59 protein-coding genes, 1 tRNA gene and 2 rRNA genes (2 of these 62 cut by a window edge) are annotated in these 56,587 nt (G+C 56.3%); 32 read left to right on the top strand and 30 right to left on the bottom strand.

What is annotated here, in order from left to right:
* Both FGF54_RS21935 and dnaK read right to left on the bottom strand, forming a co-directional pair.
* Positions 1-138, bottom strand: the start of a protein-coding gene (locus tag FGF54_RS21935) for a DnaJ C-terminal domain-containing protein (protein WP_142781120.1). Its footprint begins 765 nt before the window's first position; the window shows 138 of its 903 coding nt (coding positions 1-138); it begins with the start codon at positions 136-138; its stop codon lies off the left edge, out of view.
* Positions 139-302: 164 nt separating this feature from the next.
* Positions 303-2,348 (bottom strand): molecular chaperone DnaK, encoded by a 2,046-nt coding sequence (dnaK, locus tag FGF54_RS21930; RefSeq protein ID WP_142781119.1) that lies wholly within the window; start codon positions 2,346-2,348, stop codon positions 303-305.
* 498 nt (positions 2,349-2,846) lie between these two features.
* On the opposite strand from dnaK, the gene FGF54_RS21925 reads away from it, so the two are divergent.
* From FGF54_RS21925 to FGF54_RS21875, 9 genes are all read left to right on the top strand, one after another.
* The gene (locus FGF54_RS21925) at positions 2,847-3,041 is read left to right on the top strand and encodes a hypothetical protein (protein ID WP_142781118.1); all 195 of its coding nucleotides are present in this window, start codon (positions 2,847-2,849) and stop codon (positions 3,039-3,041) included.
* Positions 3,042-3,098: 57 nt separating this feature from the next.
* The gene (locus tag FGF54_RS21920) at positions 3,099-3,473 is read left to right on the top strand and encodes an AtpZ/AtpI family protein (RefSeq protein WP_142781117.1); all 375 of its coding nucleotides are present in this window, start codon (positions 3,099-3,101) and stop codon (positions 3,471-3,473) included.
* A gap of 97 nt (positions 3,474-3,570) precedes the next feature.
* Positions 3,571-4,536 (top strand): cation diffusion facilitator family transporter, encoded by a 966-nt coding sequence (locus FGF54_RS21915; protein ID WP_142781609.1) that lies wholly within the window; start codon positions 3,571-3,573, stop codon positions 4,534-4,536.
* Positions 4,537-4,790: 254 nt separating this feature from the next.
* Positions 4,791-5,357, top strand: coding sequence for an HdeD family acid-resistance protein (locus FGF54_RS21910; protein WP_142781116.1), 567 nt, complete (start codon positions 4,791-4,793; stop codon positions 5,355-5,357).
* 72 nt (positions 5,358-5,429) lie between these two features.
* Positions 5,430-6,056 carry a nucleotide exchange factor GrpE gene (gene grpE, locus FGF54_RS21905; protein ID WP_142781115.1) on the top strand — a complete coding sequence of 209 codons (627 nt, stop codon included), beginning with the start codon at positions 5,430-5,432 and terminating at the stop codon, positions 6,054-6,056.
* Between the two features lie 66 nt (positions 6,057-6,122).
* Entirely contained in the window at positions 6,123-6,755 is a 633-nt protein-coding gene (locus tag FGF54_RS21900; protein WP_142781114.1) for a DUF1345 domain-containing protein, read from the top strand.
* A gap of 315 nt (positions 6,756-7,070) precedes the next feature.
* Positions 7,071-7,583: a YcxB family protein gene (locus FGF54_RS21895; RefSeq protein WP_142781113.1), complete on the top strand. Its 513-nt coding sequence runs from the start codon at positions 7,071-7,073 to the stop codon at positions 7,581-7,583.
* A gap of 367 nt (positions 7,584-7,950) precedes the next feature.
* Complete coding sequence (locus FGF54_RS27365; RefSeq protein WP_168208212.1) at positions 7,951-8,397, top strand: hypothetical protein; 447 nt, start codon at positions 7,951-7,953, stop codon at positions 8,395-8,397.
* 147 nt (positions 8,398-8,544) lie between these two features.
* The gene (locus tag FGF54_RS21875; protein WP_142781110.1) at positions 8,545-9,186 is read left to right on the top strand and encodes a hypothetical protein; all 642 of its coding nucleotides are present in this window, start codon (positions 8,545-8,547) and stop codon (positions 9,184-9,186) included.
* On the opposite strand, the gene FGF54_RS21870 is transcribed toward FGF54_RS21875, so the two are convergent.
* The 6 genes from FGF54_RS21870 to FGF54_RS21845 form a co-directional block, all read right to left on the bottom strand.
* On the bottom strand, positions 9,164-10,369 hold the full coding sequence (locus FGF54_RS21870) for a DUF5677 domain-containing protein (RefSeq protein WP_210247445.1): 1,206 nt from the start codon (positions 10,367-10,369) through the stop codon (positions 9,164-9,166). The genes FGF54_RS21875 and FGF54_RS21870 overlap by 23 nt on opposite strands.
* A 10-nt stretch (positions 10,370-10,379) precedes the next feature.
* Positions 10,380-10,898, bottom strand: coding sequence for a hypothetical protein (locus FGF54_RS21865; protein WP_142781109.1), 519 nt, complete (start codon positions 10,896-10,898; stop codon positions 10,380-10,382).
* Positions 10,895-11,755: a hypothetical protein gene (locus FGF54_RS21860; RefSeq protein ID WP_142781108.1), complete on the bottom strand. Its 861-nt coding sequence runs from the start codon at positions 11,753-11,755 to the stop codon at positions 10,895-10,897. Before FGF54_RS21860 ends, FGF54_RS21865 begins: the two co-directional genes overlap by 4 nt.
* Before the next feature lie 307 nt (positions 11,756-12,062).
* Positions 12,063-12,632, bottom strand: a complete 570-nt coding sequence (locus FGF54_RS21855) for a hypothetical protein (protein WP_142781107.1) — start codon at positions 12,630-12,632, stop codon at positions 12,063-12,065.
* 11 nt (positions 12,633-12,643) lie between these two features.
* A complete protein-coding gene (locus tag FGF54_RS21850) occupies positions 12,644-13,540 on the bottom strand; it encodes a TIR domain-containing protein (protein ID WP_142781106.1) in 897 nt (298 codons plus the stop codon).
* Positions 13,541-13,542: 2 nt separating this feature from the next.
* Entirely contained in the window at positions 13,543-13,824 is a 282-nt protein-coding gene (locus FGF54_RS21845; protein WP_142781105.1) for a hypothetical protein, read from the bottom strand.
* A 195-nt stretch (positions 13,825-14,019) separates the two neighbouring features.
* Here FGF54_RS21845 and FGF54_RS21840 point away from each other — a divergent pair, with 195 nt between their 5' ends.
* Entirely contained in the window at positions 14,020-15,294 is a 1,275-nt protein-coding gene (locus FGF54_RS21840) for a hypothetical protein (RefSeq protein ID WP_210247444.1), read from the top strand.
* 366 nt (positions 15,295-15,660) lie between these two features.
* Here FGF54_RS21840 and FGF54_RS21835 read toward each other — a convergent pair whose 3' ends face one another.
* From FGF54_RS21835 to FGF54_RS21825, 3 genes are all read right to left on the bottom strand, one after another.
* A complete protein-coding gene (locus FGF54_RS21835) occupies positions 15,661-17,088 on the bottom strand; it encodes a hypothetical protein (protein WP_142781103.1) in 1,428 nt (475 codons plus the stop codon).
* A gap of 261 nt (positions 17,089-17,349) precedes the next feature.
* Positions 17,350-19,284 (bottom strand): ParB/RepB/Spo0J family partition protein, encoded by a 1,935-nt coding sequence (locus tag FGF54_RS21830; RefSeq protein WP_142781101.1) that lies wholly within the window; start codon positions 19,282-19,284, stop codon positions 17,350-17,352.
* Positions 19,285-19,588: 304 nt separating this feature from the next.
* On the bottom strand, positions 19,589-19,816 hold the full coding sequence (locus FGF54_RS21825) for a hypothetical protein (RefSeq protein ID WP_142781099.1): 228 nt from the start codon (positions 19,814-19,816) through the stop codon (positions 19,589-19,591).
* A 255-nt stretch (positions 19,817-20,071) separates the two neighbouring features.
* Between FGF54_RS21825 and FGF54_RS21820 the strand changes: the two genes are divergently transcribed.
* Entirely contained in the window at positions 20,072-20,365 is a 294-nt protein-coding gene (locus tag FGF54_RS21820) for a hypothetical protein (protein WP_142781097.1), read from the top strand.
* A 449-nt stretch (positions 20,366-20,814) separates the two neighbouring features.
* Here the strand turns inward: FGF54_RS21820 and FGF54_RS21815 are convergent, their stop codons facing one another.
* The 3 genes from FGF54_RS21815 to FGF54_RS21805 all read right to left on the bottom strand — a co-directional run bounded on the left by FGF54_RS21815 (position 20,815) and on the right by FGF54_RS21805 (position 23,013).
* Positions 20,815-21,555, bottom strand: a complete 741-nt coding sequence (locus FGF54_RS21815) for an AAA family ATPase (protein ID WP_142781608.1) — start codon at positions 21,553-21,555, stop codon at positions 20,815-20,817.
* A gap of 5 nt (positions 21,556-21,560) precedes the next feature.
* Positions 21,561-22,013, bottom strand: a complete 453-nt coding sequence (locus FGF54_RS21810) for a hypothetical protein (RefSeq protein ID WP_142781096.1) — start codon at positions 22,011-22,013, stop codon at positions 21,561-21,563.
* A gap of 106 nt (positions 22,014-22,119) precedes the next feature.
* Positions 22,120-23,013, bottom strand: coding sequence for a helix-turn-helix transcriptional regulator (locus tag FGF54_RS21805; RefSeq protein ID WP_142781094.1), 894 nt, complete (start codon positions 23,011-23,013; stop codon positions 22,120-22,122).
* A 43-nt stretch (positions 23,014-23,056) separates the two neighbouring features.
* On the opposite strand from FGF54_RS21805, the gene FGF54_RS27440 reads away from it, so the two are divergent.
* From FGF54_RS27440 to FGF54_RS21770, 8 genes are all read left to right on the top strand, one after another.
* Positions 23,057-23,407 carry a hypothetical protein gene (locus tag FGF54_RS27440; RefSeq protein ID WP_210247442.1) on the top strand — a complete coding sequence of 117 codons (351 nt, stop codon included), beginning with the start codon at positions 23,057-23,059 and terminating at the stop codon, positions 23,405-23,407.
* Positions 23,404-26,154: a tail fiber domain-containing protein gene (locus tag FGF54_RS21800; RefSeq protein ID WP_142781093.1), complete on the top strand. Its 2,751-nt coding sequence runs from the start codon at positions 23,404-23,406 to the stop codon at positions 26,152-26,154. The genes FGF54_RS27440 and FGF54_RS21800 overlap by 4 nt, the downstream gene beginning before the upstream one ends.
* Before the next feature lie 15 nt (positions 26,155-26,169).
* Positions 26,170-26,808: a hypothetical protein gene (locus FGF54_RS21795; protein WP_142781092.1), complete on the top strand. Its 639-nt coding sequence runs from the start codon at positions 26,170-26,172 to the stop codon at positions 26,806-26,808.
* A gap of 29 nt (positions 26,809-26,837) precedes the next feature.
* On the top strand, positions 26,838-27,479 hold the full coding sequence (locus FGF54_RS21790; protein WP_142781090.1) for a hypothetical protein: 642 nt from the start codon (positions 26,838-26,840) through the stop codon (positions 27,477-27,479).
* Positions 27,480-27,523: 44 nt separating this feature from the next.
* Positions 27,524-29,014 (top strand): methyl-accepting chemotaxis protein, encoded by a 1,491-nt coding sequence (locus FGF54_RS21785; protein ID WP_168208211.1) that lies wholly within the window; start codon positions 27,524-27,526, stop codon positions 29,012-29,014.
* A gap of 18 nt (positions 29,015-29,032) precedes the next feature.
* On the top strand, positions 29,033-30,772 hold the full coding sequence (locus FGF54_RS21780) for a hypothetical protein (RefSeq protein ID WP_142781088.1): 1,740 nt from the start codon (positions 29,033-29,035) through the stop codon (positions 30,770-30,772).
* A gap of 33 nt (positions 30,773-30,805) precedes the next feature.
* The gene (locus FGF54_RS21775) at positions 30,806-32,425 is read left to right on the top strand and encodes an arabinan endo-1,5-alpha-L-arabinosidase (protein WP_142781087.1); all 1,620 of its coding nucleotides are present in this window, start codon (positions 30,806-30,808) and stop codon (positions 32,423-32,425) included.
* A gap of 77 nt (positions 32,426-32,502) precedes the next feature.
* Positions 32,503-33,714 (top strand): DUF418 domain-containing protein, encoded by a 1,212-nt coding sequence (locus FGF54_RS21770; protein ID WP_142781086.1) that lies wholly within the window; start codon positions 32,503-32,505, stop codon positions 33,712-33,714.
* A gap of 17 nt (positions 33,715-33,731) precedes the next feature.
* Here FGF54_RS21770 and FGF54_RS21765 read toward each other — a convergent pair whose 3' ends face one another.
* Positions 33,732-34,160 (bottom strand): VOC family protein, encoded by a 429-nt coding sequence (locus FGF54_RS21765; RefSeq protein ID WP_142781085.1) that lies wholly within the window; start codon positions 34,158-34,160, stop codon positions 33,732-33,734.
* Between the two features lie 71 nt (positions 34,161-34,231).
* Positions 34,232-34,648: a nicotinamide mononucleotide transporter gene (locus FGF54_RS21760; RefSeq protein WP_142781084.1), complete on the bottom strand. Its 417-nt coding sequence runs from the start codon at positions 34,646-34,648 to the stop codon at positions 34,232-34,234.
* Positions 34,649-34,747: 99 nt separating this feature from the next.
* On the opposite strand from FGF54_RS21760, the gene FGF54_RS21755 reads away from it, so the two are divergent.
* Positions 34,748-35,302 carry a hypothetical protein gene (locus tag FGF54_RS21755; protein ID WP_142781083.1) on the top strand — a complete coding sequence of 185 codons (555 nt, stop codon included), beginning with the start codon at positions 34,748-34,750 and terminating at the stop codon, positions 35,300-35,302.
* Positions 35,303-35,334: 32 nt separating this feature from the next.
* Here FGF54_RS21755 and FGF54_RS21750 read toward each other — a convergent pair whose 3' ends face one another.
* A complete protein-coding gene (locus FGF54_RS21750; RefSeq protein ID WP_142781082.1) occupies positions 35,335-36,123 on the bottom strand; it encodes a hypothetical protein in 789 nt (262 codons plus the stop codon).
* 263 nt (positions 36,124-36,386) lie between these two features.
* Between FGF54_RS21750 and FGF54_RS21745 the strand changes: the two genes are divergently transcribed.
* A complete protein-coding gene (locus FGF54_RS21745; protein ID WP_142781081.1) occupies positions 36,387-37,070 on the top strand; it encodes a hypothetical protein in 684 nt (227 codons plus the stop codon).
* Between the two features lie 58 nt (positions 37,071-37,128).
* On the opposite strand, the gene FGF54_RS21740 is transcribed toward FGF54_RS21745, so the two are convergent.
* Positions 37,129-37,539, bottom strand: a complete 411-nt coding sequence (locus FGF54_RS21740; protein ID WP_142781080.1) for a GtrA family protein — start codon at positions 37,537-37,539, stop codon at positions 37,129-37,131.
* A gap of 263 nt (positions 37,540-37,802) precedes the next feature.
* Here FGF54_RS21740 and FGF54_RS21735 point away from each other — a divergent pair, with 263 nt between their 5' ends.
* Positions 37,803-38,480, top strand: coding sequence for a hypothetical protein (locus tag FGF54_RS21735; RefSeq protein WP_142781079.1), 678 nt, complete (start codon positions 37,803-37,805; stop codon positions 38,478-38,480).
* A gap of 99 nt (positions 38,481-38,579) precedes the next feature.
* Here the strand turns inward: FGF54_RS21735 and FGF54_RS27810 are convergent, their stop codons facing one another.
* Positions 38,580-38,912, bottom strand: coding sequence for an MliC family protein (locus FGF54_RS27810; RefSeq protein WP_142781078.1), 333 nt, complete (start codon positions 38,910-38,912; stop codon positions 38,580-38,582).
* A gap of 147 nt (positions 38,913-39,059) precedes the next feature.
* On the bottom strand, positions 39,060-39,572 hold the full coding sequence (locus FGF54_RS21725; protein WP_142781077.1) for a hypothetical protein: 513 nt from the start codon (positions 39,570-39,572) through the stop codon (positions 39,060-39,062).
* A gap of 309 nt (positions 39,573-39,881) precedes the next feature.
* Here FGF54_RS21725 and FGF54_RS21720 point away from each other — a divergent pair, with 309 nt between their 5' ends.
* On the top strand, positions 39,882-40,892 hold the full coding sequence (locus FGF54_RS21720; RefSeq protein ID WP_246667011.1) for a hypothetical protein: 1,011 nt from the start codon (positions 39,882-39,884) through the stop codon (positions 40,890-40,892).
* A 127-nt stretch (positions 40,893-41,019) separates the two neighbouring features.
* Entirely contained in the window at positions 41,020-42,447 is a 1,428-nt protein-coding gene (locus FGF54_RS21715; protein WP_142781076.1) for a TIR domain-containing protein, read from the top strand.
* Between the two features lie 7 nt (positions 42,448-42,454).
* Here the strand turns inward: FGF54_RS21715 and FGF54_RS21710 are convergent, their stop codons facing one another.
* A complete protein-coding gene (locus FGF54_RS21710; protein WP_142781075.1) occupies positions 42,455-43,003 on the bottom strand; it encodes a recombinase family protein in 549 nt (182 codons plus the stop codon).
* A gap of 336 nt (positions 43,004-43,339) precedes the next feature.
* On the opposite strand from FGF54_RS21710, the gene FGF54_RS21705 reads away from it, so the two are divergent.
* Positions 43,340-43,693, top strand: a complete 354-nt coding sequence (locus tag FGF54_RS21705) for a hypothetical protein (RefSeq protein ID WP_142781074.1) — start codon at positions 43,340-43,342, stop codon at positions 43,691-43,693.
* A complete protein-coding gene (locus FGF54_RS21700) occupies positions 43,693-44,172 on the top strand; it encodes a hypothetical protein (protein WP_142781073.1) in 480 nt (159 codons plus the stop codon). Before FGF54_RS21705 ends, FGF54_RS21700 begins: the two co-directional genes overlap by 1 nt.
* Before the next feature lie 369 nt (positions 44,173-44,541).
* Here the strand turns inward: FGF54_RS21700 and FGF54_RS21695 are convergent, their stop codons facing one another.
* Positions 44,542-45,453, bottom strand: coding sequence for a hypothetical protein (locus FGF54_RS21695; protein WP_142781072.1), 912 nt, complete (start codon positions 45,451-45,453; stop codon positions 44,542-44,544).
* Between the two features lie 325 nt (positions 45,454-45,778).
* Here FGF54_RS21695 and FGF54_RS21690 point away from each other — a divergent pair, with 325 nt between their 5' ends.
* The 6 genes from FGF54_RS21690 (at position 45,779) to FGF54_RS21665 (ending at position 50,031) form a co-directional block, all read left to right on the top strand.
* Entirely contained in the window at positions 45,779-46,042 is a 264-nt protein-coding gene (locus tag FGF54_RS21690; protein ID WP_142781071.1) for a hypothetical protein, read from the top strand.
* 65 nt (positions 46,043-46,107) lie between these two features.
* Positions 46,108-46,365 (top strand): hypothetical protein, encoded by a 258-nt coding sequence (locus FGF54_RS21685; protein ID WP_142781070.1) that lies wholly within the window; start codon positions 46,108-46,110, stop codon positions 46,363-46,365.
* 3 nt (positions 46,366-46,368) lie between these two features.
* Entirely contained in the window at positions 46,369-46,581 is a 213-nt protein-coding gene (locus tag FGF54_RS21680; protein ID WP_142781069.1) for a hypothetical protein, read from the top strand.
* Positions 46,582-46,705: 124 nt separating this feature from the next.
* Complete coding sequence (locus FGF54_RS21675) at positions 46,706-48,223, top strand: type IV secretory system conjugative DNA transfer family protein (protein ID WP_142781068.1); 1,518 nt, start codon at positions 46,706-46,708, stop codon at positions 48,221-48,223.
* Positions 48,224-48,225: 2 nt separating this feature from the next.
* The gene (gene mobQ, locus FGF54_RS21670) at positions 48,226-49,491 is read left to right on the top strand and encodes a MobQ family relaxase (protein WP_168208210.1); all 1,266 of its coding nucleotides are present in this window, start codon (positions 48,226-48,228) and stop codon (positions 49,489-49,491) included.
* Positions 49,492-49,713: 222 nt separating this feature from the next.
* On the top strand, positions 49,714-50,031 hold the full coding sequence (locus FGF54_RS21665; protein ID WP_142781066.1) for a hypothetical protein: 318 nt from the start codon (positions 49,714-49,716) through the stop codon (positions 50,029-50,031).
* A gap of 79 nt (positions 50,032-50,110) precedes the next feature.
* On the opposite strand, the gene FGF54_RS21660 is transcribed toward FGF54_RS21665, so the two are convergent.
* The 8 genes from FGF54_RS21660 to FGF54_RS21625 form a co-directional block, all read right to left on the bottom strand.
* On the bottom strand, positions 50,111-50,755 hold the full coding sequence (locus tag FGF54_RS21660; protein ID WP_142781065.1) for a DNA methyltransferase: 645 nt from the start codon (positions 50,753-50,755) through the stop codon (positions 50,111-50,113).
* A complete protein-coding gene (locus FGF54_RS21655; protein ID WP_142781064.1) occupies positions 50,755-50,952 on the bottom strand; it encodes a hypothetical protein in 198 nt (65 codons plus the stop codon). The genes FGF54_RS21660 and FGF54_RS21655 overlap by 1 nt, the downstream gene beginning before the upstream one ends.
* Before the next feature lie 422 nt (positions 50,953-51,374).
* On the bottom strand, positions 51,375-51,683 hold the full coding sequence (locus FGF54_RS21650) for a type II toxin-antitoxin system RelE/ParE family toxin (RefSeq protein ID WP_020808442.1): 309 nt from the start codon (positions 51,681-51,683) through the stop codon (positions 51,375-51,377).
* A 3-nt stretch (positions 51,684-51,686) separates the two neighbouring features.
* On the bottom strand, positions 51,687-51,953 hold the full coding sequence (locus FGF54_RS21645; RefSeq protein WP_142781063.1) for a type II toxin-antitoxin system ParD family antitoxin: 267 nt from the start codon (positions 51,951-51,953) through the stop codon (positions 51,687-51,689).
* Between the two features lie 129 nt (positions 51,954-52,082).
* Complete coding sequence (locus tag FGF54_RS21640; protein ID WP_246667010.1) at positions 52,083-53,417, bottom strand: site-specific integrase; 1,335 nt, start codon at positions 53,415-53,417, stop codon at positions 52,083-52,085.
* A gap of 165 nt (positions 53,418-53,582) precedes the next feature.
* Positions 53,583-53,659: transfer RNA gene (locus FGF54_RS21635), tRNA-Met, on the bottom strand.
* 126 nt (positions 53,660-53,785) lie between these two features.
* A 5S ribosomal RNA gene (rrf, locus tag FGF54_RS21630) occupies positions 53,786-53,900 on the bottom strand.
* 391 nt (positions 53,901-54,291) lie between these two features.
* Positions 54,292-56,587: ribosomal RNA gene (locus FGF54_RS21625) — 23S ribosomal RNA — on the bottom strand (it continues 500 nt past the right edge of the window).

Here is a 56,587-nt window from a genome sequence, read left to right as displayed (position 1 = left end):
CTTGAACTTCTCTTCCGCGGCTTTGTCGCCGGGGTTCAGGTCGGGATGCAGCTTTTTCGCGAGCTTGCGATACGCGGACTGGATGTCCGCCGCAGACGCGGATTGGCTGACACCGAGCACCTCATATGGGTTTTTCACATCTTGCTCCGGCTAAAAATTTGAGTTGGGCCATTCCCGATCAAAAACCTTTCGGAGCATTTAAACTCCTGTCCACGAAACTGAACAAGTCATGATCAAGCGTTGCGAACCTGGCAACACCAGAGAAAGTGCGGAGAAGCTTGCGCCGCCCCGCACGCCTCCTGTCAATTGGCCTTCTTCTGTTCGTCGTCGATCTCGGTGTAATCCGCATCAACGACATCCTCGCTCCCTGCAGATTGTGAACTCGAACCCGTCTGCTGCGATTGCGCATAGACGGCTTCCGCCAGCTTCATGCTCATCTGCTGAAGCGCATTGGCCTTCGTCGTGATCGCCTCGCCGTCATTGCCAGTCAACGCTTCGCGCAGATCGGACAAGGCGTCCTCAATCGACTTGCGGTCGGCATCTCCAAGCTTTGCACCGTGTTCGGCCAACGCCTTTTCGGTCTCGTGAACGAGCGCGTCGCCAGCATTCTTGGCCTCGATGGTGGCTCTTCGTTTCTTGTCTTCCTCGGCATGGGCTTCAGCATCCTTCACCATCCGGTCAATGTCCGCTTCCGAAAGACCGCCCGACGCCTGAATCTGGATACGCTGTTCCTTACCTGTTCCCTTGTCCTTGGCCGAGACGTTGACGATGCCGTTTGCGTCGATGTCGAATGTAACTTCGATCTGCGGGGTGCCGCGCGGCGCCGGCGGGATGCCCATCAGATCGAACTGACCGAGCAGTTTGTTGTCGGCCGCCAGTTCACGCTCACCCTGGAAGACACGAATCGTAACCGCATTCTGATTGTCTTCGGCGGTGGAGAAGGTCTGGCTCTTCTTCGCCGGCACGGTGGTATTGCGTTCGATAAGGCGGGTGAAGACACCTCCGAGCGTTTCCAGTCCGAGAGACAGAGGCGTCACGTCGAGAAGCAGGACGTCCTTGACGTCTCCCTGCAATACGCCCGCCTGGATCGCAGCGCCGATTGCGACCACTTCGTCGGGGTTGACGCCCTTATGAGGTTCCTTGCCGAAAATCTTTTCGACCACTTCCTGGATTTTTGGCATTCTGGTCATGCCACCGACAAGGACTACCTCACTGACATCCTTTGCGGTCAGCCCTGCGTCCTTCAAGGCGCTCAGGCAGGGCTCGATGGTTCGCTGGACGAGATCCTCGACGAGGGACTCGAACTTGGCGCGTGTAATCTTCACCTGCAGATGCTTCGGCCCGGTGGCGTCTGCGGTGATGAAGGGAAGATTGACCTCGGTCTGCGTCGTCGTAGAGAGCTCGATCTTCGCTTTTTCCGCCGCCTCCTTGAGGCGCTGCAGGGCAAGCTTGTCGGTCTTCAGGTCGATACCCTGATCCTTCTTGAATTCGGACGAGATGTATTCGACGAGGCGCATGTCGAAATCCTCGCCACCGAGGAAGGTATCGCCATTTGTCGACTTAACCTCGAAGACGCCATCGCCAATGTCGAGAATAGAAACGTCGAACGTGCCGCCACCAAGATCGTAGACCGCGATCTTCGACTGCTTCTTCTTGTCGAGTCCGTAGGCCAGCGCTGCGGCCGTCGGCTCGTTGATAATGCGCAGCACTTCCAGACCGGCGATCTTGCCTGCATCCTTGGTCGCCTGACGCTGCGCGTCGTTGAAATAGGCGGGCACGGTAATGACCGCCTGCGTGATCTTCTCGCCGAGATTGGCCTCTGCCGTTTCCTTCATCTTCTGAAGAATGAAGGCTGAAATCTGCGATGGCGAGTAGGTCTTGCCTTCCGCCTCGACCCAGGCATCGCCGTTACCCGCCTTGACGATCGCGTAAGGAACGAGGCCCTTGTCCTTTTCTACCGTCGGATCGTCGTAACGGCGGCCGATCAGACGCTTGACGGCGAAAATTGTATTCGTGGGGTTCGTCACGGCCTGCCGGCGAGCCGGCTGACCCACCAGTCGTTCGCCATCGGCTGTGAACGCGACGATCGAGGGCGTCGTTCGCGCACCCTCGGAATTTTCGATGATTTTCGTGTTCTTGCCGTCCATCACGGCAACGCAGGAGTTGGTCGTACCCAGATCTATTCCGATAACTTTACTCACCGTATGACTCCTCTGTTTGCTTCCGGTTTTGATGTTCGCCCCCGCACGGCCATGCGTCCGAAGGTCACCTCGCCTTGCCGCCAACTCACCCCCAGGTCGACGTCGCAGATCAGGATGCCGATCTGCGTTATCTATGCCTGTGCACATACGGCCATGCCGCCAGCCAGTTGGTACTGCCCGAATATCTCAGCAACACGCGTGCCAGTTTCCAACGCCTATAAATATCAATGATATACAGTCAATTTCGCATCAAAATCGGACAGGATGTCTCGATCATTTCAGACAAAATGTCCAAGGTCGAAGGGCGGATGATAACAGTCGGCAGTGAAGGGCGGCGAGTGCGCATGCTAGGACGATGCTCGCGAGCCGCCTTTCAATCGGCGCGATTATGCACCGGAAAGGAAGCAAGGTTCGCCAGGAATACCGGGCGCTCGCTGAGGGAACCCGGTCCTGGCACCGATTTGCGATACGGACAATATGTCCTCCGGCGGCCCGACATATTGTCGATGGGTCAAGAAACGGAAAACGCCATGCCTCTGTTTCGATTGAATATTATCCAGTTGGCACGCCTGTTGCACTTTGGGGCTGCGCGACAGTGAAGGTGACTGCCCGCGACACATCGCCAAGATCAACGAGGAGGTTCCCATGCAAGAATATGATCTCTACATCAACGAGAAAAAGCCGGCCATTGGTCTCTACGTCCGTTCCGGAGCCAGCCTTCCCGACTTTGCTGATCCCAAGGAATGGATTTTCGACGGAACTTCAGCACAGGATCTGTTGCCACCCAGCGTAGTCGAGGGTGTGGCTGCCGCGGGCCATGCATTTCGCGACATGGATTAACATGGGATTAATGCGGATTTTTCCGCATGGTCACGGATGATAAGAAGAGTTCAAAACATGCACGATGAACCATCTCTGCGTGAGACTACCGCAAAAGCGACCGGGGGTAGCCCCTCATTGGAAGAGCAAAGGCGCCGACTCGATCACGATATAGACGCAGCGAGGCACCATCATGCCGAACATGCCTTGGAAGCCAACGCCCTCGTGGCATCGGCCACGAGCGCATCGGCCATGGCGTACGGTCTACGCCTGTCATCAGCCTTCGTTGGAGCAATCGTGGCGGGGGCAGTGCTGGGATGGCTGATTGACTACGTCTTCTCCACCTCGCCATGGGGCCTGATCACATGCCTATGCATCGGCTTTATCGCGGGGTTCTTCAATCTGATGAGAGTGGTGAACGAAAACAAGCCCAAGCAATCGGACCGCACCTAGACCGACGTGACGCCCCGGACACCCCCCGGAGAGCCTGTCCTCTCTTCGATCGAACATAGGAGTTCGTTTCGTGTCCGCATCCATTTCCGATCCGCGAATCCAGGGCCGGCACTCCTCAAAAGTTGCAGTTTACGCTGCACTGGCCGGCAACATCGCGGTCGCAATAACAAAGCTGTTTGCCGCGGCCATTACCGGCAGTGCGGCGATGTTCAGTGAAGCCGTGCATTCGGTTGTCGATTGCGGCAACGAGGCTCTCATTCTTTACGGTTACCGCCGCGCGGTTCGGCGACCGGATCTCGTCCATCCATTTGGATTTGGCCGCGAGCTCTACTTCTGGAGCTTCATCGTCGCTCTGATGCTGTTTGCTCTTGGAGCCGGCGTTTCAATCTACCAGGGCATTCACCATGCGATCGACCCTCACCCGGTCGAACACGCCCGGATCAGCTACATTGTTCTGGCACTCTCATTTGTTTTTGAAAGCGCGTCCTGGATGGTTGGCTGGCGGGCTTTCGCTAAGGCGCGTGGCAATCTCGGATTCTGGGCGGCATTCCGCCAAAGCAAGGATCCGCCAGCATTCATGGTGCTGTTCGAGGATACCGCCGCGCTGATCGGCATCATCATTGCCGCAATCGGTATCGCCGCAGCCGAAACACTCGACATGCCGGTACTCGATGGAGCCGCTTCCATCCTTATCGGTTTTGTCCTTGCGATTACCGCTGTCCTGCTTGCGATCGAGAGCAAAAGCCTTCTGATCGGGGAGCGGGCGACGCCGGCCCTCGTCGAGGCAATCTGTCGGATAGCCCAGAAAGAGCCCGGAGTAGTTCATGCAAACAGCGCCCTGACGGCGCAACTCGCCCCCGATCAGGCGATGGTTGCTCTCAGTATCGACTTCGATCCGACACTGTTCACGGAACAGATAGAAGCCTGCGTGGCCTCGATCGAAAAGAAGGTTCGCGCTGCTCATCCAGAGGTCGTGGCTCTGTTCGTCAAACCGCAGACGCTCGCCGAGTTCGAAAACGCCCGTTTGAAGAGATTTGGCAACTACAGGCTACCCGTGAAGTAACCTTAAGCTGCGGTGAAAAGACTGGCGCGCCGGGTATGCGATGCGTTCGCCATGTCTCGATGCGGCCGACATATTGTCCGGCTGCAACCGACAATATGTCTTCGCAAGGGCAGAGGCCCCACCATCAAGGCTTTGCTTTCATTAAATTATTCAACTGGCACAGTCATTGCGTGGATATTTCCAGCCAGTTGCGGTTCGCGCTGGCAGGTTCAACCGCTTGCTCGCCGATACCCGACCTGACGAAGGAGGCGGAGATGACAACCATAACCAAGTTTCCCACTCGTGCGGAAAACTCTATCGTCTTGCGAAAGAAATGGGGGTGGTTTTTGCTCCTCGGTGTTTTGTTCATTGCGCTGGGCGCGATCGCGGCTGGCCACCTTTTCTATGCAACGATCGCGGCCGTTTTTTATGTTGGCGCTTTGATGTCCGCAGCAGGCGTATTGCAATTCTTTCACGCGTTCAGCGTCAGGAACTGGGGTGGTTTTCTCCTGTGGCTCGCCAGTGGCCTGCTTTATACCGCAGCCGGGATAGCCGCCTTCACCAATCCTGCATTCAGCTCGGTTGCCCTCACTCTGGTCGTCGCTCTTTTGATCACGACATCGGGCATCGTTCGCCTGATCCTGGGGTTGAGGGCCAAACCGGAAAAGGGATGGGGATGGGTCGTCGCATCGGGCACACTGACAATTCTGGCGGGACTGATGTTCCTGATCGGATGGCCATTCAATAGCACGTGGCTGCTCGGTCTGTTGCTGGCGATCGATCTCATGTTCCAGGGCGTGGCATTGATCGGCCTCGCCTACCAGCTCGGCACGATCACCTGACCCTTTCCCCACGCTCCGCATTCGCGGTGTCGCCGGGGCGGCCCAAATGAAAAACGACGACAGGATACTCAGATGAGCAACGAAAAAAACCACCCTCATGAAAAGCAGATAATGGACAAGGACACGTCCATTCACCCCGTTGAAGGCGACACCACTGCGCAAAACGAAGTGTCCGATGATCGTCAGCCCGCACATGAAGTCGCCCTGTCAGAAAAAGTCACGATCCTTGAAGAGGAGATCAAGCGTCTTCAGGATCGCCTGCTTCGTGCGTTGGCAGAGACGGAAAATGTGCGCCGCCGGGCAGAGCGCGATGTAAGCGATGCAAAGCAATATGCCGTCACCCAGTTCGCCCGCGACATGACGAGGGTAGCAGACAATCTCGATCGTGCGATTACCAGCATTCCGGAGAAATTGCGCCGCGATGAAGGGCCGGTAAAGACGCTGATTGAAGGTGTCGAACTGACCGGGAAGGAATTGTTGCACTCGCTGGAAAAGCATGGCGTCACCAAGCTCGACCCTGAGGGTAAAGCATTCGATCCGAATTTTCACGAAGCAATGTTCGAGGCGGAAGATCCAAGTGTCCCGCACGGCACGGTCACGATGGTGGCCGAACCGGGCTACGCCATCGGCGCTCGTCCCTTACGTCCCGCAAAGGTCGCCGTCTCTCGCGGTGGTCCGCCACGTAAGCCTCAAAGTTGATTGCCGCCTCTCTTGAAAGAAACAAACAGACCACGAAACTTTGTTCGGTTGAATCGGGGATACCAAATGACAATCGGTAACAGAATAGCTCCGATACGCTTCCTGGTCTTTGCTGCGGTCCTTGTGCTTTCGGTCATCGTTGCTACAGCGTTGCATGCCGAGTGGAATATCGCTCTCCTTGTCGGGTTCGATGTGGCGACATGCGTTTTCATCGTGAGCACGTTTCCACTGCTTGACGACAGCCCTGAAGAAATTCGGGCTGCGGCAAAGCGTAACGATGCAAACCGCGCAGGACTGCTCGCGATCACGGTGCTGCTTTGCCTTGTCGTTCTCATCGCAATCGGAACGCTGGTCGCCAGACCCACGACACCGGAATGGACGGATGTCGCTCTGATTGTTCTGACGCTGATATTGTCATGGCTCTTTGCAAATACGGTCTTTGCAATGCACTACATCCACCTCTTCTACTCCCAGGAACAGGGAAAAGATCTCGGTGGACTGAAGGTGCCCAATACTCCGAGCCCTGGATACTGGGACCTATTTTATTTCAGCTTCACACTGGGCATGACGTTCCAGACTTCGGATATCACGGTAACGGGTTGGCACATGCGTAAAGTCGTCCTGTTCCAATGCATGGCGGCATTCATTTTCAACATGGGCGTTCTGGCTTTCACAATCAACGCGCTGGGAAGCCTATGAATAAGCGGCCACGGCTCTTGTAAATTCCAGCCTGAATGCGACCGTCGGAGCGGAAATGGTGAGAACTGAATCCATTTCCGCCCTTCAACAGAACAACAGATTTGGGCCGGGGGCGGACTGTTCGCTTCGGGAGACCAGCGATGTAGTAGAAGCCATGGGCGCGAGCGACATCTACGACTGCTTCCGCCCCATTGAAGACGTTCACTGGCTTGATCGCGATGCTGCAAACCGGACATAATACAACAGCAAAACGTGTCGCAGGTTTTGGGAATTAGGCGACAGGTGTGGTATCTTACCAGAGAGACAATGAGAGATATGAACCGCAGTGTCACCTTCACTTTGACCGCCGACGACTATGTTGCCGCCAACAAGCTGTTCATACTGAAATATTCAACCTCACGCTGGCCGCTCGTTTGCTGGCTGATTTTCGTTGTTTTGCTGCTTGCCTCGCTCTTCACATTGGCGCTGCGTTTCCCCGATGCGCCTTTCATGTCGCTCTTCTACATCTGCGTGGTGGTTGTGATCTCAATACCGCTCTACCAGTATTTTTTCGGCGCTGCCGTGTTTGCCCGCAAGGCCTACGCAGACCAGAAAACCCTTCAGCACCCAATCACGGTTACATGGTCTGAGGAAGGCTTTAGGAGCAAGGGACAGCAGGGCGACTGGAATGTTCCTTGGAACGACTATCTCAAATGGACCGAAGACAGCAAAGTGATCCTCCTCTATCAGGGCGCGCGCGTGTTCAACATGCTGCCCAAGCGCGTCCTGACGCCAGCACAGATCGAAGACTTCAGGCAATTGGTGGCCGCCAACATCAAACGCGCGTAAAATGCCCCTAAGATCGAGCCTTTCCTATCGCAAACTCCAAAGTTCGCGATAAAATCGCTGCTGACTTCTACGAGGAATTTCTTTAGCAAGAGTTTAGCGACTAAAATGAAGGCGCGTCGCCGCCCGTGCACGAGACGCACGCCCCTGAGGATGTTCGACACCATGTCGGCAAAGGTGATCGAGCAGGAGACATCAAAGCTTCGCCGCCCGAAAGCCGAGCGCAAGCAGAAGAGCATCATCCAGCAGATCTCGGACCGCGCCGGGCCTCCCTCCCCTGGCTGCGCTCGACGATACGCTCGATCAAATCGAGTTCCAGCGTATCGCCCTGGCAAGGGAGATTGACACCTTTACCCAGTCCGAGCCGGACATGCGGGCAAAGATCGAAGAATTGAAACAGCGTCACAATCCTGCGCAGACGGAACTGCACATGCATCATTTCTTCCTGCAGACATGCCGTGGCAAAAACGACGATGCCAAACGTCAGGTGGTGCCGATTGCGCGCTCACTGGTGCAGAAGGTCGTGATCGGTAAGACCCCGGGCCACCAGCCGGCATCCCTCGAAGTCCATGGCCGGATCGCCAGTATCCTCGCTGCGATGGAAGCAGCAACAATCCTGGAGAAGCAGTTCGAGGCACTGAAGCAGCACGACTATCTGGAGAAGATTCGCGCCGGCGAGATCGACACTGCGCAGAAACAAAAAAAGCTCCTCGACGCTTACGCGGAGGAGCTTTCTGTTAAACGACTTGAATGGTCAAATATTCAAGTTTCGTTGGTTGCGGGGGCAGGATTTGAACCTGCGGCCTTCAGGTTATGAGCCTGACGGCTACACTCGCATCCCATTGTAATTACTTAACTAATTCTAATTGAAATTATTTTGTGTTAAAATCCGTGTTAAACACACATCTTCCCGCTGGAGCAAGTATTCTAGCCTGCAGCTTTCTAGCAAATAACAAGGTACGTGATGAAGTTTCAGATTGGGGATAGCATCGATAGCGCACATTGCACGGCTCTCAAGCATGAATTTCTGCGCTGCGAGGAGGCCTTCAAGGAGTTTGAGTCTTTCGCAACTACAATGATTCTGAAGAAGCAAGCAGAAGAAACAGGAAACACGACGTCTATCGCAGGCGAGAGCCGTTTTCTCGCTTACAAAACCTATAACGCCTATACGCGCTTTATCCATCACCTCTACGAATTTCTAGTCGGCGCCCTGGCTCGGGAAACAGGAAACACCGGACAAATTGATGCACACATCGCGGAGCGCTACATTATGGGACATGCGAACCGCATCTTGCAGGGTAAGCGGTCTGCGCTTCTTAATGGAACCGCGCCCTCATGGGAAAACCACATCAGCGCATACGCTGAATCTGTTCCCGCTGAATTTGCCCAAGAATTCCGAAAGTTCAGGAACAAACTAAGCGGCCATGTCAAACATGAGCGTTCAACTATGAGCCTTTCGAGATTTTACAGCACCTATCACCAGTATCTTTATATGCTTTATTGGAACTGCCTCGATCACTGGGGGAGCCATCGAAATAAAGAGTTTCCCGATTTAAGGGAAATCACGGACTTTTCCGTGCTGATCACGTCCCAAGAGCATCCATAGTGGCTGTGTCCGTTTTAAACGTGATTGCGTGCTCAACATGATCCACTCTGAAGGCATGCGGCCCTTCCATGGCCTTAGCCAGCGCCCACTCCGTCACAGGTTCGCCATTCAGCGAAACTCTCCAGAATACTGGCTCAAACCATTTAAGTTCCGCCCCATTTTCCTCAGAATCTGAACGCTCAAGAATGGTTTCGCCAGTTGGACGGTAGATATAGATAACGTCAAAGGCATCCGCTGCCGTTCGTGTGAAGACCATTTGAATATCTTCGGTGGCATCGAATGATGCGCTTTGGCCAACCTGAAGGCCGTCCTGGACCTGCTGTTCGGTCACTTCGCTCACGTTACTCTCTTCGACTGGCTGCCGGAGCCCCTCAAAGAGTTGGTGAAGCTCGTCACGCGTGCGAACGAGGAGAGTCACGGCCAATGACAAACATAACGACGAATAGCCATCCTCAACCGGACTGGGAAGCCCGCGTCCACGTTCGGAATTATCGCCGCCAAGTCGATAGAACGACATTGGCAGACCATGGACATGACTGGAGAAAAGGACATAAAGCCATCGGAAATGGTTGACAGCAATGCCGGCCCTCTCCGCAATTTCCTCCAGTGAGAAGAGATAGGCGGTTTGACCATGCAACAGCTTTTTATGCCTCTTGGCATCCAGCGTATTAAAAAACGGATTTGACGTGAGACGACCGCGCAACTCGTCGGCCTGGACCTTGAACCCTTCCACCTGCTCTGTGTCGCCCAGCGCCTCAAACATCCTGATCCGGCTCACACAGTCATGCAGGTTGAACAGATTCCATCGGCAATTCCATTCGTCTTCAGAGCATTTTTCCGCACAGAGATAGTAAAAGGCGACTCTTAGCTCAATCATCGTACGGGCAAGTCCCGCAAGGGACGCATAATCCCAATGCTCAATCCTCTTCTCTGCCCAAGGCGTGTGGGGTGCCAAGGTCAGAAGACTGACACCACGCGTTATGAGAACGGTAAAAAGAACGGAGGCATAAAAATGACGCCCCGTTGGTGCCGGAATTCCTGCGTAGCCCTTCGAGACATGCATGCACTCCCGCACGACATTATCGAGAGCATCTAAACTCTCCCGGTAGGATTCCGAAGGCTCCGTGCCAAGGTTGCCATCGTCTACGATGGCTTGAAGATCGTATTCGCCTTGACCTGTCATTTTCGAAAACCTAGCCCTGATCCGCAGCCTGCTTGGCGAGATCGTAGTCGTGGGTGTAGTCGCCGCTCTGGACCTTGCGTTGCGACAACTTAAACAACCACTCCGGCGGCGTCAGCGCGCGGGTTCGTACTTTTTCAAGCCGATCAAGGAGCGGTTTCACCTTGGCTTCGAACTGGGCAAAATCCTCATGAGAAGAAATGGTCGCGGCCTGACGGAAACGGTCCCGTAGATTGGTGAACTCTCCAGTAGCCGCAGTATAGTCGTCAATCGCACGATCCGTCTTGGATGCCTTGTAGACGGGTGGGATGACCGTTGCGAGCAACGTGAAGACGGCAGCCCAGGTCGGAGATGTCTGGGATACGATTTTCCATGTTGCCAAGGCACCGAACACAATCGGAGCCACCTCACAGAAAAGGCGGAAACGCTTGAGCCACCTCAGCCAGAGCGTGAACGACACCGCTGTGTATCGGCAGTTTTCTTCCTGTCGATGGCATTCATCAATGAGCCTCTGGGTACGCGGATCACTCATGACGCATCACTCGGAATTTGCGCGCCAAAAATATCCTGCCAATAAAGGCCCGCCAGAATATTGCTGTTTTCCAGCTCGGCTTTACAGGCAGCCAAGGCATTTCGGCACGCCGTCTCGGCACGGGTCAGCCACTCGCTGCCAAGCCAAATCAATTCGCCCGTACCGGGCATGGTGAGGTAGGTGTTAGACCGGCTGACGAGGTAAAACAAAAAGTCTCGCACCATAACATCATAGAAGAAGTACGTCTCCGCAGCATACTGGTAGTTCGCCAAAAACTCCGCCGCCAGCCGTTCAATCTGGAAGGATTTAAGCGGAACATTGCAATGACGCTGCCACTGCTTGAACATGCGTGCAAGGCGACGGGCGTTTCCATTCGTGCGGGCATCCGCCTCCGCCAACGCAGTTGCTTCCGCGCGTGCCGTGGAAGTCATGTAACGACCACCATCGTTTGCGTCACAGACAATGATCGAGCCGTCATCGCAGAGGAACCCGGGAGAAACCTCGATGGGCGTCGTAACAAAGGGCACGACCACCACTTGGCCATCAGCGCGCATGGTGGTTTGGGAATAGGTTAACGCCAGTGCGTTCTTCACCTCTTGCAGAAGCTGGGACTGGCGGTTGCCGGCACGCATCTGGAAGCGATGGAATACGGCCGGCGGGAGGAGGAAAATCATATCGACATCCCGTGATGGCCGCACACGGGTCTGCTTTCCCCATGAGCCGATCAAGAGGCTGTTGGCGGTCTCCGACGAATAGTCCCAGAAGTACCGGTTCAAACAATCCCGCACTCCGGCCTGCTTCGTCGTACCGTCCTGAAGTTGCGCGTCCGTGATGGCGAGATTGTCGATGAACTGCACGAAACGCCGTGTGACGAACCTCCACTGCGTGGGTGTATTCACCGCAGGCGACAACCCCCACAAGGCATTCACACCAGGGGAACGCGGCAGCCCTCCCATCAAAGAATTCGCAGCTATAGTGTCAAAAAGTGTTCCCATGTACCAAATATAGTATTCGGCAGAGATTCGGTCAATCCTGCCAAAGCCTGACGGTTTTCAATTCACCAGACTGACTATTTCCGTCGAGACTACCAACTAGGATTAATGACGCCACCCGACGTTTCATCGGGGGAATGGCGGCGACAAGATCTCGCATTCACGAACTTTCTCATTCCTCGTGTTTTTGCAGTTCGATAAGAATATCGTGAGCCTGCTCCAACCCTTTATTTAGCGCGCTTATGTTCTTTAGAATCAGACGGGCCTCGTTCGCCACATCCTCAGGTGAGTAGAACTCATCTTCCATACGCGCCAGCCTGTATAAATCCAGTCTGATTGAGGCTTTTCCGCCCCCAGCATACATCATGCCATCCAGGCGATTTGCCAGTTCCATGCCATAGCGCCGTCGAATGAATTTTCGGCTTTTATCAAGAAGCTCAAGCGCTTCCTCCACGTCCTCACCGGTCTGGTTCATTCGTGTTGCTATGCCTTCAAAATCCTTCAGCTTGCCGTTCCCGGCAGCAATCGCTTCGAGATGCTTGCGGGAACCATCGCTCTTAAAGGCAAGGACATCCAGAGCATCAGCAACCTTGCGACCCTTGTAACGCTGGACGGCGTTGTCCGTTGCGCGGACATATCCAATTGTTCTTTCGAGCATACCCATCAGCTTTTCGACAGCCGTGAGAATGTCGGTGATACTCATCGGTGCCGTTACATTTACCGTTGTCGGTTTTTCGCTCATGGGCTTCACCATTATTCCCACATTCGGTTTGCATCGAATTCGATCTTGGCGGCCTTCAGCTCCTTCACCAGCGCTTGTTTCCAGCCTTCACCGGGGTCCATGTCCGTGTAGACGATGCCGAACAAGTCGGAGGGGATTTCGACGTTTCCCTTCCGCAATAGGCAGACACGCCCACGCCCGAGCTTCCCGGCGAAATAGCCAAGCTCAAAAATGACGTTCTGCCGTGCACGTTGGTTCTGCCCCTCTGCCGATACCGCCGATCCGACATCGTCAGGCGTAAGGAGCACCACGGCAAATCCAACTTCGGCGGCACTGGCTTCGTACTTCTCGATAATGGTCCGCCCTTGATTGGGCTGCTCTTTGAGAATGATCACCTCCAGCTTCAGCTTCTCCAAGAACCGGGCCAACCCGTTCAGGGCACCCTCGTCGTGCCCATGAACAATGAAGATTTTGTTGGAGGCCGGAAGAACAAGCCTTGGCTTGGTTTGGCCGGAAGTGGTGACGTAGGTTTTGTAATCCCGCGCGAACGGAATGATCAGTTGTCCGGTGATTCCGTTAATGGCCGACATAATCTTGGAGCCGGAGCCGTAGTAGGTATAACCGAACTGCTCCATAAATCCGGTGTCGTCCGCAAACTTAAAAATCAGCAGAAGTGTCAGCCCTAATGCCTCGTCGGGGTCTTCCGGCCAGTCAATCGTCCCTCCCCCCATCCCACGGTCGGAATCCTGCCTCGCCAGAAAGGCTTCTAAATCCAGACCGCTCGTGAGCTTTGCGTTTGCAGCAGCGAGGTCGTCGTGGCGCAACAATCGAGCCAGCGTCTTCACCGGCTTTTGAAAGGTCTGGTACTGGGCACTCTGGAGATCCAACACCGCGTTGTTGATTTGGGTAAAGAGACTAACGCCATCCATAGTTATTCTTCACCTTCCTCAAGACGGGCGGCCGCAGCCCTTTCGATAATTCCCTCACGGTACTGCTCCTTCAGCCCCTCGATCAGCGGAGCCACAAACGGATTGGACGCATACCGCCCCACCCGTTCGTCAATGATGGATTCTACCTGCTGGATAGCGTTCTCGATACTTGCCGGATCATCCGGCGTGAACGTCACAGATCCCAATTCGCCATCCAGTTCGGAAATGGCTTTTTGAGCATCCTCAAGCTGACGATTCAGCTTATCAAATCCGGTGATCTTCACGATTCGCTCCTTCAAACTACGAGGCAGAATACCACTTGTAATGGCAATTGCACTTCTCTTCGCCTTTGGATGAAGCACTTCCCACGAAATTATCCGAGTTTGTACGGCCTACCCCCGTTGACGCGGAGATTTCTGCAACAACACTCGGCTAAAGCGCATCCATCGCTAAATATTGCTGGAATGAAAGGAGGACCAATGACCCGAGAAGAGTTGTACGAACTGGTCTGGACCAAACCCATGACGGAGGTCGCCAAGGGTTTCGACGTTTCCAGCAGCTACATGGCCCGCGTCTGCACCGTCCTCAATGTGCCGCGTCCCGAACGGGGCTACTGGGCAAAATTGGCCGTCGGCAGGGCCCCTGCCCGCGAACCCTTACCCGAGGCTCAACCGGGCGATCAGCTTCATTGGTCAAAGGACGGCAAGCTTCATGCGCCACCACAGCCTCGGGTCCAAATCCGGCGCCGACGTCCTACCGGAACCCCGGCTCCGGCAGATAATATTCATCCATTGGTCCGTGGCGCGCGGCAACATTTCGAGACCGGCCGCCCCGTCGACGAAGGCGCCTATCTCAAACCCTACAAGCGGCTCCTGCTCGACGTCACCGCATCGAAAACGTGTCTCGACAAAGCCCTTGCATTCGCGAACGACCTCTACATTGCCCTTCAATCGGCAGGTCACCGCGTAGTCACGGCCCCGTCAGGACAAGGGTTCTATCGCGGCAGCGTTGACGAGCGGGAAGAGCGCCGCGGCCAGCGCAACAACTACTACACTAGCCTCTGGTCACCGGACCGCCCGACCCTTGTCTATGTAGGGACCGTCGCCATCGGCCTCGCGATCGTGGAAATGTCCGAACAGACGCTGATGCGCTACATCGGCAACGGACGCTACATCCCTGATGCCGACTACGTCCCTCCAAAAGCCTCGCGGCGGTTTGCGGACCATACGTGGACGACCACCCGGGAAAACCCGTCCGGACGCCTGCGGCTGGTGGCTTATTCCCCCTACCCGCGCGTCACCTGGACGACCGACTGGCAAGAAACAAAATCGGCGCCACTCGATAAATCCCTCCGCACCATCGTCAAAGCCTTGGAGTCTGCGGCCGTTGACCTCGTCGCCCAACTGGAGGAAGCTGACCGGAAGGCAGAAATCGCCCGCCGCGAATGGGAGGCCGCCGAGGAACGGCGCCGCCGGGAGGAAGACCAGCGCCGTATCCAGCAATCCGTCAAGGACAGCCGCGCCCATCTGGGACAGGTCATCCAGCAATGGGCAGAGATAAAGAGCATCGAGCAGTTCCTGCGCGGGGTTGAGGACCACGCCACCAACCTCTCCGACGCCGAACGGCAGCAGGTCCTTGATCGCCTGACCCTCGCCCGCCATTTCCTCGGAAGCCAGAACCCGCTGGAATTTTTTATGTCCTGGAAGACCCCAACCGAACGGTATCAGCCTCTTTATCGCGATAACGAGGAATAGGCCTATCACGCGCGTGAGCCCTTTCTTCCGCGAACCGCTCGCACGCCTGCAAGATCCGCAGGGCGTCTTCCGGGGTCACCGCATCTATATGAATATCACCTACCCGCATGGAGACCCGTCGGGATGCAAGCCACGCCCTATAGCAATTGGACAGAGTATATATCCCGGCGGCAACAACGCCGGGCCAAGATACGATATTGAGAAGGCCAAGAAGTTCGGTCATACCGTATCCTTCATCGGAAATGGTTGACACGAAAAATACCCCCGCTCACGGACGGTTAAATGCGAACCGGCATTTTACAGCCTTTTCCCGATAAAGTCGCTCCTGAGCACGAGTTTAGCGGCGTTAAGTGCGTCATCACCTCTTCAAACTTTGATTCGTGGTCGGATATTTGCCCTGAGTGACCCATCTCCTGCGGCAAGACTTGCTCGCTCGGTCGTCGCCTCTATCATATTTACAACAGCGTTTTCGTCCATAAGCGCGTGCTGAACCAAATGTTCAAAATGATGGAAGTTGCCTATTTCAAACCTTCTATCGCCAGCTTTCCGGTACATGCTCGTGACTTGCGAACGGTTGTTTGTCTCAATGATAAATCCGCGCCCGCGAAGCAAAGCCCATAACTGAGCGGGATTAAAAAGGCTGAGCACGAGCACGTGACCAAACAGTACATCGTATAAAGCGTTTTCCTCAAGGTGCCACCACACCAGAGGGACAGCGCCAAGCGCTGTAACGGGAAAGCCACTTTCATGGTTACCAACCTCGCTTATGAACAGGCAATTATCCGAAAGGTTCGGATCGAGTATCTCCTGAACCGCCTGCTGCGCTGGCTGTACAGACCTCTCGACGTTCCCACTCTTCCTCAGAATCCTTTGACCGAGGCTCTCAACGCGCGGGGGCCGCCATGCCCCGAGCAGCAGTCCCGCTCCGGCCTTTTTAAATTCAAAGACCTTCCGGTGGCTTCGCTGAACAACATCCTCCAGAACTCTGAAATGGATATTTCCTGGTGTGTCGAGCTTTACATCCTGCTCGCTTTTTTTCTGTTTCTCGATAGCTTCAATGATCTGATCCATCTGCTGCTTTAGTTTTCGCTCGACGACTGCTTCGAGTATGTCGGGGTGAACAGAATGGGATTTGTCTGGCGTTGAAGCCTGTTCCGCTTGCTCAAAGAGGGGATTGTTCCCGATCTCAGCTACAAAGCCCAAAGTTATATTGTACGTATTGCCCTCGACGTGACGCGTTTTAAGTTCGCCTATTGTCGTAATCCGGCCAACGCGAGGATCATAAAAGCTGACGTCGCCAAGCCGCAGGAACGAGGTAATCGCATGGTATAAAACAAACATACCACCAAAACCCTGCATGTTCTCGAGGAAAGCTCGTTCGCCGACGCCGCCAACATTTGGCGGCAACAAAAGCTGACGTTGCTCCCGGGCGTGGGCTTCAAGCAACGCACCTTCATTCCTATAAAATATCCAAGCAAATCCATCGCCGAGGCTGCGTCCTATCCCAAGCGCCTCCTTGACAGCTGTGAGATAGAGGTCAAGCTTGTTCATCCGGGCACTGAACCAGATAGGCCGATAACGGCCTTTCCGCTCTATAAGGCGATTTTTCTCGGCTTTGATGGCTCTGTAAGCACCATCCAAATTCACAAAGGCCTTGGTAAGCCGGGTTTGAAAATCTACCAAAAAACGTGGCTCTATCTCGCCGCGCCGCAATTTCCAAAAGCATTCCCAACACCACGAAAAGTCCACATCAGCGGCATCGATAGCTCTAATTACGTCCTTCTGCGAAATCATTATTCACCGTGCTAATTCGAGAACCCCTTGTTTTTACCACTTATAGGAGCTTTTGTACGTTTTTTCGCCTCCCTGACACCCAACTACGGCACGTCGGGACCGCGATTGCCATCGGGCGGGAGGAGAGCGCGAGAGGAGGGGCTTTGGGGCTCCCCTCGCCCTGCTCTGTCCGGGTCGATCCCGGCCGTAGCAGGCAGCACTGAACGCAAAAAGCCCGGACGGTGAAGTCCGGGCTTTGATAACGGTCTTATCGCTGTGCGGTCACGCGGCAGAAACCTGCAACTGGACAGGAAGCCAGCCGGTTCCCTGCAGGAGCTTTTCCGCTTCGGCAACGGTCTCGGCTTTCGGGGCTTTTTCGATGGCCCGAATAGCCTGCGGCTTGCAACCGGCCTCGGCCAGTACCTCGGCTATCTGCGCCTTCGACAAGCGCGACAGGAATACGGCTCGCGGCTCCCAATGCTGGTGCATGTCGAGGTCCACCGCCTCCGCAATCCGGGAGGCATCCGCAAGACGGCCGCCGCCATGGTCGTGTTTCGTCTCCGCCGCATTCAGGTTGGCAGCCGTGACGAAGGCCAGCAAGTCCACCAGCCGCTCCATTGGCTGCTCCAGCAGCCACGCCCACAGGTCAGCGGACTGGCCGGGAAGCTGCTCGCCCCACGCTTCCTTCATCGCGTCCCATGCCATCAGCGCGCGGGCTTCGCCCGGCTCCTTGATGGAGACGGCAAGGTTACGGCGTTGACCGCTCACCTCTACCGCGAACCCCGTGCCGCAGGACAGGTAGGCATCGTGGAAGATGCGGGACACCAGCGGGTGCAACAGGGCGGCAAGGGCGACAGCCGGGCGGTTGGCAAGTTCGACCCGCATCGCTGCCGTGCGGATGGCAGTCAGCTCTTCCACCAGCGCAGCGGAATAACCGGCATCCGGCGCGGCAGCGGCTTCCTCCCCTGCCCCGTCATCCGGTTCCTCTTGGCTATCGCCACGCCGCACTTGCTCCAGCGCCTCCCTGTCTTCGGCTTTCACGTAGCCTCGGGCGATGTGCAAACCGCCGCCATGGTCGACGCTCACAACGCATCCGGCCAGCGCCATTTCACGCGGGTCGTAGGTTTTGGCCGCGTTCCGGATGGTTGCCATGCGCTCCTCAAGCCCCGCCAACAGCGCCTCACCCTCCTCAATAACCGGGTCTTCCTCCGCGCAGGCCTCCACCTGTGCCTGCACTTCATCGAAGCTCTCCCCAAGGGCAGACAGTTCGGCCTGCTCGGCCTCGGTCAGCGGGCGCTCCTGCGAGTAAATCCGGCCATGGCCGCTGCTGAACAGCGCGGATGTATCCACCATCGCCTCCACCCATTTCCAGCCTTCGGCCCGCAACGGCTCTGCGGCCTGTTCCAAGGCATCTGTTACAAGCCGGGTCAGCAAGGCCCGGTCAGTGAGGAATGTTCCGCTGTCCTCGGCGAACAGGTCACGGAGGACAGCTCCACCGGCAGCTTCATACGCGTCCAGCCCCACGAACCGCACCAGCCGGTCGGTGCTGCGCATATGCTCACGGGTCAGCATGGCGCGGATGTTGCGCGGTTCGCGGTTCCAGTCCTGTAACCCGAACCAGACCCCTTCCTGCTCCTCATGGCTGTCGCTCAAGGCCAGCGCACGGGCCTGCTCAACGGTCAGGCCGTCCTCACGCATCACGTCCAGAAGCTTGGGCGACAGATGGGCGAGCTTGAGCCGCTGGCGCACGGTGATGACCGATTGGCCGAACCGGGCCGCGATGGTGTCGGGTGCCATGCCGTTTTCGGCCAACTGGCGGTAGGCGAGGATTTCGTCGACGACATGCATGGCCTCCCGCTGCACGTTCTCGGCCAGCGAGAGTTCGGTGTCGCTTCCCGCTTCCCGCACATTGCAGGGGATGGCGACGTCCTCCGCAAAGCGCCCCTCCTTCGCCAGCAGACGCAGGGCCGCAAGACGGCGCGAGCCTGCCACCACCTCGTATTTCCCTTTCTTGCCCTTGCAGACGGTCAGGTTCTGGAGAAGCCCGTGAGCCTCGATGCTGTCGGCCAGCTCCGACACGCCGACGGCGGCATTGACGCGCCGCACGTTGGCTTTGCCCGGCACCAGCCGAGACAGCGGGATGTGTTCAATGCTCGCACGGATGTTGATGAGAGCTTCGGCAGCGGCGGCTTCATTCGTCATGGCGATAGTGTCCATGGTTTAGTCCTTCCTTGATTGTTCAAATCGAACACGGAGCAGAACCGCGTTCTGCTTCCCGGGGCCGCGCGAGCGGTGGGGTTGGAAGGGGACAACAGGCTTCGCGGGGAACCGGCTGCACGGAACGGAGCGCACGCGAAGAGGAGGAAGCTGGGCGGAAGCCCTGTTTGGGGAAGAAAAGGGGCGACGCCCCTCGGCTCCCCATCAGGCAAACATGCCGCGGGGACCGCGTCCTTGCAGAATAAAGGAACCAGCTACCTCAGGGAAAAAGTAGCTGGTTCAAACTGGAGATAAACTTATGAAATCAAATCTTCTTATCGGTCTCCGCAATTCTCGCATTCGCTTGGGGTGTTGCAACATGGCAAGCACTTCCTTCTGAATAGACGAACGTTGCGATGGCAATTAACGCAGAGGCAACAAGGCTGCCAAGAACGCCCCAGAGTAGCTTGGAATACCAAGGCTCTGGCTTCACGTACCTCTCGACCATGGCTTGAACTTTAGGGTCGACGAGTTTCTCAAATTCGGGGTCCATTATACAACTCCGAGGGCCCGCGATCAGGCGCAGGGGGGCTAGTTCCTGCTCATTCACCCATTGGGGTGAAATTCGGTATTCGCTCTCATGGGATGGCTCCTTTCAGAAAAGCCCTCAATCAGGGCACGGCAAATTTGCGACAGAATCATCTTATTGTCAATATTGTCGACAAAATTGACTTTTGGTCACACCGCGCGTATGGTGGGCCAATCTTCACAAGCCCTCGTTCTAGAAAACCGAGGAAAAGGAGGTGAAATGCCAAACGTTTCCACTACAGCCGGCGACAAGCAGGCTGTAGAAAATCAGCCATTGCCGAAGCGCAAGGAATGGAAAGGTTTGTATCCGAAGGTAACTGTACGCCTGAACGGCCCTCTGGGAGACGTAGTAGACGAACTTCAAGAAGCGACTCACGCCGCCTCTCCTAGCGACGTTGTGAAAAGAGCTCTCGTTATTTATCATACCCTGGTAAAGCAGAAACTAGCTGGAAACGAACCTTACATTGAGCAAAAAGAAGGGGATACAACGAAACGTATTCCCATTTTCTTATAATATTTTCTGACGCAAGGGAGGTGCTTAGGCACCTCCCTTATCTTTTAAGCTGCGAGCATTATGAAATATGTCTCGGATCTAACGCCGCTGGCGACAGGTTCGAATGTGCACCGTCCGGCGTTACGACGATTTACGGTCAACGGTGTAACCCCTGTAATCTCACGAAACGTCTTGATAAAATTCTGGATGCTACTTTAAAAAATGTCATGAACGTAATGCATGATCCCCGACGTAACTCCGACGTCGAGGGAAGGTCATGGGAACCTGTCCTGCATGCCACGGTGACCGAGAATGCCAGACGTGCGATGGCACGGGAGAGGCCAAAACCGTCAATCCCATCCATCAGACGAATACGTTGACGACGACGGCAGCGTCACTTGTTTTGAATGCGATGGCAGCGGCGACTGCCCGCATTGCGGCGGCACCGGCGAGGTTGATGACGATGACGACTAGAGATCGTCGCTGAAGATGTCTCCGATGTAACGGTCCGGCTCTTCCAGAAAACGGCGCATGACGATGTAGTGCTCGGTCTCGCGCAACGTTGTCGGCTCTATGGCACCATCGGCTATTTGCAGAAGCTGGCTGTCCGGGTAGCCGAGAAGAATGGGAGAGTGGGTCGCCATGATAATCTGGGAGTCGCCGGATCGCAAAATCTCCCGAAGGAGCGCCAGGAACGCCAACTGTCGCATAGGCGAAAGCGCGGCTTCCGGCTCGTCAAAAATGTAAACTCCCTTGCCGCCGATCCGGTGGGCAAACAACGACAGGAACGATTCCCCGTGTGACTGGGCGTGCAGCGACTTCCCCCCATACGGGCGATAGCTTTGCCTGCTTCCAAATTGCCGCGCAAGATCGTCTATATACGTGGCGTAGTTGAAGAAGCTTTCGGCGCGAAAGAAGAACCCCTTGCTCGTTTTCGGCAGCCAGGCAAATCGGCAGCTTTCAACAAGATCGTTCAGATCGTCACGGCTCGCATAAACGTGGGCGTTACCGCCGCCGGGATTGAAGCCGCACCCTTTCGCTATGGTTTCCAGCAGGGTCGATTTCCCGGACCCGTTCTCGCCGCAGAAAATCGTAATCGGCCGTTCAAACGCAATCTCGAACTCCCGCGTAAAAAGCGGCACATTGAACGGAAACCCCTTCTCCTCGCCGGGCGGGGCGTAACTAAGGCGGCGGAGAAACGGAGCCGGCATCACGGTCACTCACTCGTTACATACACGATCAGCGACGACGGAATGGCTTTCCGGACGGCGTGTTCCAGCCAGCGATGATCTTCTTCCAGATGATCGCCGTTCGGATACAGTCGTATATGGCGTACCAAGCGGCGTTTGCCCCTATCGTCGACCCAGACAAGGCACGCTCGCGAAGCAAGCCCCTTACAAATCGCCCAAGGGAACGCAATCCATGGACAATCCAGATGAGTCTCGAAGGAGATATCCACAGCAGCTGTCCGGGGGTACTGCACGGCAAATAGGGACGCCACCTCGGACCACACCTCACTATCATGATAGGGAACATCCATCTGGGGGGATTTAAACGTCTGGGCCGCAACTGCCTTGGGGTTGGCAATGTAATCACGAGGCGATGTGCAGGCTTTCCACAGGGAAACACCGTGAGGCAAAACAACTTCGGGGAACACAATGCTGTACACGCGACCAATCTAGTTCGTTTCCTCAGTGGCAGCAATCACTACCGTCATCCCACCAAACCTTCGTCCAACGCCGCTGGCGACAGGCTCGAATATGAGCCGCCCGGCGTTACGACGTTCTACGGAACTCCAGCGGTGTAACTCCCGTAATCTCACGAAACGTCTTGATAAAGTTCTGAATACTCCCGAAGCCCAGGGTCTCGGATATCTCGCCAATCGGTGTTCTCGACGTCAGCAAAACCGACTTTGCGAATGTCACGCGCTCCTTGTTGATATAGCGGATCGGAGACTCGCCGAAGGTTTCCTTGAAGGAGCGCGAAAAATGGAACCGGCTCATCTGAACAAGCGACGCCAGTTCATCAAGGGACATGTCTTTCGTGAGATTAACTTTGATGTATTCAGCTACGAGAAGCTCCTGGGAACGGCTAAGGCCACCACGTTTCTGCGTAAACGTCTCATTGGTAAGCACCATCGCCAGCTCCAGGACGGCCGAAAGCCCGAGCGTTTCCATGTACATCGACGGATAAGATGAAGCCCGCTTGAGCAAGCTCCCTATCTTCAGCATGGTCGATTGAATGTTCTGGTTTTTGAAGTACACATGCGGCGACTGCATCTGGACCGGAAAAAGAATCTCCAATTCCCTGCCGATGAGATGGGGATCAAACGTCAGTGCAACAATACTGTTTTGCCGTTGCTCAAGCGTTACCCACCCTTTGAAATCAAGTTGTTTGGGAATGTAAGTAATCATCTCACGGATGTCTTTCCGATTGGACGCAGGCTCTCCACCTACCTGCCATTCACCGTCTGCACGTATCAAATCATGATAGGCGAGATAGTGGTGCTTGGGGTTACCTCCACGGAACTCGTAACCTTTAAGGCCACTTAGGTCGATAAACTCGACAGAAAAACCTCTCCATGACGACGCGCGAGAATGTTCTACTTCCGAAGAATTCTTATTTACATCAAATACTAGTGCGAGCTTATCTCGCTTAACACCGGCCATCCCCCGACAATATCACAATATAGAAATGGTTAAAGGTTGCATATTGGCGACATCTGCCAATATATCGTGCATCACATCTTTACACTTAGCAAAAATGCATAATAATGCGCAAAAAGGTTTAACCCATATGCGTATAAGGCTCGACCAAGAAACGGATACGGCAGCAATTATGCCGACGCTCCACCGTTCCCGGCCGATTATTCACCTGAATATACTATGGGGAAATCAAATTTCCCGCAAAGCCTCTGATTATTACTTACCCGGGCATCTCGGGTACAGGCTGCCGATTTCCGTCACGCGTTGTGCGGTCAAGCTAAGCCATGAGCGCCGGTTCAAGGTGACCCGCGTGAATGGTGTCCTGATGTTCATCCGCATGCTGGGAGATGGTACATGAAAGTATCCACTCGCGTCTCAAACACGCGTAAGGGGCATTACGCCCGCATCCTAATGGCTGCAGCCTTGCTGGCAGCATTTTCGCCCGCCGCGTGGGCACAATACAACACACTTGGCAGAGACTTCACCGTCCGGACCGGCACGACCAGTGCAACCTCGGTGGAGCGGATACGCGTAACCCAGGCGGGATTGATGGGCATAGGGCACACCAACCCCAGCTACACTCTTGATATTTCCGGAACCGCACGCGCCACCCGCTTTATCGGCGATGGCTCCGGGCTAACGAACCTCCCTGGCCAGAACATTATTTCCGGCACGACTACCATGGTCCAGGGCTGGCCGGATGCCATTGTCTGCACTTTGCAAAACGGTTCCAACGGAACCGACACGCGCGTATTCCATTTAAGTTTTGCTCCTTTCTATACGGGGCAATATTTTTACCGGCTCAACGAACAAACAGTTGTTGTGAATGGGCCGACCTCCGGCGGTGTCTCGACCCAGATAGGCTTCACGGCGTCCGGCAGCTACGCATCGTTCGATACCACCTACACCAGCTACACATCCGCAGGCACCTGCGCCAACAAGACCATCTCCCAGCTCTATACCGAAGGTAAAGCCTTCAACTTCATCGGTAACACCGGTATGGGTGACGCAGGTGGTCTCGGCTACGCGATGACGTCCGGCACCCTCAGCGTTACCGCCAACACATCCGGCATCGTCAGTCTCACGACCGCCGGCACCACATGGGGCTACCTCGGCAGCAACGGCAGCTACCTGCCCAAGCTCAACACCGATAACATTTCGGCCACCACCATCAACGGTGTTCCCGTCAGCAGCCTCGGCAGCGGCGCCTCCCCCACCAACGTTCCGGCGTTCAGGGCACACCGGAATGGTACCGACCAATCTCTTCCGACATCTACATATACAAACATCACATGGACCACGGAAGAGTTTGATACCTACAGTAATTTCAGCACGTCCACAGGCAGGTTCACACCTACGGTTGCGGGCTACTACAACATTCACCTTTCCATTGGTTGCCTTAATCTGGCATCTACAAATGCGTGTGTGGCACGGATACTTAAAAATGGTGCGGCCGTAACCCATAGCAATGTGCGTTCACCACAGTTCGATGTGACGGCCCATTCCTCCGTCATTGTGTACCTGAACGGGGCTGGCGATTACGTAACGGCACAAGCCCTGAGTGAAGCAAGCTCAGCGTCCTTAACAGGCAATGGTGCCAATACCTATTTCGAAGCCGCACTCATCGCATCCGGCAACGGCCTCGTCAGCGGCACCGGTGCCTCAGCCCTTTCCGCGATGTCAGACGTCACCCTTGCCTCGCCGGCCACAGGAGAGATCCTTACCTATAACGGCACAAAATGGGTCAACAGCACACCTACCACTAACCCGACCATTTCCGGCACCACCACAATGATGGAAGGCTGGCCCGATGCCATCTTTTGTAGCGATAATAGCTATGGTTCAGACTACTTATTCCACACCGGAATCCGTGGAACAAACCATGTCTATGCGCCCACATGGGAGACACAAAATGGTAATTTCATCATCACGTATAATCCGTCAGGTGGGTACGTGTCTGGCAGTGCCGTCATTGCTGGTACCTGTGCCAACAAGTCCATCTCGCAGCTCTACACCGAAGGTAAAGCCTACAACTTCATCGGCAACAGCGGCGCAAACGGAAACAGTGATCGCATCGCGTCCGGAACGACCTCCATCGTGGCCGAAACCGGCGGCCTCATCCGCATCAACACCAGCGGGGTCAATACGGCCTACTTCGATACCGTGGGACGACTGGTGGTGCCGGGAATAAGCACGACTGGAATCATTTCCGGAACGGGAGGCTACTTCAGCGGCAATTTGGGCATTTCAGGAAGGTTGGATGTTTCAAATCCTGCAAATACGACCTTGCAGGTCATGGCTACCAATTCAGGTGTTCGCGGTGGAATGTCGTCGGATATTCCCTCAGGCAGCGCATTCTACATGGGGAGCTATTCCAATTCTCCGCTCGCACTCGGGATCAACAATTCGGAACGCATGCGCATTGGCACAGACGGGCGTGTGGGTATCGGAACAACATCTGCCCGAGCAGCGCTTGATAGTCCTAACGGCGGAATATTCAACCATATCAGTATTGGTGTTTGCGCTTATGGTCCTTGTCCCGGGCCAGAAAACCAAGAGTATCCCTACGAAACCATACAGCTCGACCCCGGAAACAATCTACGCATTTCCTTTGGAGAATATCAGCCGTTCTTCTTCGGGAACAACGGTCACGCTCTGAAACCGGGCGGAGGATCATGGAATGCGTTTTCTGATAAGCGTCTTAAAGACCTTGATGGCACTTACCCACGCGGTCTCAAGGAGATCGCAGCCCTCGAACCAGTTCGCTTCCACTACAAGAAAAACAATCAGATGGGGCAACCCTCCGACCGTGAATTCGTCGGCTTGATTGCCCAGGATGTGCAACCGCACTTCCCCGAAGCTGTAAGCAAGGAGAAGGACGGTTACTACCGTCTCGACACCACTCCCATCAGCTTCGCGGTCATCAATGCCATCAAGGAACTGAAAGCCGAGAACGAGCAGCACCGAAAAGCCAATGTCCAACTTCAGGCAGAGAACAACCGGCTTCAGGCGTCAAACGACAATCTCGCCAGGGAACTGAGGACCTTCCGCAGCGAGTACGAAGCATTCAAAGCCAAAATCACCAGCGTGGTTGTCATCGAATAAGGAAAGTCCCCCAATGTGAAAACCCCTCTCCTCCTCATCCTTTTATTGCTGGCTCTGCTATCAAGCGTCCACGCGCAGGAACGCACCGCCGCAGGCACCATGGAAACCCAGATGAGCTGGAGTGCCCTCTCCAGCAAAATCGGCACGGTGGATGCCAAGGTGTTTGGCATCAATAGCCTTATCAACCAAGACATCGCCTGCGGAAGAAAAGGCATGCTGTACGCACCTGGCCCGGGAGCTGACGGACAGGGTTGTATGAAGCCGTTTGTGGACGACACCGCCCTGAACCAGCTTAACGCCAAGATGAACAGCGCGCTGGCCTGCGCCAGCCAGGGGCGGATGTTCAACGGCAGCAGTTGCGTGACGGCAGCCGTAGCACTGCCTGCGGCGCCACGCCTGCAGTGCCGAGTAGCATCGCATGTCGGGCCGGGACCGCACTATGCCTCCCGGGCGCAATGCAACAGCGATGAGATCATGACGGGCGGCGGTGGTCAGTCAGAGACCGAGGGAACCAATTTGTGCAGCGGTCTCGGATCATCCTTTATCCACGCTACAGTCCCAAGCGGGAACGGATGGGCTGTGGATGGCTACCGTCCGGGGGGCGGCGACGCCTGCACCATCGCCTACGCCATCTGCTGCAAGATTGTGAACTGAACCAAAGCCAACCAATGAAAGTCCCGAACGTGAAAATCATTCTTCTTGCCCTCGCTGCACTCTCCCTCATTACGGCAGCATTTGCACAGGAACGCACGGCTGCCGGCACGGTCGAAAACCAGATGAGCTGGAGCGCCCTGAATACCAAGATTGCGACGGCGAACAGCAAGGCTGACGCCGTGAACAGCCGGGTCGAGCAAGTGGTGGTCTGCGGCCGCAAAGGCATGCTGTACGCACCGGGACAGGCCGGCGCCGATGGCCAGGGTTGTGTCGTATCGAAGCTGGATTCGAGCTACGTGAACATGCTGAATGATATCAATTCAAACCTAACCAACATCAATTCCTGCGCAGCCAACGGCAGCGTTTATAACCGCAGCGCCCATTCGTGCTTACCGGTGAAGATGCCGGATCCGGCCACACTCAACATTGGTACCTATAATCAAACACTGTGCACTCGTGGCGGCACCCATACCGTGGTTTCCAGCTGCCCCGGTGGACAGCGTCTTCTGGGATGCGGAGGCGGTCCCGGAGACCAGGACGAAAGCCATGAATACTGGGTCCTTATGCCTGATTTCGCGGCAAACCGCTGCATCGGCTATGTGGGAAATCCCAGATGTTACGACGATGGCTGGTCACGCACCATCGTGTCCGCGGTGTGTTACAGACCCTGACTCTCAGCGGAATTCGACCAACGATAACAATAAAAGAACGATACATGTTGAACAGCATTCGCGCCAAACTGACCCTGCTGGCCCTCATCTCCATTCTGTCCATCCTGGCCATTGGCGGGGTCGGCTTCTATGGATTCAAGCAGCTGGAGGATGCCATCCTCAAGGCCAACGGCGACACTATTCCCACCCTTGTCACATCCGGCCGCATGTCGTTCGACTTGGCGCGTTTGCACACGCTGGACGCACAGTACATGGGAGAACCCCACAAGGAGGACCGGGAGCGCCTGCTGGACCAGCGGGTAGGTATCGTCACGCAAATCGAAAAAACGCAGAAGGAATACGAGCAGCTCAGCTCCCTGCCGGATGAGCCCAAGGTCTACGCGGAGTTCAAAGGCGCCTTCGCTACTTATCGCGAGCAGAAGCGCGCTCTGAGCGCGCTGGTGGAGGAAGGAAAGGTCGAGGAGGCGACCACCCTGTTCGATGGCACGATGAAGACGGCCTACAACGAGGCTGTCATGAGCATGCAGAAAATCGTCCGGATGAACGCCGAGGCGGCCAAGGTCCGGGCCGAGAACGCAAACCGGACCGAGAATTTCCTTTCCGCGCTGATGGGGATCAATGTCGTCGTGGCGATGGTGATTGTCGCCATCCTCCTGATCGCCATTCTCCGCAGCGTGCTGCGTGGCCTAGCCGAGCTGGAGCGCTGCCTCAAAGCGCTGTCCCAGCTGGACCTGAGGGTTGTCGCTTCCGCAGGCACGAAGGATGAGATCGGGCGAATCCTCGAGATGTACAACAGCACTCTGGGTAAGCTCAAAACCGTCATCGCCGAGACCAAGGAAGCTTCCAGCACCGTGTCGGCGGCATCGAGTGAGTTGAGCTCGACCATGGATGTCCTCACGAACGCAACAGGGGAACAGTCGGCCGCACTGGCCGAGATTGCCTCGGCCGTCGAGGAGACCTCATCGTCGGCCATGTCGGTCAAGGAGCGGACCGAACACTCCGTCACCGCCACAAATGACGTCGCCAGCGAATTCGACACCGCGACCGAAAGCCTGCGGGAACTCCAAAGCGCCGCCGCCGGCATCGAGGAGGCACGCGGGGTTATCCAGGCGATTTCCGAACAGATTAATCTGCTCGCGCTCAATGCGGCCATCGAGGCGGCACGGGCGGGCGACGCCGGCCGGGGTTTCGCGGTGGTCGCCGACGAGGTCCGCAAGCTGGCAAGCTCAACGGGCGTATCGACACAGCAGATCACGGAGCGCATCGCCAAACTCAAGCACTCCGTCGACAAAATCGCAGGCAGCCTCTCGCGGTCGGTATCTCTGGTGGACGGGGTCAAGGACAACGGCCGTGCGATGCTCGGGTCCGTGACCGAACAGACCGCCGCCATCGAGCAGATAAGCCGCTCCATGCAGGAGTTCCAGGACCAGATGGACGACATGGTGCGGAGCATCCAGGAATCCAAGACCGCGTCGACCGGTCTTTCGGAGACGGCTGTGGGCCTCTCCGGCACAGCCGGCCGGTTCAATACCTAATCAACGGAAGCCTTTGACGTGGCCGAACACATTCACGGTTCTTTGGACTCCCTGCGCTTGTATCTGACGCAGCTCAAAACCAAAGCCGAAGACCTCGACAGGGAATGCGCCCGTCTTCGGGCCATTGTCTCCCAAGAAATAAAACGGGTTGAAGACTTGATTCAAAAGCAGGTGCAGACAACGACCGGGCGCCGGAACAGGACACTTGGCATATGGATTGTCGCCTTCGCGGCCGCCTGGTGGGCGCCGATCGCGCCGACCCTTGCCCAGACCGGAACCTTTGTCGATGTGATGACGCGCGATCCCGCCACAACCAATGTGCAGAACCGCCTCTGCTACACGACCAATGGCCGGGTGGACATCGGCTGCCCGGCCGATGCACCCTATCTTGACGTTGCAACGGGAAGGCTTGGCATTGGTACGACCAATCCCACCCAGGCTCTCGACGTTTCTGGCTCGATTTATGTCGGTGGCACGCTTGGCACAGGAGCTGGCGGCAGTATGCCGGTTATCAGCCAAAACCAGATACCTCTGCTGCACACCTTTACTCCGACAGGCACCAATGGCGGCAACCTGTTCCTTGGGAGAGGCTCGGGCAACTTCACCATGGCCTATATCAGTTCGGCCAATGATGCCAGTTACAATACGGGCGTGGGCATGGACACGCTTCAGGGCATTACGACCGGCAAATATAATACGGCCATCGGTTGGACCGCACTCGCCTCTACCTCTGTTGCTTCTTACAACACCGCTGTCGGCATCGCAGCCATGGCAAAAAATGTCACGGCCGGCTCCAACGTGGCGGTAGGCGCCTATTCCCTTTATAACGCCAATGCAGGCGTCGATAATGTCGTGATTGGGGGTTCCTCCCTTTTAGCTATGCGTTCCTCCTTCCGCAACACCACCGTCGGTGCCTATACGATGTCCAACTCCGGCTCGGGGAATGACAATACCGTCGTAGGTCACGCTTCCATGCAGTACAAGAACGGCAGCTTCAACACCACGGTGGGCAAGAACGCTGGTGGAGTTAACGGCGGGACAATTACGGGCACCGTAGCCTTGGGGTTCGAGGCAGGAAAATCGCTTGCCACAAACACCAGCAACACGCTGGTGGGGTACCGCGCGGGCGCCTCTCTCACCACCGGCAGCAACAACATCATAATCGGCGCTTCCACGGATGCGCCGGTTGCTGCGGGATCTAACCAGCTCAATATTGGGAATGCCGTCTGGGGTGACATAGGCAGCGGTTCCGGACATGCTAATAAACTGGGTGTCAACGTCAGTTCCCCGTCCAGCAGCCTTCATGTTTCCGGTACATTGCGCCTTACCGGCGGCAGCGAGACATGTGACACGAACCGCCTCGGCGCCATCCGCTACACCTCCGGCAGCTTCGATGTCTGCCGGAGCATCGCCAACGGCTGGGAACCCCTTGCCACGACCGGCAAAGACAGTGCCGTCGACCGGATTACCAGCAGTTCTATGGCAGGTGTCACCGCCAACGCCACCGGCTACATCTCGCTGACGACCGGCGGCATTACCGGCACAGCCTACTTCTCACCCAACAGCGTTCTTGTGAACAAAGGCATTAGCGCGACCGGAGGTGTCTCCGCAACGCAGGGGTATTTCGCGGCGACGCTGGAGGTGTCCGGTGCCATCAAGATCAGCGGCGACGGCACGGAAGGATGCGGCAGCACCAGTGACAAGGGCAAGATGCGCATCAATCCCGCAACGGGCCGCCTGCAAATCTGTGTCGATTAAGAATCCAGCCCAGCAAAGGAGAAGCCTTGTCCCATGAACTTCAGCCAACCGGTGTGGATGCACGACCTTGAGGACGTCGACCCTCTGAAATTCCTGTATGTCGTCACGACCTACTGCAACAGCGGCCGGCCCATGCACCGGGAAGCATTGAAGAGCGTCGTGCTGAAACTGACCCAGCTCTCCCGAAATCTGGACATTGAGCAAGACGACCGCGATGTTGCTGCCGACCTTGCGACAAGTCTGGCCAATGTCGCACTCAAGGCCTATGGCCCCAATAGTGAGTTCGCAAGCGCGCTGAAATCCGGTATCGAAAACATTGTCAACGGCACGTTTTCTCCAGCCAAAACCATACTTACACTAGCCATGTTATGCCTGCCGTATGCGGCCGAAGCAGCTTGCGCTTCGCCTGCGGGCAGCGCAGGTCACCTGATTTTCAATAGCACCCACAAGACCATGCAATTTTGCAATGGGACGGACTGGGTTAATACCGGCGCATCGGTAGCCAATGCCCCCCAGACCGGCTGCACGACACCAGCGGGCAGTGCCGGTGATGTGATCTATGCACGCAACCTCGGCATGGTTCAATTCTGCAACGGTAACCGATGGGTCGACACCGCCTGCGCAGCCACCCGGAATCCAAATGGCAGCGGCTGCACCGATCCGGCAGGTGCAGCCGGCAGCATCCGGTATGTGAGCAATCACAAGGAACTGCAATTCTGCGACAGCACCGATTGGGTGGCCATGGGCTGGGCTTGCGCCGGAGCCTCCCCCCCGGCGAACAACCCTGATGCCTGGACTGCCCGTGCCTCGCCCGAAGCCAATGCCTGGTCTGGCATCGCCTATGGCAACGGCCTGTTCGTCGCCGTGGCCAACAGTGGCACCAACCAGATCATGACCTCACCGGATGGCGTCACCTGGACCGCCCGTGCCGCACCCGAGGCCAACAACTGGTACGGCATCACCTATGGCAACGGCCTGTTCGTCGCCACGGCCAACAGTGGCACCAACCGCATCATGACCTCACCGGATGGCATCACCTGGACCGCCCGCGCCACCCCCGAGGCCAACAACTGGTACAGCGTCGTTTATGGTAACGGTCTGTTCGTGGCCGTGTCGACCGTCGGCACCAACCGCATCATGACCTCGCCGGATGGCATTACCTGGACCGCACGCGCCGCGCCCCAAGCCAATGAATGGGCCACGGTCACGTACGGGAATGGCCTGTTCGTGGCTCTGTCGACCACAGGCACTCATCGCATCATGACTTCGCCGGACGGCATCACCTGGACCGCACGCGCCGCGCCGCAGGCAGCTTTCTGGGGTGATGTCGCCTACGGGGGCGGCCTCTTCGTTGGCGTGGCGGGCAGCGGCACCTACCGCATCATGACTTCGCCGGACGGTATCACCTGGACGGCTCGTACCGCGCCCGAGGCGAACGCTTGGGGCGATATCACCTACAGCAACGGCCTGTACGTCGCTGTGGCAGTGAACGGCACCAATCGGGTCATGACCTCGCCGGACGGCATCACCTGGACCGCCCGCGCCGCGCCCGAAGCCAATTACTGGACAGATATCACGTATGGGAATGGCCGGTTCGTGGCCGTGTCATCCTTCGGCAGTGCCAACCGGATCATGACGTTGCCGTGGCAATAGAGGACTCATCCGCCAAATCCCTTGCAAATATGCGTCCCGCAACGGACACCACAGAAACAATAGAATGATAGAGGCTTATGAATGACCGCATCGCCAATATGGACGCCATCCGGGGTTTTGCCCTGTTCGGCATCCTCGTCGTCAATATATTGGCGTTCTCCTCCGTCTGGTACGGCTCGGGCTTTCCTGCCCCCGGCAACCGTTCCGTTCTTGACGAGGTACTGGCCTTCCTGGTCTCCGCCCTCTTCGAGCTGAAGTTTTACCTGCTGTTTTCATTCCTCTTCGGCTACAGCGTTACCCTCCAGATGCAGTCGGCCGAAAAGGCGGGGGCGACCTTCCTCCCGCGCATGATGCGCCGGCAGGCCGGGTTATTCCTGATTGGAATTCTCCATGCCGTCTTCCTCTTCCATGGTGACATTCTGTCGACCTACGCCATCCTTGGGTTTACCCTGCTGGCCTTGAGGCACCTCCGCGGTCAAACCAAATTGCGGCTCGCACTCCTTCTGGTTCTGGCGACAGCGCTGTTCTGGCTCGTCCTCGCCTGGCTGCAGGGCGCCGCGGTGCCACCCCCCTTTGATCCCGCCGCGCTCAACGCCGATGCTGCGGCATCTATCGCGGCCTGGCGCGGCGGGCCGCTGACGGTCGTCGGTGAACATCTGGCCGCGCTGGAAGATTTCCTCCCGCTCCTTTTACTGCTGCAGGCGCCCTGCGCCTTCGCCATGTTCCTCGTCGGCTTTGTCGCGGGACGGAAACGGCTTTTCCTGCACCGTGACGTCTACGGGCCGCTGCTTAACCAGTCTCTCGCCTGGGGATTGTTGATCGGCCTGCCTGGGGGGCTCATTTACGCTACTGCAGCACAATATGCGCCTGGCACGGCCGTCGAAACGGCCGGAATAGCTCTGTCCATTCTGACCTCGCCCTTCCTGAGTCTCGCCATTCTGGCCGGTCTGCTGAAGTTGCTGGATAGTGGCCGGGTTGAGCGCCTACGCGATTGCTTCGCCAGCCTCGGCCGCATGGCGCTGTCGAACTACCTGCTGCAGTCCCTGACGTGTGCATTCATCTTCCACGGCTATGGCCTGGGCCTCGTCGACCGGCTCGCCATCTCTCAGGTCCTCGGACTTGGCGTGCTGGTTTTCATCATGCAGATGTTACTGAGCTGCTGGTGGATGAACCGTTTTCACTACGGTCCGCTGGAATGGCTGTTGCGAGCCGCAACCGTCTGGCACTATCCCGGATGGCGAAAAAAAGTCACGAAACAGGGTGAGCCGGCACGGGACAATCGCCGCTGAGAAACGGGCAAGCCTTGTCAGGCTGCAGATGAGCGCTCGCCCAGGACTTCCACCAAACGCAGCAAATACCCGTCGGGATCCTGCACCAGAAGTTCAGTCTGGCCGTACTCAACATCGCCGTCCCGATACCAGGCCTCGGCCGGTTCACGATAAAAACCGAGACCGGTAGCCCGGATGCGGTCGATGATCGGCGCCAACGCGGCAACCTCGATTTGCAGGTTCATGCCGCGTCCGAACGGCGGGTCAAGCCCCTCTGCCACCCAACTGTCCGCGTGGACCTGCTCCAGCATAAGGTGCGCATTCCCCAGCTCCAGATAGACAAAGGCGTCCTCCGGGCGCTCAAAGCGTACCGAGAACCCGATCACGTCGCAGTAGAACCGCCTGCTGGCCGCAAGGTCCGTGCACGTCAATTCCGGCACCAACGCCGGCCACTGGTCTGGTTCCATCGTGTTCCTCTCTGTTTGGAAAATATTACCACCCGTCAGGGTATGCTGCCCAGTTCCAGCACAGAAGGAAGCTAGGCAGAAACCCTGCTTCGGGTGAGCCTGCCCCAATGCACAAACCCGGTGCAGGACATGCCAATAAGAATCAGATTGTAGAGGGCAATACCATGCTGACTGGCCATCAACGCCACAGCCAACCCGGCAAGGCATCCAAGGATACTGGTAGCAAACGCCCAGCGGTTCTGATGAATCATCAGATACTTGGTTGTAAGCCCTGACGCCAGCAAGAGCCAATCTAAACCGTAGTACTCAAACAAGGATATGCGCTTTTTTGGTTGTTGCGAAAGTCTATGACGGGCGGGGGAAGTGCCGCCTGACACAATCTTCCCGGACATTTGCAGGCTCGCCAAAAAACCAAAGCCGCGCCACATCAAACCAGAGTCGCTTTTTTGTGCGACATCCCTTGTGAAAACCTGGAGGTCAACCAACACTCGCAGGGCGACATATCCTTATGTCCCGTTTTCGCTCCTCGGAGCCCCCGTCACCCCGCCTTCCGGCGTGACGGAAGGCAAAACCCTGGAGATTCGTTCATGCTACACCGCCTTATTCCTCCTTCCATCAGGGGAGACCTGGTTCTTCGCGGATACGAGGAGCTTCCCGACCTGCCCGACAACCTCAAGGTCGGCGGTTATCTCGACCTCTCCCGATGCAGAAACCTCAAGGGATTGCCGGGCAACCTCAGGATCAAAAGCTATCTCGACCTCACGGACTGCACGGGCCTGATGTTCCTGCCCGATGACCTCAGGGTTGGCGAGTCCATCATCCTCACCGGGTGTACGGGTATTACCAGCCTGCCGGATGGACTCAGCGCCGGCGGCAGCCTCAAACTCACAGGTTGCATGGGTCTCACCGCCCTTCCGCGCAAGCTCCGGATTGGTGGCAATCTGGATCTTGAGGGATGCACGGGCCTTGCCTCCCTGCCCACGGGTCTCGCGGTGAAGGGTTCGCTCCTTCTCCGCCGCTGCGCGGGTCTCACCAACCTCCCGCACAAGCTCACGGTCGGAGGCGATCTCGATCTCACCGGCACCGGTATCACCACCCTGCCCGACAACCTCCGTGTTGGCGGCTACATCTTCCGAGACTGACAACGACGCCCCCGGTTTACCGGGGGCTTTTTCTAAGCGGTCTCCTGCAAGCCAAGCAGGAAGCTTTGCATCTTGCGAAGATTCTCCTGCCACTGGTCATGCAACACCTTGGTACTGTCGTAACTCGCCCGGGCATCCGCCAGGGCGTCGGCGTAGACCTGATCAACATCAAAGGTCGTGTGCCACGCCTTGCCAAACTCCCGTTTGGTCGGTGACGCGCCGCTGTCATACGAGGTCATGGCAACGTCGCCCCTTTCGTAGGACAGCGCGTTCCTTACCTCGCGGTTCAGATAGTCAATCCGGTTCTCACCGCTGAGCCTCATGGCATCGGCCTGCTGCAAAATGGCCTGCAGTTTGAGTTCAAGAGCCGTATGCGTCATCGTCTCACCATGGCGTGGGCCGATGTTGGAGGTAACCAGCGAGCCGTCCTCGTTGATGTACGCGAGCAACTCACCGCCGGCGGAGAAGGCGGTACGGACATGGGAGCTGGTGTCGGGATTCTCTGCCTCGAGCATGGTCATGCGCTGCTGCGCCATGTCAAACAGAGTCTCCTGGCTCTCGTAGGTGTCAGCCATGATCTCAAGCCATTTGTCGAAACTGACCATGGCTTTTTCCGCCATTTCCGAAGTTATACGCCACCCTTTCCCGGACAGGGTCTTGCCGTCGGGCATGGTGAGTTCGGACGTAAATGTGGCCTGAAACGACGGATCAGCCTCACGGGCCTTCAAGGAAGCGAGCAGTTCGGATTTCTGGGCGTCGTAATACTTTTCCAGTCCCGCGCGTTGGGCTGGATTGGTAAAAATAGATGATTTAAGTTGCATTTCGAATATACATCCTTGTTTACATGGAAATAAGCAAGAAACATACCAGAACGACGAAAGGTGTTGGAATATGGTGCTTTTCCAAGCAACAAACGTCAACAATTCGCCAAGATCACCAAGCTTTTTTATAGCCCTACACTTGCGCGGGACCGTCCATCTCCCAACACTCGCGGTGCGACATATCCCTATGTCCCGTTTTCGCTCTTCGGAGCCCCCGTCACAACGCCTTCCGGCGCTGACGGAAGGCTAACCCAGGAGACTACATGCTCAACTTCACCGTTCCCCCCACCGTGAACGGCAATCTGGACCTCACAAGCTGCCGCGACCTGGACCTCTTGCCCAGGGGTCTCACGGTCAGGGGCAGCCTAAATCTCACAGGTTGCACAGACCTTGCGGCTTTGCCGGAAGGCCTTAACGTGCTCGGCTCTCTCTATCTTGCAGGCTGCACGGGCTTGACCGCCCTGCCGGACGACACCCGGGTCGGCAACAGCGCCTATCTCAACGGCTGCACCGGTCTCCGGTCCCTGCCAAGGGGCCTCACGGTCCGCGGCAGACTTGATCTGTCCGGCTGCGAGGGTCTGAACCTCCTCCCTGACGGTCTTATGGTCGGGGGCAACCTCTACCTTAGGGGATGCAGAAATCTGCTGGCCATGCCGGACGACATTATCGTCAAAGGCAGACTTGACCTCGCCGGCTGCACCGGCCTCACAGCTCTGCCGGACAACCTCACCGTCGGCGGCAGGCTCGACCTTACCGGTTGCAAAGGCCTTATTCGCCTGCCGGAAGGGTTATCGGTCGGTGGCAGCCTTCATCTTACAGGTTGCTCCAGCCTTACCCAGCTTCCCAGAACCCTGAAGGTTGCCGGGAATATCCACATATCCGGTTGCACCAAAATTGAGGTACTGCCGGATGACCTGGAAGTGGGTGGGTCCATCATCCACAAATGACAACGAAGCCCCCGGTCAACACCCGGGGGTTTTTGTGTCATGGAATACCGGCCCCGCGTTACCTCGCGTGATGCCGGCCCGCAACGTCGAAGTTCGCATAAAGATTAAACAGATAGTTGCCCACTCCCACCATGGCGGCCACCGGCAGGCGGGCAAGGAGCATGTCCACATCGAATCCACGAACGATCAGCACGGAGAGCGAGGAGGTCGCAAAAGCTCCCATCGCCGCCACTGTCAGCATATTGAAATACCCCATCTCCATGGAGCGGGATGTTCCCCGGAATACATAGCGGCGGCTGATCAGGTAATTGAGACTCACGCCCAGAAAAAACCCTATGTAGACCGCCACGGGATATGCCATGCCCAGCCTGAGACACCCGGCCATCAGCAGACGGTCAAGACCAAAGGTCCCGCCCCCGACCAACGCGTATGTCAGAAAACGACGCAGCGCATCCCGCGTAAACTTCATAGCGCCACCCCATTTTTGTCTATTTTCGTACACGTAACGGCGAATTACCAGCAGAACCGAACCTACATGATAAACGAATACTCGGATATACTTATTCTCCAGCGTTTACGCCGGAGACTTTTTTATGGGCGGTGGCCCTTGCGGCCGCCCACCAGCCGCCCAATACTCACCACGCGACATATATTTATGCCCTGTTCCGCTCCACGAGCGCCCCGTCATTTTGCCTTCCGGCATGACGGAAGGTCACCTTTTGGAGAATCCCAATGCCTCATTCACCTTTTCCTCCAAGCGTCGTAGGAAACCTCGATCTCAGCCACTGCACGGATATAGTCCTTCCTGAAGGCTTCAAAATCAGTGGTTCCCTCTACCTCCTCGGCTGCATCGACCTCACCGTCCTACCCGATAACCTCGACATCGGCGATTCCCTCTACCTTGTTGGCTGCAGCAGCCTCACCATGCTGCCCAGGGGCCTGAAAGTCGGCGGAGACCTCTACCTCATCGACTGCACGGGTCTCACCACGCTGCCCGACGATCTCAAGGTCACACGCTCTCTCCACCTGGGTGGCTGCACGGCTCTTAAAACCCTGCCGGATGATCTGACGGTCGGGGGCTGGCTCGATCTCACCGGCTGCAAGGCGCTCAGGGCTCTGCCAAAGAGGCTGAAGGTCGGTGGCTGGCTGAGACTCAATGACTGCACGAGCCTTGCGGCGCTGCCGACAGACATGAGGATCGGCGGCTCTCTCTACCTCACAGGGTGCACGGGTCTCATCGCCGCGTCACCCGGTCTCCTGGCAGTCGGCGGGCATCACTCCCTCGTTACGAGGTTTAAGGCCATTGACGCCGTGCTGCTCATGACGTTGCGGAAGTTCAAGACTGTCGATCTCATGATAATCGCAGCTCTCGCGGGCTCCGGCTATCTGGCTCTGTTCAGGTTCCTCTGACCGCACGACGGTATAAATTCAAAAAGGCCGCCGGTTATACCGGCGGCCTTTACGTATCAAGTTCGGTTACCGCAGCCGAGCCAAACTTCCGTGGATAACCTAATTACTCACGCAGTCGAAGGTGCGGCCGTCAGGTCCGGTCAAGTTGGCCTGGGCCCCCTTGCCTCGAAGCGTGTAACCTTGCCCTTCATACCAAATTCCGGACGCTGCTGGTTTTGCGTTCAATCGGGCGAAAATGGCTCCCTTCGAACGCAGAACTACGCGTTCGGCATCATTTTCAAAGTCCGCTGAGACGACACGGCCATCATTACACTGATAAGTCGTTGTCTCGCTTTCCGGTATCGGAGCCACGGATGGAGAAGAACCGGAAACCTCTGCACAGGAGGATAAGACGGGCAACGTTGCCGCAAAAATCAGGATTAATTTGTTCATGGCCCAACGTATCAATTTCGCTCAGGGCTTGCAAACTTGTTCTGAATAGATACTTATTATTTTCAAGTATATAAATTATAAACCAAGCATATGATATTATTAAATTAAGAAAGCCGCCGGTTATACAGGCGGCTTTCATGTTGTCGTTTACTTCACAACATAAGTGACAAAATAACCACTCACGCAGGTCTTACGCCATGGATACAGCTTGATCTTGCCGTCCTCGACCTTGGTCGGAACCTTGGCCCAGCCGGAATCGCACTTCGACGGAATGTAGAACGGCGTGCGGAACTCGACAGCTCCTGCCGCAGCCTTGGCCGCGAGCCTTACGGCGTCCTTGTAGAGGATTTTGCCGGGGCACGCTCCGGTATCCTCCATGGCCCAGACGATTTCAATCGAGTTGGCCGAGGTGCCGGTGAGGCAATCGACCATTTCGTCCTTGGCCGGCGGTGAGACTGTCTTCGTGGTCTTAGCGGCGGTCTTGACCATGGCCTTGGGTTGCACGACGGCAACCTTGATCTGTTGACCGTAGTCAACGGACGGCAGGAGAGCCGAGGCCGGGATACCTGTTCCCGAAGGAACGCAGTCGCAAGCGGCAAACGCCGAAGAGGTAAAGACAACCAAGGCGACGAACGATGCAATAAGCTTCTGGATAAGCATAAGATAATCCTTCCGGTACCGCGGAAAAGCAGTGCAATAGGTTTAAAAAGGGTGGAGATGAAAGAAGCCTTTTGGCCAGCTAACACTGGGAGTATGGAACCCACAAACCCGATTTCAACCCCAGATAGAAAATATTGCGCCATGGCCTGGCGAACGCGACCGGTGCGCAATGGCGGAACACGCCAGGAATTAAGAAGTCCCGAAATGACTGCTGTTGCTACTCCATAGCCCAAGCAAGAAAACTTAATCGTAGGGCATTCATACAGATGAGCGCTACAATTCCTCAAATTCGGGACATGGGAGACACAAGTGCAGTTCGAATACACGCCACCGCAAACAGAACTGGAGAAAGCCCTCGGTGGATACTATTGCATCAATGCGTTTGGCCCCATCGCCATAGGCGACGACGAAAAGTTCATTGAATTCCTACAAGGCTCCGAAATTCCGCCCCGTACCTCAGTCTATATCGATTCAACAGGCGGTGACGTCGATGCTGCAATCAATATCGGGCGGACTATTCGTGACCACTGGTTTTCAACCCACATCGGGCAATCCGTGCTGGACGGTGACCACGATGGCGGTTTCCTCAAGAAGAGAAAGGTAAGCGGCGGCAGCTGCATGAGCGCCGCGACACTTGTCTTTTTAGGGGGGCGCCTGCGCTACTTTGATGACCGGTCAAGATTCGGCGTGCATCAGTTTTCGTTCCGCAATCCTTCACCTGACCATATCGCACGCTCCCAGATACTTTCCGCCAAGATTGCCCGATACGTTGCCGATATGGGCATCCACGCAGAATTTCTCGAAATTGCCTCCACAACACCCAGCAACGAGATTAAGCTCCTATCCCCTGCGGATCTGGATCCGCTGGGAGTTGTCACCGGTGGGGAAACCCCAGTTTCATGGTCAATTCATGCAGTGGAAGGCGCACTATATGTGCGAGGAGAGCGGGATAACCTGTATGGGCATCATAAGATGCTCCTGGGTTTTGCAAAACCTAATGGCTTTTTTGTTCACGCCGTCATTGAGTCACAGGGACGCGAAGAGGAACTCACGAACTTTCCGCTTGTTGAACTCGTTATCCACACCCCCGAGGAAACAGTCATCAACCTGTTTGACCGCTGCTCGAGAACCGTACAGGGCATCTATACAAATATAGCCTCGCAGATAACACCTGCAGAAGCGATGTCCATTGCTCAGTCGACCGCGTTTGGACTTCGTGTGAGAGGCGGGCCTGACGCAGGAGTTTTTCTTGGTATAGGTCCGATGTCCCTCGACGGCGCATCGCACCTGATTAAGGCGTTTGTGGGTAACTTGTCGTAACTCTCGTATCCGCCCACGATTACGCCAAGGGAGCACGCAACCACCTATCTCCTTTCTGAGACAATCAAGGATTGTCCGCCTTAAGGTGTCATCTTATGATTGCAACAGAATCAACACGAGATCGATTATGCCGCCCAAACTTTTTATCTCTTATAGCTGGAGCAATCCCGACTACGAGCAGGATATCTTGCGTATCGCCACCGAATTGCGGGACGCCGGTATCGACGTGATCCTCGACAAGTGGGATTTGCGCGAGGGCCATGAGGCCACGGTTTTCATGGAAAAGATGGTGGCAGATGCCCACATCAAGAAAGTCGCCATCTTCTGCGACAAGACCTATAAAGATAAGGCGGATGGCCGCAAAGGCGGCGTCGGCACTGAAACCCAAATCATCTCATCCGAGGTCTACAAGGCGCAGGATCAGAACAAATTTGTCGCGGTGGTCATGGAACGGGATGACGACGGGAAGGCCTGCCTTCCGGTCTATTACTCATCCCGCATCTACATTGATCTCAGCGATCCCGCGACCTACGCCACGCAGTTTGAACGCCTGCTGCGCTGGGTTTACGACAAGCCTCTCGATGTGAAGCCCGAGATCGGCAAGACTCCAGCCTTTCTCATGGAAGCCACCGTGTCGGTGCGGCTTGCGACGGCGGTTTTGGCACGTCGCGCTCAAGATTCCATTCGTAATGGCCGCGACAATGCCCTTCCGGCGACGCGCGAATACTTTGATACGTTCGTTTCGGAACTAGAAAAATTGCGACTTGTCTCAGGCGGGCGGAAAGATTTTGATGATGACGTCGTCAAATCCATTGAGGATTTTATCCCGTATCGCGACGAAATGATCGATCTTTTCAACAGCCTTGCAATGTACAAGCCCGGCAACGATACCTATCGAATGATACACCGGTTATTCGAAAGCCTTATCCGATACTTCGACAGGCCAGAGAGCGTTCAGCAATGGACCGAATGGGATTTCGACAACTACAGGTTCATCATTCACGAACTGTATCTTTATGCTATTGCCATATTCCTGAAGCACGAACGTTTCGACGCCATTTCAGTCCTCACCTCTGCCTTATTTGCCCCAAGCGACCGAAGGAATGAGGAAATGCTCCGCATTGACAGAATTCGCGAGCCGACACGCTCGCTTTTCCATCGGAAAGAAAGGCTTCAGTTGCGCCGCATATCAATACGCGCGGATATGCTGAAAGAGAGATGCAAAGGTGTTCCTTTGCAATTTACAGACCTGATGCAAGCGGATTTCGTGCTATTTCTTAGAGCGGAACTCCACCAAGATAAGTATCATGGATGGTTTCCGGAAACTCTCTTATACGCCGAGGACTATAGAGGCGCATTTGAAGTTTTTGCGAGGGCGCGCTCCACACAGTACTTTGAGAACGTCAAAACAATCCTCACCGTACCAGACAAAGACGCATTGATGGCATTGGCGGAGAGCTACCAAAACGGAAAACGTCGCGGCATATCTTGGGATTACACATATGTTGATCCTACTGCTCTTATGGGAGCGGGCAAGATTGCTACTCAGCCATAGTAACGCACTATTTTTCAAGTCGTAGAATAGTGCTCTCACTCACCGCAAACGCTTCAGCAATGCGAGCACAGGTTTCTCCCTGTGCCCGCCGCTCAACAATCGCCTCCCTCTCGTGAGGCCCGAGTTTGCGCGGCCGTCCGAACTTCACCCCACGCTGCCGCGCCGCCTCCCGGCCCTGCGCCGTATTCTCAAGGATGCGCCGCCGCTGCCAGCGGGCGGCCCATCCCACCAGAAACGCAATCAGGTCCGCCATCTCGGATGTCGTGTCGATGAACGGCTCATCCAGCAGCCGCAACCCCGCTCCGGCGTCCTTCACGGCCTTAAGAATCGTGACCAGATCAAGCGGATCACGCGCCACGCGGTCGGTGGCGGTCGCCAGCACGAGATCGCCAGGCTGCAGGGCTTCCAGCAATCGCGCAAGCTCCGGCCTGTCGGTCCGGTTCTTGCCGCTACGCTTTTCGTGGAAGATTTCCGCGCACCCAGCCTTTTCAAGCCGGTCTATCTGGTAGGCAAGATCTTGGGCTTCGGTGCTGACACGAGCGTAGCCGTAAATCATGGCTGCACCCAAGGGTAATGGCTGGGAGACGGCAGAACAAACATTAAATCCGTGTATTGCTAATATGTTACCAAATTATTCTAGACGTCAAAAGTCACGACTTTTGCAAGTAGGCCTGATTCACAATTTGTGACGCGATATAAACTTTAGCAATACTGAATCTATACGTATTTTCATTGTCAACTCACGCGGACAGTGCTGGGGCATGTGGCGGCCGAGCCTCCGTCTAAATTCGTGATTTTTGCTACCCATACTCCGTGAATTCACTGACCGGGCAGCGGTCACGCCGTCCTCGTCAAGGCTCGGAATCTGCCCGGCGTTCGGGGTGGGGTTTCCATGCAGATCAAATCCAAAATCGCAATCGGGTCAGTCGTCGTAGTCGGCGCACTAGCCGCGTTCTTTGTCTACAAGTCCGTCAGCGGTCAGGACTACAAGTCTGAACTGGTCGGGAATTATACCCATAAGGACGGCTCAACAGTTGAATTTCTGAGTGATGGCACGGCCATTTTCAGGAAGGACGGAAGCCAGAGGATGTGGAAGTATTCCTTCACGGACAACGGAAGCCTGAAGCTCGAAACAGCAGCCCCGGTTGTCGGTGTTGAACCAGCCATGTGCAACTACAGGCGCACCCCCAAGGTCTTCGAAGTCTTTGGTTGCCAATACGCAATGACGCTCAATGTGGTGCAGTGATGAAGATCAGCGTCATGGCGCTCGCTGGCGTTTTACTGATGGCAGCTCCAGCCTCTGCCGAAACCGAACTCGCGCACCCGCTACCGATGCGACAAACGTTCAGGCTCGACGCGGAAACCGGCTGCTATCTCTATGAAGGGAGGGCGGCCGAGTTCGTCGGCAGCTTAAAGCGCGGGTCCTATGTCAGCGTAACCATGGACGACCCCGAGCGCATCCCCATCATGGACGCGCCGGAGTTCAAATCGAATAACAAAGCCGCTTGGTTCGGCCCGCTCCCAGAAAGCCGGGCGTACACCATCGTCTTCGTCCCCGCCATGCTCATCGGTACGCCGGGCAACGTGGTTATCTGCGGCCGCACCTTCGCGCCGGGAAGCCCGGAAGAAGCCACCCACCGGGATAAAGTCGTACAGGACATGGTGGACCACGACCCGAACACGCAGGACGTCCTGCAGGAACCCCGCGTGCATCCGGCCAAATGACGCAATCCGCCGGGACCAGATCCCGGCCTCTAACAGCATTGCCTCTAGTTCTGTCCACCGCGCCCCCGACGGGGCGCTTTTGATTCAAGAAGGAGAAGCATGATGATTATCCCTCTATTTGGTTTGGCCACAGCTGCGTTCTGCCTTGTGGCGGCAGGGAGCCTTATCGGACTCCTTATTACCCTGCTGAGAGAGTACCCTCTGTGGCTTCTTTTGGTGCTCGGTGGTGCCGTCCTGATCATGGCGAGTGCGGCATAGATATTCACACCAAGCTGTCACCGTTGAGGAACCCCGCGAACCAGGCCAACAAGGGTTGTGACGCGGGGATATCATGAGACAGCCAAGCGCCATGTATAGTCAGCCGCTTCATTATTTTGAATCTTCCGCTTGAAAAGAGGGCCCCTTGGGAACAGCCCCATTCAATTGGCGAAACGCAAGATAGTCAGCGACAATGACCGGAAGCACTTTCGCGACTTCGTCCGAACCGATAGCGACCAGCGTCGGACGTTGATCCGACACATGCAACTCGAAATATGGACGCTCTGAAGGATAAATCATCCTCATGTCGTCCATGCTAATATTAATATTAGCAACGCAAAAATGCTTGTCGAAGGAATCGCCCACTGTTCCGAAATCGCCATCATAAAGCGACGGGCCGGTATGTCGAAACTTTATATAGAAGCGTCCATCAGCCATAAACGGCATGGACTGCATTAACTCTTGAGCTTCCTTAAGTCGATTTGCAAAATTCTCCCTCGAGGTAGCTACTTCCAATTCAGTTTTTTGATGCATCATATCGGGTCGCAGCAATGACCGGTTTCGAAGATACTCACCGGATGCTTCAGCAATCATCTCATGAAAATCATCAGTTGAAGGTGTCTGAAGCTCGATTGGGTGGCGTCGTACATGGAAAAGACGTTCAAGAACACCGACAACGTAACCAACATCTGACTCCAGCCCACTCAACCGTTCAGCAATCCACTCATGATGAGCCGCTACGGAGTTTCGGCTCTCAAAAACGAACGTTGCGATCTCTGTAAGCTTGGCAATAGCATCGTCGCGCTGTTTCAAGTTGTGAAAATGGTTCAACAGCGCTTCTTCAACAAATCCCGATTTCTCGCCCTCGGCAAGGCCATCCAAAAGCGTGATGAGATCGCGTGACAGCGAAAACGAGCGGGTAGGTCGTTTTGCTGAACTATTGGCGGATGATCCATCACCGCCATCGTTCTTCGGCGTGCTTGGGCCTCTCCCCCTACCAGACGGCCCTGTCCTTCCTGCCATGTAGCCCCCTTGACAATTAGGAATTTTATCCTATAACGCGTATACAACACTTACATCTTCATCATTTTCTATTCGAGGGGTCTCGGCAACCCGTCGAATGAGGAGCCGTGCGGCTTCTCGATAAAGGTACCGACGCGGGCTATCGTGCCCCTCGTCTGGTACCTTTATCTATTGCAGTCTAATAGGCCGCTCAATAGCCGCCAATAATCAGCTACTGCATATTATTATCAAGCTATTGATGTTATTTGATTTTATCCCACTCTTATTCGTGGATCATTGGTCTTGCCGAACCGCGGGAAATCCCGCTCAACCTGTGAGAACCAAAATGCACGATAGCCAACTCAAACACCTCTACACCACCCTCGCACCGACAAAACCGAACCGTCGTGGCCAGCGCATCGCGGGCCGCTGCATCGGCTTCAAGCGTCACCGGCCGGGCAGCCTGCTCGGCGGCATCTATGTGTTCCCGCACATCGACGGCAAGCACCTCTACGAGGTCAACCCGCGCAACCTGTTCGAGTTTATCTATATCGCCCGCGTGGACCAGCCGGTTCGCACGACGACGATCTTCCTGCCATGGGTGCGCTGATGAACAAGCTCGTTGTCAGCTCCAGCCGTACATCCCTGGCCACGGACGTTACGAACTCGGCGGTCGTGGAGATACTGCCTCCCGATCCGAAGATCAGTACCATCGAACCGGTCTGCCAACAGGCCGTCATCAGGATCGTGCAGAAAGCACTCTACAACCTTGATCTCCCCGGTTACGGATATCCGTCGAAAGTGGTCTGGTATGGAAAGTCCGGCGACCAGTTCGTGGTGGCTATCGAGCGTGGTTCTACGGCCGTGCGGTATCTCTGGACGGTTTGCCCACACACCTACAAGCCGAAGTGCCTCGGGCCGGTAAATGACTAGCCGATGAACCACATCTTCGGCTTCCTCGTCCGTACGATGGAGAAGCTGCTGGACCTCCACCTCAATATACTGGTGGCGATCCTCAGCTTCTTCGGCCGCGCACTGGTTCGCATCGTCGCGGACATCTATGCGCGGCTCACCCACAAACCGATACGACGTGCGCCGACCAGGCGCACCTCGTATCCGCGCCGCCGGGGCAATCCCCGGCGTCGCTGACCGATATCCGATATAGCACCCCTCCTCTTTTACCCCGCCGACATCATTGCGAAATTCCGGTCTGTGCCGCTTCGGCAGGCACGCCGGTTTGCACCCGTTGTTGGCCACATGACAGGTAATCTTCATGAATCTGGTCATATTCCTTTTCAAATCCACCTGCTGGACGTTGTCATTTCTGCTGAAAGCCTGCTGGTGGATATTGCGGCTCCTGTTCCGGGTGGCCTACAGGCGCCGCCGCAAGGGCGGCTCCCACGGGTCTTCCCGGTGGGCCACTCGCTGGGAGCAACTGCGCCGTGGAGCCCTTACCGGCGAAGGGGTCATTCTCGGTCGTGGCGCATTCCGCCGCTTTCTGCGCTTTTCCTCGGATGGCATGGTCATGGTGTTCGCCTCCATGGGCTCCGGCAAGGGTCTCGGCGTCGTCATCCCCTCCCTGCTTTCCTACCCCGGATCGATGGTCGTCACCGATCCGAAAGGTGAGAACTACGATATCGCACGCCGTCGCCGCACGAAGTTCGGCAAGGTGCGCATGCTGAATCCTACCAACCTTGACCATGCCGACCGGTACAACCCTATCGACATCATTCGTGTCGGCACACCCAACGAAGCGGACGACGCTGCAGCGTTGGCGTCCCTGATGATCAAGCCGGATGCCCGCGAAGCCCATTGGGACGACAAAGCCGCCTCGATGCTGAAGGCGCTGATCCTGCATACGCTGCAGGAACCTCCCGAAAGCCGCACGCTAGCTGCCGTCCGTCGCTTATCAGTCGGCACGCCGCAAGTCTTCCTCGCAACGCTCGAAACCATCACTCAGGAATCCCCTTCCCTCGCCGCACGCGAAATTGCCGCCGGTTTTCTGACCAGCGCACTCGAACCCAACGGCAGCTTTTCCGGGGAATTCAAATCGATCCTGTCGAACCTCCAGAAAGCAACCGAACCTTGGTCGGCAGGGTCTCCGGCAGGTGTACTCTCCTCTTCGTCCACGTTCGACCTGACAGAACTGACGACTGAAACGTCCACACTCTTCCTCTGTGTCGATGAGGACGTTTTGACCGTTTACGAACGGTGGCTGAGGGTCATGGTCGGCTGCGCGCTGAAAACGCTCACGCGGGCCAAGACGGCTCCGCCCAAGCGAAAGGTTGTGCTCCTTCTCGATGAGGTCGCGGTTCTCGGTCGCCTCGATCCCCTCGAACGTCAGTCTGGCCTCCTTCGCGCCTACTGCACGCCGGTCCTGATCTGGCAGAACCTGCCACAAATTCATGAAGTCTATGGCCGTGGCGCAGAGGCGTTCCTGGCAAATGCTTCGGCACGGGTCTTTTTCGGGGTCAATGACAATCAGACCGCCACCTACGTCGCTAACATGCTCGGCAACATGACAACGCTTTCCAGTTCGTCCGGGGTCAGCCACTCCGGGGAATTATGGGCCAGCGGTAACCGTCAGAAGGGCCAATCCGAAAGCGGATACTGGCTCCTCGACGCCGCCGAGGTGCAGCGCCTTCCCCTCACCCGCGCCATCATCAAGTTCCGCAACGTTCCGTACTCGATCCTCGGCCGTCGCCTCGACTACCGCAAAATATGGTGCTGGCGCGGACGGTGGGACAGATGGCGAGGCGCATCGTCCGGACAGCCACGACGCAGGAGGTGAGCGTGGCAATTTACCATTTTTCCGGGCAAATACTCGGGCGCCAGCCGAAACGCAATCCGGACGGCTCGTACCGCCCCGGTTCCAAGGCCGTGGCCGCTGCTGCCTATCGCGCCGGGGAGCGACTTACCGACCGACGCACCAACGAGGTGCACGACTACAGCCGGCGCGGCGGGGTTGCCCATACGGAAATCCTCGCACCTGCCGGCAGCGCACCGTGGCTCACCGACAGGGAAACGCTCTGGAACACGGTTGAGGCCATGGAAGTCCGCAAGGACGCCCAACTGGCGCGCGAGTTCAATATGGCCCTGCCGTACGAGCTTAGCCGGAACGATCGTCTCGAACTAGTAAAGACCTTCCTTGAGACGCATTTCGTCCGACGCGGCATGGTCGCGGATTTTGCCCTGCATGATCCCTTGCCGGAACACGGCCAGAACGAGAAGAACTTCCATGCCCACGTCATGCTGACCCTGCGCCGCGCGACCGCGAAAGGACTTGACCCCGTCAAGACGCGCGAATGGAATAGCAAGGAACTGCTGAGCGTCTGGCGGGCCGAATGGGCCATCGCATGCAATCTCGCCCTCGAACGTGCCGGACAACGCACGCGGATCGATCACCGCACGCTGGAAGCCCAACGCAACGAAGCCCTCACCTGTCGTGATATGGCAAGAGCCGCAGAACTCAACCGAACACCGGAAATCCACGTCGGCCCAAAGGCGCGTCAGATCGTCCGGAACGGGCGGACGCCCGTCAGTCAGATTCGCGAGGTCAACACCTACCGAAAGCCATCGCGAAGCGTGTCCACAATTCCGGCACGACGCCGACGGCTCAACTACCCTGCGTTCGATCGTGGCAGCCGGCTGTCCCGGCTGGAGCAAATCGTGGCGGGAAACAATACGCAGCTCAAGCGCGACCTCGTGGCCGTCAATCGACGCTTCGACCGCATGAACCGCAAGCTCGACTATTGGCACCGCCATATCGCCTTTGCCGCAGAAGGCGCAATCATGGGGCGCACGTTCCGCTTTAATCGTTGGAAGGCCGCGCAGGAGGACAAACAGCGCCGGGAGGCTGCCGCACGCAAGGTCGTCCACGCACGCAAGCGACTGACCCAGATTGCGCAGTTGCTGAAGGACCTGGAACGTGCCGCCACAGGTGCCAACCGTCGTTACGAACAAGGCTTGATCCGGGCCAAGGAGGTCGAACGGTGGGTACGGCAAGTACGCCACGGTGACCGCACAACGTCACGAGGCCGCACCCGATCGCATCCCTGAACAAGCAAGTTCCGTCGCGCGCCAGCGCGCTTTTCGAACTCCAACCGACGCCCGCAAGGGCGTTCCGTTCCGGCGGATTGCCACAAGCCTGTGGCTGCCGGAGCACCTATGTCGCGAAGCGATGTATAAGTGCGCTATTACCTGCCTACCTCTCCTTACCTCCGTAGCTTTGTGACGCCTCCGCCTCGCTGTGTTTCTCGCTCCCGTCGCCAGGATGCTTCTATGTCACATTCTACTTTCGCCGTTCGCCTCGTCGCCAATCTTGCCGCGCTCGCTGGTTTTGTCCTCATCACGGGATGGAGCATCGACCATGCCGCTGGATGGCTCGGCTATTCGCCCCACGCCTTTTGCACGCTGCTCCACCCCGTGATCCTGATCACCTACGAGATCGGCGTTGTCATTGCCTGCATCGGCGTCATCATGTGTGTTGTGTCGTTCGGGAAAAGCGAAAGCGGGTTAACTCTAGCCGTGGGCGGTTTCCTGCTCTTCGCATTGCCGCTCGTTTTGCCTCGCTACCTAGGCATGTCATGCCTATTGTAAGACAAGCGTCGACCGCGCTTCGCGCGGTTTGCAGAGGGAACCCCCTGCACCCCCTTCGTGCCCAGCCGCCACCGCGCTCCTATGAGAGCGCGGTGTGAACACGCAAACTGGCAATCATATGATGATGCCCCTCAAGCTCAATGCCAAGGAAATCGCGCCCACAGCGGCGCGCGGCCACCAAAGAGCTGCCGGACCCGCAAAAAGGATCAAGCACGAGGTCACCCGGCCGGGTCAGAGAACGAACAATCTCCTCCAGCGGCCGCAGCGGCTTTTGCGTCGGATGCAGCCGATTGCCGGTGCTGTCCCACGGCAACACGTCGGCTAATGGGCTATGAGGTGCAACGGCCGGACCTTTTGCCAGAAGATACGCTTGCTCATGGGTGTGGCACAGATAGCGCTGGGACGAGGAATAGCCCTTGTGGAAGACAAGATGCCCGACAATCCGGAATCCCGCCGAACGCCACGCATCCATAAAGAGATCGACCTTGTTCCAGCCGTAAAAGCTGACGGCAAGGCCGCCGGGTTTGAGAACCCGGTACATCTCGGCGAAAGCCGGTTTCAGCCAGTCGCCATTTATGTCGTTAGCAATCGTGCGCCCCTGGCGGTCGCGATAGCGGACCAGATACGGCGGGTCGGTCAGGATGAAGTCTACCGCCTCGCCCGGCAGGCGCTGCATCAGGGAGATGCAGTCGCCGTAGAGTACAGTGTTGCGAACGGGGCGCATTACGCGTCATCCCGTTCGGTTTTGGGCTTGCGAATGGTCAGGCGGCCGTTGAGGGGCACGGCGGCAAGGGTGATGTTGAACCCGTCGCCGTCGCTGTGGGACCAGCCTGCGCCTATTTTGGTCCAGTGGGCTTTGTCGCCCTCGCCTTCCACCACGTAAACGGCGTAGTCGGGTTTGCTCTTTTGGGTCGGTTTCATGATCGGTTCTCCCGTTGGTTATCCGGCTGCGCCTGTCGCGGCCGGTCGGGGGATTTTTGCGAACGTGTTTGCGAGCCGAAGGCGACCGCAGGCAACGGCAACACGGGAGCGCAGCGAAGGAGCGGGCAGCCGATTGCCGGCGGCGAAAACCGGGCGCATACCCCGACCGTTCCGGCCGTGTAGCGCAGCCGGTAACGGGGAACGACAGGAACACGCCCAAGGCAAACGCGCATGTCTTCAGGCTGGGAGGAGCATCAACGACAGTTACCCATCTGGCCGGAATACCGCCGGATTTGTCAAAAGCACGGAATGATGTACGGTCTTTCTGTCAAAGATGCTGATTACGATGAATGGCGTCTTCTGCCGTGACGGCTGAAAGAGCACGCACGGCAACATCAATGTTCAACGCCATCGACAGAACCCTAAACGCGGTCTTCGAGCAGGCTTTGGGCATCACGCCCGCCATAAAAGACACCGAGGATGTGAACTACATCCTTTTGCACCACAAAGGCGATGCTTACGCGCCGACGGTATCCGATGATACGAAGGTCCGGTACTTTGCCTTGGCGGAGACTGCCACGCTCGGGAAACATGCGAAGCCCGTCAATCAGATCGTAAATGCCGCCGACATAGGTTCCGGCAATGGCGGGACCAGCCTTGTCACGGAGCAGCTCATAAAGTTCATCGATCTCGGCTTCGGCCCGCGCGTGGAATGCAATGCGATGAACCATGTCCTACTTGGCTTTCGCCAAGTCTGATTTGTGCTTCGCCTCGAACCGGGCACGAGACGTCTCAAAGGGGACGCCCTTGGAAGGGTCACGCTTCAATTCCTCGTACCGGCTCGGAATCTCCTCGTTCAGCCACTTCTCGCGGGCATCTTCGTAGTCTTCCAGCATTCTCAATCCAGCACGGACAACCTCGCTGGCATTGTTATAGCGGCCGGATTCGAGCTGCTTTTGAATGAACTTCTCATAGTGTTCGTTGAGCGCATAACTTGGCATGGCATGGGACCTCCTGTTACTAGGATTATAGGTCTCGCCATCAAAATTAACAACTGTTATCAATTATTGATACTTTCTTATTCTTAAAACCGGCCGACCACGCCGGAGGCGTGGCCGGTCTTGAGAAGGCTAAACCTTCGAGGAGCGCCCCGCCAAGCGGGCGCTTCGAACCGGCAAGCGGTTCGTTTGGACACCCGTTCGGGTGTCTTTACGAGGCTGTGGTGCCTCGTGTCCGTGGAGGGGCGGCGGTGCCGCCGCCCTCGGCATCTTCCGTGCACGGCCCGCCCGCTGCTTGGGCTTGCGGGCGTTGATGACGGAAGCATCCAATGTCGTCTTGATGTGCGCCGCATAGAATTTCTCGATCATCTCGACGCTGGTGCGGCAGTTTTTGGCAATGGCGTAAACATCTGCCCCTTCCATAAGCCGCAGGCAGATATAGGTGTGACGTAGGCTGTATGCTGTTCGGGGCTTGCCATCGCGGTCCAGCTTGAGATGTTGTGCTTCAAGAAGGTTGTTGAACATCTTGAGATAATTGCCGGGGAACAGCAGATCGGTCGGAGCGGGAAGCGTCGCGGCCACCTCACCATCCCCTTTCCCGCGCACGGGCTTCGCCCGCTCACACAGACGCTCATACGGTTTGACCGCGCCGGGCATGGATTTGCACCAGCCGATACCGCGCTTGCCGCGCACTTCGATTTCAAGGATGCACTGACGCGACTCCGGGTCCTCCACAATCGTTACGTCCCGGTGCTGGAGCTGCTTGGCCTCATCCGGCCGAAGGCCGGTGTTCCCCATGAACAGCACGAAGTCGTGCAGCTGCTCGGCCTCCCACCGGAAGTAAGGGTTCTTCGGCTCCTTGGCATTCTGGCGGGTGGCCTCATAGAGCTGCTTGTACTCGGCCGGGCTGAACCACGGCCGATGGGTAATCTTGCCTTGCGTCTTGTAGGGCGGCGACAAATCAGGAAGGTGGCCCAACCACTTGTGGCGGATGGCGGTTTTGAGAACCTGCCGGAGCGTGCCAACCTCATCATGAAGCGTGCTGCGCGCGGGAGCTCTACCCGTCGTGGACGTGCTGATGCGGTGAACGCGGTAATCCTGCACGGTCCCGGCCGTAATCTCGGAGAGCCCCATCTTGCCGAAGAACGGGATTAAGTGGAGCCGTAGGCGAATACTGTGGCCCTCAACCCATTTGGGGCTGCGCTCACCTTCAGTGATAACGGCATATTCCTGCTCAAACTTCTTGGCGGCCTCAGCAAGGGTCTTTTCGGTTTTCAACAACCCGGCGGCCAGCTTGCCGCGAAGCCCGAGATACCAGTCTTCCGCAAACGCCTTGGCCTGCTCCAGTCCGGTTTCTTTGGTGCTGGTACGGTATTGCTGACCTTTTACCGATGCCGAGCAATGCCAGGTGAGGCCCCCGCGCCGGTAGACATTGACCTTCCCTCCGAGGATTTCATGGCTCGCCATACCGGCCCCCTGTTTGTTTCCGTCTTCGATATGGGAATAGGGAATCACGACCTCAAGGGAACAGTCAAATCGGCCTCGGGATTTGTGCTAGCGTTGTGCTAGGGGTAAAAACGACTTCGGCCTCCACTTGGGAGGCCGATAAAGTCTTGATAGTCTTGTAAATTTTGGTTGCGGGGGCAGGATTTGAACCTGCGGCCTTCAGGTTATGAGCCTGACGAGCTACCGGGCTGCTCCACCCCGCGTTATCCGGTTTTGCGTCTGCAAAATAGGTTTGGTTTTATTATAGCATAAAGGCCGCATTTGCGGCCTTTTGATTTGGGCTTTGTGGCCCTTTTGTGAGTGAGAAGATTTTGTGTTGCGTTTTGCAGACCTGGCAGCGACCTACTCTCCCGCGTCTTGAGACGAAGTACCATTGGCGCTGGGGCGTTTCACGGCCGTGTTCGGAATGGGAACGGGTGCAGCCGCCCCGCGATAACCACCAGGTCGGCAAAACGCAACATATGTTCATGCGGGACGCATGAACATATGTTGCTCTTTATTGGATTGGCATGCCTTATCCCGTTCGCTTGTCGCTCACGGGGGACGCCAATCGGCCATACGGTCACCTCTGATATGAGGGACCAGGTGGCCAAAGCAACCTAGTTCATGTTTTCACATGACTGTTGTTCGAGAAGCTGGAGAGCCAAGGCTCTATTTAATTTACACGTCTTTCTCTGACTTGTCCGTTTGCCTGCCTTGCTCGAGATCGAGCTAGGCAGCCATACAGGACGCTAGTCCGTCGCCAATCGTTTGGCGCGCCGTCCGCAGGGCCTTTGGCCCGTGAGGACAGAAGATGATGTCATCAAGCTTGGCTTGATGAACATATTCAATGGGAACGAAGAAGTCGATCGAGCTATTAGTAACGGTAAGCTTCACACATTGCTGTGCTTCCACACCCGTCCTATCGACGTGGTCGTCTTCCACGGCTCTGATAGGGAACACTCGTTTTCAGGTTGGTTTCCCGCTTAGATGCCTTCAGCGGTTATCCATTCCGTATATAGCTACTCTGCTATGCCCTTGGCAGGACAACAGATCCACCAGAGATACGTCCATCCCGGTCCTCTCGTACTAGGGACAGATCCTGTCAATATTCCTACACCCACGGCAGATAGGGACCGAACTGTCTCACGACGTTCTGAACCCAACTCACGTACCGCTTTAAATGGCGAACAGCCATACCCTTGGGACCTGCTCCAGCCCCAGGATGCGATGAGTCGACATCGAGGTGCCAAACAACCCCGTCGATATGGACTCTTGGGGGTCATCAGCCTGTTATCCCCGGCGTACCTTTTATCCGTTGAGCGATGGCCCTTCCACACGGGACCACCGGATCACTATGACCGACTTTCGTCTCTGCTCGACTTGTCAGTCTCGCAGTCAGGCTAGCTTATGCCATTGCACTCGACGACCGATTTCCGACCGGTCTGAGCTAACCATCGCGCGCCTCCGTTACTCTTTCGGAGGCGACCGCCCCAGTCAAACTACCCACCATACACTGTCCCGGATCCGGATAACGGACCGCGGTTAGACATCCACGAAGATAAGGGTGGTATTTCAAGGATGGCTCCACAGAAACTGGCGTCCCTGCTTCAAAGCCTACCACCTATCCTACACATGCCTTGGCGAATGCCAGTGTAAAGCTATAGTAAAGGTGCACGGGGTCTTTCCGTCTGACCGCAGGAACCCCGCATCTTCACGGGGAATTCAATTTCACTGAGTCTATGTTGGAGACAGCGGGGAAGTCGTTACGCCATTCGTGCAGGTCGGAACTTACCCGACAAGGAATTTCGCTACCTTAGGACCGTTATAGTTACGGCCGCCGTTTACTGGGGCTTCAGTTCAGAGCTTGCACCCCTCCCTTTAACCTTCCAGCACCGGGCAGGCGTCAGACCCTATACGTCGTATTGCTACTTCGCAGAGCCCTGTGTTTTTGATAAACAGTCGCTACCCCTGGTCTGTGCCACCCCATCATACTTGCGTACAAAAGGGTCACGCTTCTTCCGAAGTTACGCGTGCAATTTGCCGAGTTCCTTCAACATAGTTCTCTCAAGCGCCTTGGTATACTCTACCTGACCACCTGTGTCGGTTTCGGGTACGGTCTATACGGTGGAGCTATTTCCTGGAACCTCTTCGCCGCCCAACCAATCCAATAAGGTTGAACAACACACGAGATCCGTCACTACCACCAGGCCCACGAATATTAACGTGGTTCCCATCGACTACGCGTGTCCGCCTCGTCTTAGGGGCCGGCTAACCCTGCTCAGATTAACTTTAAGCAGGAACCCTTGGTCTTTCGGCGAGGGAGTCTCTCACTCCCTTTATCGTTACTCATGTCAACATTCGCACTTCCGATATCTCCAGCAGCCCTCACGGGTCCGCCTTCACAGACTTACGGAACGCTCCGCTACCACTTGCACAAAGTGCAAATCCTCAGCTTCGGTGCATGGCTTTAGCCCCGTTACATTTTCGGCGCAAAGACCCTTATTTAGACCAGTGAGCTGTTACGCTTTCTTTAAATGATGGCTGCTTCTAAGCCAACATCCTGGTTGTTTTGGGATCCTCACATCCTTTCCCACTTAGCCATGACTTGGGGACCTTAGCTGGAGGTCAGGGTTGTTGCCCTTTTCACGACGGACGTTAGCACCCGCCGTGTGTCTGCCGACTAGTACTCCTCGGTATTCGGAGTTTGGTTAGGATCAGTAAGACGGTGAGTCCCCATAGCCCATCCAGTGCTCTACCCCCGAGGGTATTCGGTCGACGCTCTACCTAAATAGATTTCGCGGAGAACCAGCTATTTCCGAGTTTGATTGGCCTTTCACCCCTAGCCACAAGTCATCCCGAACTATTGCAACAGTTATGGGTTCGGCCCTCCAGTTGGTGTTACCCAACCTTCAGCCTGCTCATGGCTAGATCACTCGGTTTCGGGTCTAATGCAACTAACTCAATCGCCCTATTCAGACTCGCTTTCGCTGCGCCTACACCTACCGGCTTAAGCTTGCTAGTTACACTAAGTCGTTGACCCATTATACAAAAGGTACGCCGTCACCCTTGCGGGCTCCGACTGTTTGTAGGCATCCGGTTTCAGGTTCTATTTCACTCCCCTCGTCGGGGTGCTTTTCACCTTTCCCTCA

It is taken from the genome of Agrobacterium sp. T29 (assembly GCF_006970545.1).
GTDB classification, from domain to species: Bacteria; Pseudomonadota; Alphaproteobacteria; order Rhizobiales; family Rhizobiaceae; genus Agrobacterium; species Agrobacterium leguminum.
Note: the sequence above shows the minus strand (reverse complement) of the source record. Positions and strands in the feature narration are given on the sequence as shown.

Bases quoted from the DNA above. Each gene is read 5' to 3' on its own strand.
- FGF54_RS21920 (WP_142781117.1), top strand. From the start codon at position 3,099: ATGCACGATGAACCATCTCTGCGTGAGACTACCGCAAAAGCGACCGGG.
- FGF54_RS27810 (WP_142781078.1), bottom strand. From the start codon at position 38,912: ATGAACAAATTAATCCTGATTTTTGCGGCAACGTTGCCCGTCTTATCC.
- FGF54_RS21735 (WP_142781079.1), top strand. From the start codon at position 37,803: ATGCCTCATTCACCTTTTCCTCCAAGCGTCGTAGGAAACCTCGATCTC.
- FGF54_RS21705 (WP_142781074.1), top strand. From the start codon at position 43,340: ATGCAGATCAAATCCAAAATCGCAATCGGGTCAGTCGTCGTAGTCGGC.
- FGF54_RS21785 (WP_168208211.1), top strand. From the start codon at position 27,524: ATGTTGAACAGCATTCGCGCCAAACTGACCCTGCTGGCCCTCATCTCC.
- FGF54_RS21770 (WP_142781086.1), top strand. From the start codon at position 32,503: ATGAATGACCGCATCGCCAATATGGACGCCATCCGGGGTTTTGCCCTG.
- FGF54_RS21910 (WP_142781116.1), top strand. From the start codon at position 4,791: ATGACAACCATAACCAAGTTTCCCACTCGTGCGGAAAACTCTATCGTC.
- FGF54_RS21835 (WP_142781103.1), bottom strand. From the start codon at position 17,088: ATGATTTCGCAGAAGGACGTAATTAGAGCTATCGATGCCGCTGATGTG.
- FGF54_RS21750 (WP_142781082.1), bottom strand. From the start codon at position 36,123: ATGCAACTTAAATCATCTATTTTTACCAATCCAGCCCAACGCGCGGGA.
- FGF54_RS21650 (WP_020808442.1), bottom strand. From the start codon at position 51,683: ATGGTTCATCGCATTGCATTCCACGCGCGGGCCGAAGCCGAGATCGAT.
- FGF54_RS21805 (WP_142781094.1), bottom strand. From the start codon at position 23,013: ATGGCCGGTGTTAAGCGAGATAAGCTCGCACTAGTATTTGATGTAAAT.
- FGF54_RS27365 (WP_168208212.1), top strand. From the start codon at position 7,951: ATGCGGGCAAAGATCGAAGAATTGAAACAGCGTCACAATCCTGCGCAG.
- FGF54_RS21700 (WP_142781073.1), top strand. From the start codon at position 43,693: ATGAAGATCAGCGTCATGGCGCTCGCTGGCGTTTTACTGATGGCAGCT.
- grpE (WP_142781115.1), top strand. From the start codon at position 5,430: ATGAGCAACGAAAAAAACCACCCTCATGAAAAGCAGATAATGGACAAG.
- FGF54_RS21900 (WP_142781114.1), top strand. From the start codon at position 6,123: ATGACAATCGGTAACAGAATAGCTCCGATACGCTTCCTGGTCTTTGCT.
- FGF54_RS21775 (WP_142781087.1), top strand. From the start codon at position 30,806: ATGAACTTCAGCCAACCGGTGTGGATGCACGACCTTGAGGACGTCGAC.
- FGF54_RS21875 (WP_142781110.1), top strand. From the start codon at position 8,545: ATGAAGTTTCAGATTGGGGATAGCATCGATAGCGCACATTGCACGGCT.
- FGF54_RS21830 (WP_142781101.1), bottom strand. From the start codon at position 19,284: ATGGACACTATCGCCATGACGAATGAAGCCGCCGCTGCCGAAGCTCTC.
- FGF54_RS21815 (WP_142781608.1), bottom strand. From the start codon at position 21,555: ATGCCGGCTCCGTTTCTCCGCCGCCTTAGTTACGCCCCGCCCGGCGAG.
- FGF54_RS21745 (WP_142781081.1), top strand. From the start codon at position 36,387: ATGCTCAACTTCACCGTTCCCCCCACCGTGAACGGCAATCTGGACCTC.
- FGF54_RS21715 (WP_142781076.1), top strand. From the start codon at position 41,020: ATGCCGCCCAAACTTTTTATCTCTTATAGCTGGAGCAATCCCGACTAC.
- FGF54_RS21925 (WP_142781118.1), top strand. From the start codon at position 2,847: ATGCAAGAATATGATCTCTACATCAACGAGAAAAAGCCGGCCATTGGT.
- FGF54_RS21665 (WP_142781066.1), top strand. From the start codon at position 49,714: ATGTCACATTCTACTTTCGCCGTTCGCCTCGTCGCCAATCTTGCCGCG.
- FGF54_RS21865 (WP_142781109.1), bottom strand. From the start codon at position 10,898: ATGAGTGATCCGCGTACCCAGAGGCTCATTGATGAATGCCATCGACAG.
- FGF54_RS21765 (WP_142781085.1), bottom strand. From the start codon at position 34,160: ATGGAACCAGACCAGTGGCCGGCGTTGGTGCCGGAATTGACGTGCACG.
- FGF54_RS21870 (WP_210247445.1), bottom strand. From the start codon at position 10,369: ATGACAGGTCAAGGCGAATACGATCTTCAAGCCATCGTAGACGATGGC.
- FGF54_RS21695 (WP_142781072.1), bottom strand. From the start codon at position 45,453: ATGGCAGGAAGGACAGGGCCGTCTGGTAGGGGGAGAGGCCCAAGCACG.
- FGF54_RS21645 (WP_142781063.1), bottom strand. From the start codon at position 51,953: ATGCCAAGTTATGCGCTCAACGAACACTATGAGAAGTTCATTCAAAAG.
- FGF54_RS21655 (WP_142781064.1), bottom strand. From the start codon at position 50,952: ATGAAACCGACCCAAAAGAGCAAACCCGACTACGCCGTTTACGTGGTG.
- FGF54_RS21690 (WP_142781071.1), top strand. From the start codon at position 45,779: ATGCACGATAGCCAACTCAAACACCTCTACACCACCCTCGCACCGACA.
- FGF54_RS21725 (WP_142781077.1), bottom strand. From the start codon at position 39,572: ATGCTTATCCAGAAGCTTATTGCATCGTTCGTCGCCTTGGTTGTCTTT.
- FGF54_RS21740 (WP_142781080.1), bottom strand. From the start codon at position 37,539: ATGAAGTTTACGCGGGATGCGCTGCGTCGTTTTCTGACATACGCGTTG.
- FGF54_RS21895 (WP_142781113.1), top strand. From the start codon at position 7,071: ATGAACCGCAGTGTCACCTTCACTTTGACCGCCGACGACTATGTTGCC.
- FGF54_RS21825 (WP_142781099.1), bottom strand. From the start codon at position 19,816: ATGGACCCCGAATTTGAGAAACTCGTCGACCCTAAAGTTCAAGCCATG.
- dnaK (WP_142781119.1), bottom strand. From the start codon at position 2,348: ATGTGCACAGGCATAGATAACGCAGATCGGCATCCTGATCTGCGACGT.
- FGF54_RS21820 (WP_142781097.1), top strand. From the start codon at position 20,072: ATGCCAAACGTTTCCACTACAGCCGGCGACAAGCAGGCTGTAGAAAAT.
- FGF54_RS21850 (WP_142781106.1), bottom strand. From the start codon at position 13,540: ATGGATGGCGTTAGTCTCTTTACCCAAATCAACAACGCGGTGTTGGAT.
- FGF54_RS21855 (WP_142781107.1), bottom strand. From the start codon at position 12,632: ATGAGCGAAAAACCGACAACGGTAAATGTAACGGCACCGATGAGTATC.
- FGF54_RS21710 (WP_142781075.1), bottom strand. From the start codon at position 43,003: ATGATTTACGGCTACGCTCGTGTCAGCACCGAAGCCCAAGATCTTGCC.
- FGF54_RS21675 (WP_142781068.1), top strand. From the start codon at position 46,706: ATGAATCTGGTCATATTCCTTTTCAAATCCACCTGCTGGACGTTGTCA.
- FGF54_RS21640 (WP_246667010.1), bottom strand. From the start codon at position 53,417: ATGGCGAGCCATGAAATCCTCGGAGGGAAGGTCAATGTCTACCGGCGC.
- FGF54_RS21660 (WP_142781065.1), bottom strand. From the start codon at position 50,755: ATGCGCCCCGTTCGCAACACTGTACTCTACGGCGACTGCATCTCCCTG.
- FGF54_RS21755 (WP_142781083.1), top strand. From the start codon at position 34,748: ATGCTACACCGCCTTATTCCTCCTTCCATCAGGGGAGACCTGGTTCTT.
- FGF54_RS21680 (WP_142781069.1), top strand. From the start codon at position 46,369: ATGAACCACATCTTCGGCTTCCTCGTCCGTACGATGGAGAAGCTGCTG.
- FGF54_RS21840 (WP_210247444.1), top strand. From the start codon at position 14,020: ATGACCCGAGAAGAGTTGTACGAACTGGTCTGGACCAAACCCATGACG.
- FGF54_RS21800 (WP_142781093.1), top strand. From the start codon at position 23,404: ATGAAAGTATCCACTCGCGTCTCAAACACGCGTAAGGGGCATTACGCC.